This is a genomic window from Flagellimonas baculiformis (assembly GCF_033441575.1).
GTDB classification, from domain to species: Bacteria; Bacteroidota; Bacteroidia; order Flavobacteriales; family Flavobacteriaceae; genus Flagellimonas; species Flagellimonas baculiformis.
Genome location: NZ_JAUZVW010000014.1, coordinates 57,672 through 115,342, shown reverse-complemented (window position 1 = coordinate 115,342; position 57,671 = coordinate 57,672). Strand labels below are relative to the sequence as shown.

At 44.6% G+C, this 57,671-nt stretch carries 59 protein-coding genes, 1 tRNA gene and 2 pseudogenes (1 of these 62 only partly in view); 40 read left to right on the top strand and 22 right to left on the bottom strand.

All coding sequences use genetic code 11. From position 1 onward, the window contains the following. The first annotated feature begins 51 nt into the window (after positions 1-51). A complete protein-coding gene (locus SD450_RS17055) occupies positions 52-1,053 on the top strand; it encodes an aldose epimerase family protein (RefSeq protein ID WP_147378248.1) in 1,002 nt (333 codons plus the stop codon). Between the two features lie 357 nt (positions 1,054-1,410). Here SD450_RS17055 and SD450_RS17050 read toward each other — a convergent pair. From SD450_RS17050 to SD450_RS17040, 3 genes and pseudogenes are all read right to left on the bottom strand, one after another. Continuing rightward, positions 1,411-2,512: pseudogene (locus SD450_RS17050) on the bottom strand (IS3 family transposase). 389 nt (positions 2,513-2,901) lie between these two features. Further along, positions 2,902-3,498 carry a TetR/AcrR family transcriptional regulator gene (locus SD450_RS17045; protein ID WP_036379408.1) on the bottom strand — a complete coding sequence of 199 codons (597 nt, stop codon included), beginning with the start codon at positions 3,496-3,498 and terminating at the stop codon, positions 2,902-2,904. 137 nt (positions 3,499-3,635) lie between these two features. Next, a complete protein-coding gene (locus SD450_RS17040) occupies positions 3,636-3,848 on the bottom strand; it encodes a lysophospholipid acyltransferase family protein (protein ID WP_036379405.1) in 213 nt (70 codons plus the stop codon). Positions 3,849-3,962: 114 nt separating this feature from the next. On the opposite strand from SD450_RS17040, the gene SD450_RS17035 reads away from it, so the two are divergent. Beyond that, positions 3,963-4,112 carry a hypothetical protein gene (locus tag SD450_RS17035; protein WP_318345632.1) on the top strand — a complete coding sequence of 50 codons (150 nt, stop codon included), beginning with the start codon at positions 3,963-3,965 and terminating at the stop codon, positions 4,110-4,112. Positions 4,113-4,204: 92 nt separating this feature from the next. Here the strand turns inward: SD450_RS17035 and SD450_RS19555 are convergent. After that, positions 4,205-4,555, bottom strand: a pseudogene (locus SD450_RS19555) (lysophospholipid acyltransferase family protein); the annotation flags it as partial. 81 nt (positions 4,556-4,636) lie between these two features. Beyond that, positions 4,637-5,245 (bottom strand): TetR/AcrR family transcriptional regulator, encoded by a 609-nt coding sequence (locus SD450_RS17030; protein ID WP_051947139.1) that lies wholly within the window; start codon positions 5,243-5,245, stop codon positions 4,637-4,639. Positions 5,246-5,324: 79 nt separating this feature from the next. Between SD450_RS17030 and SD450_RS17025 the strand changes: the two genes are divergently transcribed. From SD450_RS17025 to SD450_RS16960, 14 genes are all read left to right on the top strand, one after another. Next, entirely contained in the window at positions 5,325-5,765 is a 441-nt protein-coding gene (locus SD450_RS17025) for a PaaI family thioesterase (RefSeq protein ID WP_036379402.1), read from the top strand. 100 nt (positions 5,766-5,865) lie between these two features. After that, positions 5,866-7,203, top strand: coding sequence for a TolC family protein (locus SD450_RS17020; protein ID WP_036386003.1), 1,338 nt, complete (start codon positions 5,866-5,868; stop codon positions 7,201-7,203). An 8-nt stretch (positions 7,204-7,211) separates the two neighbouring features. After that, positions 7,212-8,276: an efflux RND transporter periplasmic adaptor subunit gene (locus SD450_RS17015; protein WP_036379401.1), complete on the top strand. Its 1,065-nt coding sequence runs from the start codon at positions 7,212-7,214 to the stop codon at positions 8,274-8,276. 36 nt (positions 8,277-8,312) lie between these two features. Further along, a complete protein-coding gene (locus tag SD450_RS17010) occupies positions 8,313-11,483 on the top strand; it encodes an efflux RND transporter permease subunit (RefSeq protein WP_036379400.1) in 3,171 nt (1,056 codons plus the stop codon). 392 nt (positions 11,484-11,875) lie between these two features. After that, the gene (locus tag SD450_RS17005) at positions 11,876-13,720 is read left to right on the top strand and encodes an ABC transporter permease (protein ID WP_036379398.1); all 1,845 of its coding nucleotides are present in this window, start codon (positions 11,876-11,878) and stop codon (positions 13,718-13,720) included. Between the two features lie 66 nt (positions 13,721-13,786). After that, positions 13,787-14,884 carry a hypothetical protein gene (locus tag SD450_RS17000; RefSeq protein ID WP_141673284.1) on the top strand — a complete coding sequence of 366 codons (1,098 nt, stop codon included), beginning with the start codon at positions 13,787-13,789 and terminating at the stop codon, positions 14,882-14,884. Further along, complete coding sequence (locus tag SD450_RS16995; protein ID WP_036379395.1) at positions 14,856-15,167, top strand: hypothetical protein; 312 nt, start codon at positions 14,856-14,858, stop codon at positions 15,165-15,167. The genes SD450_RS17000 and SD450_RS16995 overlap by 29 nt, the downstream gene beginning before the upstream one ends. 569 nt (positions 15,168-15,736) lie before the next feature. Then, positions 15,737-16,177, top strand: a complete 441-nt coding sequence (locus SD450_RS16990; RefSeq protein WP_051947138.1) for a helix-turn-helix domain-containing protein — start codon at positions 15,737-15,739, stop codon at positions 16,175-16,177. Further along, positions 16,101-17,054: an IS3 family transposase gene (locus SD450_RS16985; protein WP_067032276.1), complete on the top strand. Its 954-nt coding sequence runs from the start codon at positions 16,101-16,103 to the stop codon at positions 17,052-17,054. The genes SD450_RS16990 and SD450_RS16985 overlap by 77 nt, the downstream gene beginning before the upstream one ends. 691 nt (positions 17,055-17,745) lie before the next feature. Further along, a complete protein-coding gene (locus SD450_RS16980) occupies positions 17,746-18,093 on the top strand; it encodes a plasmid mobilization protein (protein ID WP_036379393.1) in 348 nt (115 codons plus the stop codon). Beyond that, positions 18,083-19,132, top strand: coding sequence for a relaxase/mobilization nuclease domain-containing protein (locus SD450_RS16975; RefSeq protein ID WP_036379392.1), 1,050 nt, complete (start codon positions 18,083-18,085; stop codon positions 19,130-19,132). The genes SD450_RS16980 and SD450_RS16975 overlap by 11 nt, the downstream gene beginning before the upstream one ends. Before the next feature lie 11 nt (positions 19,133-19,143). Then, positions 19,144-19,434 carry a hypothetical protein gene (locus tag SD450_RS16970; protein WP_036379391.1) on the top strand — a complete coding sequence of 97 codons (291 nt, stop codon included), beginning with the start codon at positions 19,144-19,146 and terminating at the stop codon, positions 19,432-19,434. A 134-nt stretch (positions 19,435-19,568) separates the two neighbouring features. Next, positions 19,569-19,742, top strand: a complete 174-nt coding sequence (locus tag SD450_RS16965; RefSeq protein ID WP_318345631.1) for a hypothetical protein — start codon at positions 19,569-19,571, stop codon at positions 19,740-19,742. Further along, positions 19,739-21,343, top strand: a complete 1,605-nt coding sequence (locus tag SD450_RS16960; RefSeq protein ID WP_318345630.1) for a recombinase family protein — start codon at positions 19,739-19,741, stop codon at positions 21,341-21,343. Before SD450_RS16965 ends, SD450_RS16960 begins: the two co-directional genes overlap by 4 nt. Here SD450_RS16960 and SD450_RS16955 read toward each other — a convergent pair. After that, a tRNA-Arg gene (locus tag SD450_RS16955) sits at positions 21,309-21,382 on the bottom strand. The genes SD450_RS16960 and SD450_RS16955 overlap by 35 nt on opposite strands. A 64-nt stretch (positions 21,383-21,446) precedes the next feature. Here SD450_RS16955 and SD450_RS16950 point away from each other — a divergent pair. Further along, positions 21,447-21,959, top strand: a complete 513-nt coding sequence (locus tag SD450_RS16950) for an adenine phosphoribosyltransferase (protein WP_318345638.1) — start codon at positions 21,447-21,449, stop codon at positions 21,957-21,959. On the opposite strand, the gene SD450_RS16945 is transcribed toward SD450_RS16950, so the two are convergent. The 3 genes from SD450_RS16945 to SD450_RS16935 form a co-directional block, all read right to left on the bottom strand. Then, positions 21,956-22,105 carry an SsrA-binding protein gene (locus SD450_RS16945; RefSeq protein ID WP_318345629.1) on the bottom strand — a complete coding sequence of 50 codons (150 nt, stop codon included), beginning with the start codon at positions 22,103-22,105 and terminating at the stop codon, positions 21,956-21,958. The genes SD450_RS16950 and SD450_RS16945 overlap by 4 nt on opposite strands. Before the next feature lie 510 nt (positions 22,106-22,615). Then, positions 22,616-24,310, bottom strand: a complete 1,695-nt coding sequence (locus SD450_RS16940) for a M56 family metallopeptidase (RefSeq protein ID WP_318345628.1) — start codon at positions 24,308-24,310, stop codon at positions 22,616-22,618. Beyond that, positions 24,310-24,669, bottom strand: a complete 360-nt coding sequence (locus SD450_RS16935; RefSeq protein WP_318345627.1) for a BlaI/MecI/CopY family transcriptional regulator — start codon at positions 24,667-24,669, stop codon at positions 24,310-24,312. The genes SD450_RS16940 and SD450_RS16935 overlap by 1 nt, the downstream gene beginning before the upstream one ends. Positions 24,670-24,819: 150 nt before the next feature. On the opposite strand from SD450_RS16935, the gene SD450_RS16930 reads away from it, so the two are divergent. After that, positions 24,820-25,758 carry a calcium/sodium antiporter gene (locus tag SD450_RS16930; RefSeq protein ID WP_318345626.1) on the top strand — a complete coding sequence of 313 codons (939 nt, stop codon included), beginning with the start codon at positions 24,820-24,822 and terminating at the stop codon, positions 25,756-25,758. A gap of 64 nt (positions 25,759-25,822) precedes the next feature. On the opposite strand, the gene SD450_RS16925 is transcribed toward SD450_RS16930, so the two are convergent. Continuing rightward, positions 25,823-26,833, bottom strand: a complete 1,011-nt coding sequence (locus SD450_RS16925; RefSeq protein WP_318345625.1) for a glutamine synthetase beta-grasp domain-containing protein — start codon at positions 26,831-26,833, stop codon at positions 25,823-25,825. Between the two features lie 209 nt (positions 26,834-27,042). Here SD450_RS16925 and SD450_RS16920 point away from each other — a divergent pair, with 209 nt between their 5' ends. The 7 genes from SD450_RS16920 to SD450_RS16890 all read left to right on the top strand — a co-directional run bounded on the left by SD450_RS16920 (position 27,043) and on the right by SD450_RS16890 (position 33,974). Beyond that, positions 27,043-29,229 (top strand): glutamine synthetase III family protein, encoded by a 2,187-nt coding sequence (locus SD450_RS16920; RefSeq protein WP_318345624.1) that lies wholly within the window; start codon positions 27,043-27,045, stop codon positions 29,227-29,229. An 82-nt stretch (positions 29,230-29,311) separates the two neighbouring features. Continuing rightward, positions 29,312-30,490: an AIR synthase related protein gene (locus SD450_RS16915; RefSeq protein WP_318345623.1), complete on the top strand. Its 1,179-nt coding sequence runs from the start codon at positions 29,312-29,314 to the stop codon at positions 30,488-30,490. Positions 30,491-30,537: 47 nt separating this feature from the next. Next, the gene (locus SD450_RS16910) at positions 30,538-30,978 is read left to right on the top strand and encodes a QcrA and Rieske domain-containing protein (RefSeq protein ID WP_318345622.1); all 441 of its coding nucleotides are present in this window, start codon (positions 30,538-30,540) and stop codon (positions 30,976-30,978) included. Between the two features lie 18 nt (positions 30,979-30,996). After that, positions 30,997-31,434, top strand: a complete 438-nt coding sequence (locus SD450_RS16905) for a thioredoxin family protein (protein ID WP_318345621.1) — start codon at positions 30,997-30,999, stop codon at positions 31,432-31,434. Next, positions 31,431-32,429 (top strand): FAD:protein FMN transferase, encoded by a 999-nt coding sequence (locus tag SD450_RS16900; protein ID WP_318345620.1) that lies wholly within the window; start codon positions 31,431-31,433, stop codon positions 32,427-32,429. Before SD450_RS16905 ends, SD450_RS16900 begins: the two co-directional genes overlap by 4 nt. A 9-nt stretch (positions 32,430-32,438) precedes the next feature. Further along, positions 32,439-32,648: a DUF4266 domain-containing protein gene (locus SD450_RS16895; RefSeq protein WP_318345619.1), complete on the top strand. Its 210-nt coding sequence runs from the start codon at positions 32,439-32,441 to the stop codon at positions 32,646-32,648. Between the two features lie 15 nt (positions 32,649-32,663). Further along, entirely contained in the window at positions 32,664-33,974 is a 1,311-nt protein-coding gene (locus SD450_RS16890) for a DUF3570 domain-containing protein (protein WP_404828257.1), read from the top strand. On the opposite strand, the gene SD450_RS16885 is transcribed toward SD450_RS16890, so the two are convergent. Further along, the gene (locus SD450_RS16885; RefSeq protein WP_318345618.1) at positions 33,955-34,620 is read right to left on the bottom strand and encodes an ATP-binding cassette domain-containing protein; all 666 of its coding nucleotides are present in this window, start codon (positions 34,618-34,620) and stop codon (positions 33,955-33,957) included. The two genes, SD450_RS16890 and SD450_RS16885, sit on opposite strands and share 20 nt — an antisense overlap. A 354-nt stretch (positions 34,621-34,974) precedes the next feature. Between SD450_RS16885 and prfA the strand changes: the two genes are divergently transcribed. After that, positions 34,975-36,051, top strand: a complete 1,077-nt coding sequence (prfA, locus tag SD450_RS16880; protein WP_318345617.1) for a peptide chain release factor 1 — start codon at positions 34,975-34,977, stop codon at positions 36,049-36,051. A gap of 56 nt (positions 36,052-36,107) precedes the next feature. Beyond that, the gene (pyrF, locus tag SD450_RS16875; protein WP_318345616.1) at positions 36,108-36,929 is read left to right on the top strand and encodes an orotidine-5'-phosphate decarboxylase; all 822 of its coding nucleotides are present in this window, start codon (positions 36,108-36,110) and stop codon (positions 36,927-36,929) included. Between the two features lie 3 nt (positions 36,930-36,932). Here pyrF and SD450_RS16870 read toward each other — a convergent pair whose 3' ends face one another. Next, entirely contained in the window at positions 36,933-37,127 is a 195-nt protein-coding gene (locus SD450_RS16870; RefSeq protein WP_318345615.1) for a hypothetical protein, read from the bottom strand. Between the two features lie 202 nt (positions 37,128-37,329). Between SD450_RS16870 and SD450_RS16865 the strand changes: the two genes are divergently transcribed. Beyond that, complete coding sequence (locus SD450_RS16865; protein WP_318345614.1) at positions 37,330-37,833, top strand: hypothetical protein; 504 nt, start codon at positions 37,330-37,332, stop codon at positions 37,831-37,833. A gap of 206 nt (positions 37,834-38,039) precedes the next feature. Here SD450_RS16865 and SD450_RS16860 read toward each other — a convergent pair whose 3' ends face one another. From SD450_RS16860 to SD450_RS16845, 4 genes are all read right to left on the bottom strand, one after another. Then, positions 38,040-38,744 (bottom strand): DUF4197 domain-containing protein, encoded by a 705-nt coding sequence (locus SD450_RS16860; RefSeq protein WP_318345613.1) that lies wholly within the window; start codon positions 38,742-38,744, stop codon positions 38,040-38,042. 168 nt (positions 38,745-38,912) lie between these two features. Beyond that, positions 38,913-39,503 carry a hypothetical protein gene (locus tag SD450_RS16855; RefSeq protein WP_318345612.1) on the bottom strand — a complete coding sequence of 197 codons (591 nt, stop codon included), beginning with the start codon at positions 39,501-39,503 and terminating at the stop codon, positions 38,913-38,915. 10 nt (positions 39,504-39,513) lie between these two features. Continuing rightward, on the bottom strand, positions 39,514-39,789 hold the full coding sequence (locus SD450_RS16850; protein WP_318345611.1) for a hypothetical protein: 276 nt from the start codon (positions 39,787-39,789) through the stop codon (positions 39,514-39,516). An 11-nt stretch (positions 39,790-39,800) separates the two neighbouring features. Further along, entirely contained in the window at positions 39,801-40,283 is a 483-nt protein-coding gene (locus tag SD450_RS16845) for a PspC domain-containing protein (RefSeq protein ID WP_318345610.1), read from the bottom strand. Positions 40,284-40,453: 170 nt separating this feature from the next. Here SD450_RS16845 and SD450_RS16840 point away from each other — a divergent pair, with 170 nt between their 5' ends. Then, positions 40,454-42,247 carry a tetratricopeptide repeat-containing sensor histidine kinase gene (locus SD450_RS16840; protein ID WP_318345609.1) on the top strand — a complete coding sequence of 598 codons (1,794 nt, stop codon included), beginning with the start codon at positions 40,454-40,456 and terminating at the stop codon, positions 42,245-42,247. A gap of 18 nt (positions 42,248-42,265) precedes the next feature. After that, positions 42,266-43,000, top strand: coding sequence for a LytR/AlgR family response regulator transcription factor (locus SD450_RS16835; protein WP_318345608.1), 735 nt, complete (start codon positions 42,266-42,268; stop codon positions 42,998-43,000). A 59-nt stretch (positions 43,001-43,059) separates the two neighbouring features. Here SD450_RS16835 and SD450_RS16830 read toward each other — a convergent pair whose 3' ends face one another. The 4 genes from SD450_RS16830 to SD450_RS16815 all read right to left on the bottom strand — a co-directional run bounded on the left by SD450_RS16830 (position 43,060) and on the right by SD450_RS16815 (position 47,242). Then, complete coding sequence (locus SD450_RS16830; RefSeq protein WP_318345607.1) at positions 43,060-43,461, bottom strand: response regulator; 402 nt, start codon at positions 43,459-43,461, stop codon at positions 43,060-43,062. Beyond that, positions 43,448-44,542, bottom strand: coding sequence for a PAS domain-containing sensor histidine kinase (locus tag SD450_RS16825; protein WP_318345606.1), 1,095 nt, complete (start codon positions 44,540-44,542; stop codon positions 43,448-43,450). Before SD450_RS16825 ends, SD450_RS16830 begins: the two co-directional genes overlap by 14 nt. A 137-nt stretch (positions 44,543-44,679) precedes the next feature. Beyond that, entirely contained in the window at positions 44,680-46,854 is a 2,175-nt protein-coding gene (locus SD450_RS16820) for a TonB-dependent receptor (RefSeq protein ID WP_318345605.1), read from the bottom strand. Between the two features lie 82 nt (positions 46,855-46,936). Continuing rightward, complete coding sequence (locus SD450_RS16815) at positions 46,937-47,242, bottom strand: hypothetical protein (protein ID WP_318345604.1); 306 nt, start codon at positions 47,240-47,242, stop codon at positions 46,937-46,939. Positions 47,243-47,334: 92 nt separating this feature from the next. On the opposite strand from SD450_RS16815, the gene SD450_RS16810 reads away from it, so the two are divergent. After that, complete coding sequence (locus tag SD450_RS16810; RefSeq protein ID WP_318345603.1) at positions 47,335-48,177, top strand: ATP cone domain-containing protein; 843 nt, start codon at positions 47,335-47,337, stop codon at positions 48,175-48,177. A gap of 6 nt (positions 48,178-48,183) precedes the next feature. Then, positions 48,184-49,554 (top strand): MBL fold metallo-hydrolase, encoded by a 1,371-nt coding sequence (locus SD450_RS16805; RefSeq protein ID WP_318345602.1) that lies wholly within the window; start codon positions 48,184-48,186, stop codon positions 49,552-49,554. Positions 49,555-49,561: 7 nt separating this feature from the next. On the opposite strand, the gene upp is transcribed toward SD450_RS16805, so the two are convergent. Next, positions 49,562-50,215: a uracil phosphoribosyltransferase gene (upp, locus tag SD450_RS16800; protein ID WP_318345601.1), complete on the bottom strand. Its 654-nt coding sequence runs from the start codon at positions 50,213-50,215 to the stop codon at positions 49,562-49,564. A gap of 201 nt (positions 50,216-50,416) precedes the next feature. Here upp and SD450_RS16795 point away from each other — a divergent pair, with 201 nt between their 5' ends. After that, positions 50,417-51,328 (top strand): J domain-containing protein, encoded by a 912-nt coding sequence (locus SD450_RS16795; RefSeq protein ID WP_318345600.1) that lies wholly within the window; start codon positions 50,417-50,419, stop codon positions 51,326-51,328. Positions 51,329-51,332: 4 nt separating this feature from the next. Further along, on the top strand, positions 51,333-51,623 hold the full coding sequence (locus tag SD450_RS16790; RefSeq protein ID WP_318345599.1) for a chaperone modulator CbpM: 291 nt from the start codon (positions 51,333-51,335) through the stop codon (positions 51,621-51,623). Positions 51,624-51,649: 26 nt separating this feature from the next. On the opposite strand, the gene SD450_RS16785 is transcribed toward SD450_RS16790, so the two are convergent. Continuing rightward, the gene (locus SD450_RS16785; protein ID WP_318345598.1) at positions 51,650-52,057 is read right to left on the bottom strand and encodes a hypothetical protein; all 408 of its coding nucleotides are present in this window, start codon (positions 52,055-52,057) and stop codon (positions 51,650-51,652) included. An 86-nt stretch (positions 52,058-52,143) separates the two neighbouring features. On the opposite strand from SD450_RS16785, the gene SD450_RS16780 reads away from it, so the two are divergent. The 6 genes from SD450_RS16780 to SD450_RS16755 all read left to right on the top strand — a co-directional run. Further along, the gene (locus SD450_RS16780) at positions 52,144-53,676 is read left to right on the top strand and encodes a sensor histidine kinase (RefSeq protein WP_318345597.1); all 1,533 of its coding nucleotides are present in this window, start codon (positions 52,144-52,146) and stop codon (positions 53,674-53,676) included. Next, positions 53,654-54,703, top strand: a complete 1,050-nt coding sequence (locus tag SD450_RS16775) for a response regulator (RefSeq protein ID WP_318345596.1) — start codon at positions 53,654-53,656, stop codon at positions 54,701-54,703. Before SD450_RS16780 ends, SD450_RS16775 begins: the two co-directional genes overlap by 23 nt. 89 nt (positions 54,704-54,792) lie before the next feature. Further along, positions 54,793-55,629, top strand: a complete 837-nt coding sequence (locus tag SD450_RS16770; RefSeq protein ID WP_318345595.1) for a universal stress protein — start codon at positions 54,793-54,795, stop codon at positions 55,627-55,629. A 36-nt stretch (positions 55,630-55,665) separates the two neighbouring features. Then, complete coding sequence (locus tag SD450_RS16765) at positions 55,666-56,514, top strand: universal stress protein (RefSeq protein ID WP_318345594.1); 849 nt, start codon at positions 55,666-55,668, stop codon at positions 56,512-56,514. A 130-nt stretch (positions 56,515-56,644) separates the two neighbouring features. Beyond that, entirely contained in the window at positions 56,645-57,505 is an 861-nt protein-coding gene (locus SD450_RS16760; RefSeq protein ID WP_318345593.1) for a universal stress protein, read from the top strand. A 4-nt stretch (positions 57,506-57,509) separates the two neighbouring features. After that, positions 57,510-57,671, top strand: the start of a protein-coding gene (locus SD450_RS16755) for a hypothetical protein (RefSeq protein ID WP_318345592.1). The gene runs 264 nt beyond the window's last position; 162 of the gene's 426 nt are visible here — the first part of the coding sequence; it begins with the start codon at positions 57,510-57,512; its stop codon lies beyond the right edge, outside the window.

The following is a 57,671-nucleotide window of genomic DNA, read 5'->3' as shown; positions in this document are numbered from 1 at the left end:
AGTTCCTGTCCTTATGCTGATTTTCTTATTATGAACTAATACATTCACACCGTGAAACCAACAGATTCGAAAAAGACTTTTAAGTGGGATTGTAAAATGCCACACCTGAAAGTATTGGCTTTTTTATTTATTTTTTTGACATTTTTCTTTACAGTCCATGGCCAAGGTTCTGAGTTACTTTGGCTCGAAAATGATTCCATTAGGGTATCAATAAGCAAAAAAGGGGCTGAACTTCAAAGCATAAAAGGCAAAATCAGTGAGTTTGAGTACCTATGGCAGGGCAATGGTGAATATTGGGCGGACAGGGCTCCCATAATGTTTCCAGTAAATGTCAGATTCAGGGACAACGAATTTTATTTTCGGAACGTCAAATACGATATGCCGAAAATGGGAATTTTAAAAGAGCGCTTTATGACAGTAAAACATAAATCAAATGATGAGGTTACATTAAGTTTTGTTCCCAACAAAGAAATATTGCATGAAAACTATCCCTTTTTGTTCAAAATTTCAGTTCGATATAAATTGACCGATAATACCATCTTGAACGAATACGTCATCAGAAATGACGATACCCATAGCATGTATTTTGCACTTGGGGGGCATCCTGGGTTTAATCTGTCACTTGGTCAACCAAATGATAGAAAAAAGCATGAGTTGTTTTTTTATAAATCCCTTTCTGCCCAAAGAGAACTAATTAAAAATAGTCTTCTGAAAGATTCGGTAGCCCCCTTTTTACAAAATGAGACAACTCTTGGATTTGATGATGACAGGATACCTAATACTGGGATTTTCATCAAAGATTCAGTTATCACTAAAATTGGTCTGGCCAAATCTGGCCAAAAACCATACATAAGTTTGATTCTGGGTAATTTTCCGAATGTCAATATTTGGAGCCCTCCAGGATATCCGTTTGTGTGCATTGAGCCTATGGCCTCACATCATGATTTTGAGGATTCTCCAAAAGATATTGAAAAAAAGTCACACCTCGTCACATTGAAACCGGGCGAAACCGTTAAGTATTATTTTTTAATACAAATAGACCAAAGCCTTTAAACAACAATCTACATATTATCAAAACATGGTTTTGCATTTGCTTCTAATGCCTAATTATGTAACGAATTTATGGTGTTTTGTGTTTCGTTTCTGCTTTTCTAAAGAAGGTAATTACTGGCAGTGCCTGTTGTCTTTGGCGTTACTTTAAAACATGAAATATTACATTTGAGGTTTATTGAGAAAATTTGATAAGTTTTGGAATAACCATTTTTCAATATAAGTCATAAACACGACCTTGCTTCAGTAGGTTATTTTGCATATGAAGTGATTTAAACTTTTTTTGGACGAGAGATAGTGTAAGGTTCCCCTAAAGCAAAGCGTCCATAAATATACTTTCTTTTGTGAAATGGCTGTCCATTAGCAATTAGGGAAAGCTGGATTTCCCTCGGCTTTCCAAAATTTTTTCGGTGGCCTGTTGCCCAATGATTCATGTGGTCGGACATTGTTGTATTCCCGGAACCATCTCTGGGTCTGGTCCCTGACCAGATCAAGCTCCGTGAACAGATAAGCATCCAAAACCTCTTTACGGTAGATGCCGTTGAACCTCTCGACCAAAGTGTTCTGGGTCGGTTTTCCCGGTTGGAAATACCGGATCTCGACACCGTTCTTTGTGGCCCATGTATTGAAAATGGCCGAAGTGAACTCAGGGCCATTGTCCACGCGGATGGTCTCCGGTGAACCCCTCCATTCGATGAGCCTGTCCAGTTCTCTTGTTATCCTCCTCGCACTGAGCGAAGTGTCGACGGTGGACACCAGGGGTTCCCTGTTTAGGTCGTCGATTACGTTGAAGACCCTGAACGATTTTCCGTTGGTCAAGGTATCCTGCATGAAATCGGCACTCCATGTGATGTTACAGTCCACGGGGTGTATATGTGGGCTCTTTACCCTTTCGGGCAACCTTCTCTTTCGCTTTCTTCGAATGTTCAGCCCCATCAACACATAGACCCTGTAGACTTTTTTGTGGTTCCAGCCGTGGCCCATTGCCCTGAGCATATGGAACATCTTTCTGAACCCGTAGGTCGGGTGACCTTCGGCCAGCTTTTCCAAAGAATCCATAATCACTTCGTCTTCGGGCTTCCTCTTGAAACGGTAATAATAGACCGACAGACTAAGGCTCACCGCCCCACAGGCCGCCTGATACTCAACCCTACCTCTTTGGCCAGGTATCCGACAGCTTCTCGCTTCTCGGCGGGCTTAGCTTTTTTCGATAAGGTTCTTCAGGGCGTTGTTCTCAAAGGCAAGATCGGCTTACATGCGCTTGAACTCGGCAAGTTCCGACTCCATCTCCTTCATCTTCTTGAGTTGGTCTACTCCCATGCCCCCCTTATTTTGCCTTCCAGTTGTAAAAGGTCGGTTGGCTGATACCGTGCTCGCGGCATATCTCGGCAACGGTCTTTCCCTTTTCTTGTGCCGTTAGGACCTTGATGATCTGTGTCTCGGTGAATCTGCTTTTTTTCATTGCCTCAAATTTAAACGTTGAACTCTAATTTCCAACGCTTCGTTTTTCAGGGAACCTTACAGACTTCTGAGATCAGTGTTACCATACTTAAATTCCATAGTCCATGCACAAAGTACACGATAAAGATACTATTGAAATGGAGATAGTTCCGCAGATTTTTCTTTCCCAAAGTGGTTTTCCACCGACAGCCCCGATTTCTGAAATTATCAATGCCATCCTAGTCTAGTTGAAGAGCGGTGCGTAAGGAAAGGAAGAGGCGCAAAAATGACCAATGCACTTTATCTGATCGCTAGGCGAGTTTATGGGCTAGCTCGTCAAGTTTTTGTTTGTAATTGTCCCTGTCCCTGTCCTAAGGATGGGGGCAATTATAATACATGACGGTTGTCAGTCTATTTTTGGATAAACCTGTTGGTGTAATCTTCGGTTACAATACCTTTTATGGTGTTGATTATGAGATGTTGTAGAATCTCGTGCTGGGTATATTTATCAAACAGACTGGTTTTACCAAAAGCGATAGTGTTCAAATTCAAAAAGTACAGTTCACAAACCAATCTCAAGTTCACCTCATTTTGAATAAAGCCCAATTTTTGTGCATCGACAAAGAGTTCGTAAATAGTTTTATTTACCAAATCATTTCGAAAGCTATAATAGAGATCATAGGCCTTAGGGTAATATTTCTTTAGTCCGAAAAGGAACGTGGGACTGAAAAATTTTAAATGTTCGAAACCCTTTTTGTATATCAGTATTATCTTTTCCAGAGGATCTTTACAGAAAGCAATCTCCGATTCTTGGATCTCCCTTGAATATCTTTGCAGTAGATAGACCGTACTCTCTTGAACCAATTCTTCTTTTTTCCTAAAATAATTGTAGATGGTCTTCTTTGATATGCCAAGCTGATTTGCCAACTCATCGAGTGTGAACCGTTTACTCCCAAATTGAGCGAAGTTTAAGGCGGAGCATGCAACAAGTTCGGATTTACAGATCATTGGGTTAAATTATTAAGGCAACATAAAGTTACGTATTTATAACGATAGCGAAATATGATAAAGATCACCAAAATGATAAATAATATTAGGTCGTTAAACCTTTTGTTTCGGTTCTTTCTAGTCAAATATAACTGGTCTTAAATTTCAATAGCATTTTGGATAGACCAAATAATGCCGGGTACTTTAAAATCCCAAATTGAGGCACTTAACTTCCATCTTCTTTGGCTCCATAGCCAAAGTTCCGGCGATTTAAAGATCACGTTTTCCAATGCCTCTGCATAGTCTTCTATAATCCCATTGATTCTCACGGAAACGGGACTTTCCGTTATCAAACTAAAAATGTAGTCCATAGTACCCTCTTTTTATTTTTTTGTAAGAAGGGAACAAAACAACTTCACTGGTTTTTTTGGCAAGCTTTTCGGCCCCTAGAAAAAAGCTGTTTCCCTGTTCAAAAAATGGCAGCAATGTTTGGTACTGATTCTGACAGGGCTTTGATCGCCGATGATGCAGTTCAACATAATGACATTCTTTCGTTCAAGGTCGATAATGGTCCTATATCCCTTGGTGGATTCAATGCAATGGACACCAAATCGTTCTCTGATAATTTTAAATAGGCTATTGAAATAGTGGTTTTTAATTGGTTTGTATAAAGTGTCTGATCGGTAAGGAAAAAAAGTGGTAGGAATATCAACCATTCCCAATTTCCCTGATGGGCAGTGTAAAGCAAAATATTTTTATTCTCGCTTAAATAATGTTCTACCAAATCCGGATTCTCTATACGCAAACGTTTCATTGCCGACCTTTTACTGATGGTCAATGTCTTAATCGATTCGACAAGTATATCACAGAAATGCCGATAGAAGTTCTTTTCAATTTTTCTCAGTGTAATTTGTGGTTTTTGAGGAAAGGATTTTTTGATATTGTCCGAGACTAAGTTCCTTCTATACTTCATGAGGTAATAGACCACTACAAACAATATGTCCGATAACAGGTACAGAACAGGCATCGGCAGGGTCGAGATGGCATAAAAAGGCAAATATCTAATCTTGGGCAGCATCTTGTTTTTCATTACAAAAAAATTATAATGGCACAGGCAACAAATAATTAGTTTCCTTTTTTCTAAAGGCCGGCCTACGATTTATTTTTTGATTCCTTTCACGAACATTTTTAATGCGCTTTCATATTGTCTCTGCAATAGAGAATACTCAATTTCCGTGATATTTATTGTGTCTTTTTTAATAAGTACATTGTGCCGCAACCCTTGGAAAATGGCAATGAACAATTGCGAATAATAAGCAATATCAAGATTTTCAAAATCTTGGGCGGCAATACCTTTTTCCAATATTTTACTCACAAGTCGTATTTCTTCTTTGCGAAGGTTTTCGAATAGGCGGGCGTAAACGGGTTTTAAACTGTTTATAGATTCCAGGCTCAAAGAACTGAGGTGTGCAAAATCGCGAAAGTAGATCAGTCGCCTTTCTAGGTAAATATGGAATAACTCTTCTGCAGGGACAACCGAAGAAAGAAGACCTTCAATCTCGTTTAAAAATGTTTTATGTTCTTGCTTTACTACTTCCTTGAAAAGTTCTTCTTTAGTGGAGAAGTAGTAGTATAGGGATGCTTTTGATAGACCTATATCCCCGGCAATCTCCGTCATTGTTGTTTTTTTAAGGCCATAACGGCAAAATCTTTTTTTGGCGGAATCAAGTATTAACGAAAAATTATCGGTACTTTCAATATTGAACATTTGACTTTTTTAGTTAGAAAGTCTAAAATAATATTTATTTTAGCAAAAAAAAAATCTTTTAATTTTTAAAATCTGACCAATGCAGGAAATAGGGCAAGACGACTATTTGTTTTTAAAGCATGCTATTGAAAACATGATGCCGGCCAATAAAATATTCGGGTTAGAAATTATGGAAATCAGACTTGGGTACGTGTGCATCAAAGTCCCTTTTAAGAAAGAATTCATAGGCGACTATCTGCAAAAACGATGGCATGGAGGAATTTTGGCCGCTATGGCCGATACGGCTGGAGGAGCTGCCGGAGCGACGACCCTCGATTCCTTACAGGACAGGATAAATACCTTGGATATGCGGATCGATTATCTCCATCCTACCGTTGAAGGGGATATTTTGGCCAAGGCAAAGATTGTTAAAAGTGGTAAATCCATCAACGTGGTGGACGTGGAACTTTTCCAAAGTGGACAAAAAGATTTAGTGGCTTTGGCAAGATGTATATATAGCATCCATAGAAACGGCTCCTAAACTTTAGGTAATAAAGAATTATACATAAAACAAGAGGATCTTAAAAAACCCTATAGGACATCCTAAAATTTCTCCCCCATTAAATACGTATCCGTTTATGATCAAAAAAATTTTAAGCATTTCCCTTTTATGCCTTGTTTGCGTAGCCAATGCCCAGGAAATAAAGCAGCTTAGCCTAAAGGATGCCGTTTCCTATGCTCTTGAATACAAGGCCGATGCACAAAAATCGAAGCTGGCCATTGAAAATAGTGAGTACCAAATCCAGGAAGTTCGTTCGCGAGCATTGCCACAGATCACAGGAAATGGTAGTTTGGTCTATAATCCCATCCTACAGACCAATGTGATCGATGGAAGTTCCTTTGGGCAACCGGGCACCGTTATACAGGCAACTTTGGGGCAAAAATGGAATTCGGTCTTTGGTGTTTCGTTGAACCAGAACTTATTTGACCAATCGGTTTACACAGGTTTAAAAGCAGCAAAAACTACCCGTGAGTTTTATCAGATCAATAATCGATTAACTCAAGAGCAGGTAATAGAAAAGGTAGCCAATAGTTACTATCAAGTATATCTACAGCGTTTAAACCTTCAGGTACTTGATAGTACGTTGGCAAATACGATCAAGGCGAAAAATATCATTGAGGGCCAGTTTCAAAATGGGCTAGCGAAGAAAATCGATTTGGACAGGATTATTGTTAAAATTTCAAATCTAGAGACCCAACGGCTCCAGATAAACAATGCGCTACAACTTCAAGAAAATACCCTGAAATTTTTTATGGGAATGCCCATAACCGCCCAAATCGAAATTCCGGAAATCGAGTTCGAATTCAGACCAAGCGAGGTAGTTTCATCCCCGGATACCGAGAATCGATCGGAGTATCTGCTTCTCAAAAAGCAGGAACAATTGTTGACTTACCAGAAAATGGCGGTCAAGGCGGAATATTATCCAACGCTTTCCCTAACAGTTGGGTACAACTATCTTGGCCAAGGCCCGGACCTTCCCTGGTTCAAAAAGCCTGAGGACAAGGTATATTGGTCCGATTTTTCATCGATAGGATTGAATTTGAAAATTCCCATTTTCGCAGGTTTTGGTACACGTTCCAAAGTAATGCAGGCCGATATAGATCTGCGGATCTTACAAGAGGATATCAAGGATACCGAATTGGCCTTAGATCTTGATTACGAAAATGCCCGAACCCAAATAAACAATAGTATTGCGACCGTCAACAATCAAAACGAAAATGTCAGGTTGGCACAGGCAGTTTTGGACAATACCAGAAACAATTACGTCCAAGGTTTGGCTCCGCTAACGGATCTATTGGATGCGGAAAACGCCTTGACCGAGGCTAGGAACAACTTTAACTCCGCAATTTTACAATACAAACTGGCAGAAATCCTGTTGTTGAAGTCTAAAGGGGAATTAAAGTCACTAACAAACTAATAAGCACGATGAAAAAGAACATAATATACATACTTACAATTTTAGTGGTATTGGCCCTGATTGCCTTCATCTTAATGAACAACAAACAAGAAAATCAAGCAAAAACGGATATAGTTGCACAGAAAAATGCTAGTGTCACTGTAAAGGTTGATACGGTAAAGATGGAAACTATTCCCCTCAATTTTACCGCCAATGGAAACTTCGAGCCCTTTAAAGAACTGGATTTTTCTGCGGAAAAGCCAGGTAGAGTCGTTAGGGTATTGGTAGAAGAAGGTGATCATGTCAGAGTGGGCAAGACTTTGGCAGTTGTGAGAAGTGAGCAGGTATCGGCAGAACTGCACGCGGCCGAAGCGGCCTATCAGAATGCGTCCAAAAATTTCAACCGTTTTGAAAATGCCTTAAAAACCGGTGGAGTGACCGAACAACAAATGGATCAGGCCAAGTTGACCTTGGTTACTGCACAATCGAGACTGGAACAAGCGAGGGTAAATGCGAGTGATGTCAGCATAAAAGCTACGATAAAAGGAGTTGTAAATAAGCGTTTTATCGAACCAGGTTCTGTTCTGGCAACAGCAACACCAATGTTCGAAATTGTCGATGTCTCCAAACTTAAACTTAGGGTTACGGTCAACGAGTCCCAAGTGGCCAGTTTAAAAACGGGTGCCCCGGTAAATGTAAAAGCCAGTGTCTTACCAGACAGGACATTTGCAGGGAAAATCACGTTTATAGCACCGAAATCGGATAGCAGTTTGAATTTTCCTGTGGAAATCGAGATATCGAACAATCCGGACAACGCCTTGAAGGCGGGCATGTACGGGACGGCATCCTTCACCTCGTCAGACCGGGAAAGCGAAAAGATACTGGTGGCCCCTAGAAATGCGTTCCTGGGAAGTGTAAGCAGTAACCAGGTTTTTGTCGCTGAGGATGGAGTTGCAAAACTGACCGGTGTAACGGCTGGAAGAATATTCGGTGATAAGGTCGAAATATTAGATGGTCTGGACAGCAATGAACTCGTAATAGTTACCGGGCAGATCAATCTACAGAACGGTTCCAAGATAGACATCATCGACTAGAACCGGACAATAACCTGAAACATTTTATTCCATACTATGAAATTAGCGGAAATTTCCATAAAAAGGCCTTCATTGGTCATTGTGCTATTCACCATACTTACCCTTGGGGGCCTGTTCAGTTATAACCAACTGGGGTATGAATTGATACCCAAATTCGACCGAAATGTCATAACCGTCGCCACTATCTACCCCGGTGCCTCGCCCAGCGAGATCGAAAATACCGTGACAAAAAAAATAGAGGATGCGGTTGCCTCTCTGGAGAACATCAAAAAAATAGAATCCCGTTCTTATGAAAGCCTTTCCACGGTTGCGATTACCTTGACGGATGATGCCAATGTTGATATTTCCCTAAACGATGCACAACGGAAAATCAATGCCATTATCAGTGATCTGCCCGATGATGCCAAAACACCCTCCTTAAGCAAATTTTCATTGAGCGACCTTCCGATTATGACAATTGGTGCTAATGGCACTATGGATGAAATTAAGTTTTATGACCTGATTGATAAAAAAATTGCCCCTTTGCTTTCCCGGGTCAATGGTGTGGCACAGATAAATTTGATCGGGGGGCAAGAAAGGGAAATCCAGGTAAATTTAGACGCCGACCGACTTCATGGATATAACCTTTCCATACCCCAGGTCCAACAGACCATCCTGGCCTCGAATTTGGATTTCCCCACAGGAAATATTCAGACCAGGCAGCAAAAAATATTGATCCGGTTGGCCGGAAAATATAAAAATGTTGAAGAGCTGCGCAATCTGGTAGTCGCTGATAAAGATGGCATCCAAGTGAGGCTCAGTGATATTGCGGATGTTCAGGACAGTCAAAAAATACCTGAAAAAATTGCACGGGTAAAGCAAAAAAGTGCCATCCTACTGCAGGTGATCAAGCAGTCCGATGCCAATGCCGTAGCTGTAAGTGAAGATATATTAAAACGGATAGCACAGCTCGAGACCGATTATAAAACCATAGACCTCAGTCTCAATGTCGCCAATGACAGTAGTGTTTTTACCCTAGAGGCGGCCGATTCCGTAATCCATGACCTATTGATCGCCGTGTTATTGGTGGCGATCGTAATGCTGTTCTTCTTGCACAGTGTAAGAAACTCGCTAATTGTAATGGTGTCCATACCCGCATCGTTGGTTGCGACATTTATAGGCTTTTTGTTGTTGGATTATACCTTGAACTTAATGAGTTTATTAGGATTGTCTTTGGTCGTAGGCATCTTGGTGGACGATGCCATCGTTGTACTCGAAAACATTTACCGGCATATGGAAATGGGCAAAAACCGTGTCCGTGCGGCCTATGACGGTACCGCTGAAATCGGGGGCACGGTAACATCCATAACGCTGGTAATCGTGGTCGTCTTTTTTCCCATTGCCATGAGCAGCGGTCTGGTGTCCAAAATCATTACCCAATTTTGTGTGACCATAATTATTTCGACCTTGTTGTCCCTATTGGCATCGTTTACCATTATTCCTTGGTTATCGTCCCGTTTCGGAAAATTGGAGCATATCACAGGTAAAAACCTGTTCGGTAGGCTTATCATCAAATTCGAAACACAATTAAAACGTTTCACGAATTGGATCTCCGGCTTATTGACCTGGTGCCTGGATCATTATAAAACCACGCTGTCCATCGTTTTGGTTATCTTCTTTGCTTCGATCGCCTTGGTAGCGGCAGGATTTATTGGAGGCGAATTCTTTGCCACATCGGATAGGGGCGAGTTTTTGGTGCAGATAGAACTACCAAAAGATGCCTCATTGGAAGAAAGTAATTTTATGGCCCAAAAAGCAGAGGCCTTTTTGAATACACAGGAAGAAGTCAAGAGCCTTATCACCACTGTAGGCCAGACCAGCGAAGGCTTAGGAGCTTCACAGGCTACAGCTTACAAGGCGGAAATAAACGTCCAAATGGTTGATGAAAATGAAAGGCAGGACGATTCTTATGTATTTGCCGCCAAAACAAAACGTCGTTTAGAGAAAATTTTGGTCGGAGCCAAGGTGAAAACCGTCCCTATAAGTCTTTTGGGAGTGGCGGAGGAAGCCCCGTTGGCCTTGGTAGTGACCGGACCTAGTTTGGATAGTGCCATGGTCTTTGCCAGAAAGGCGGAGGCGGAACTGCATAAGATTCCTGGGGCCACGGAAATTGAATTGTCCGTAGAAACGGGAAATCCTGAAATCAATGTTCAAGTAGATCGGGATAAAATGGCCTCCCTGGGATTATCGTTACAAACGGTGGGGTTGACAATGCAAACAGCATTTAACGGGAATACCGATGGCAAATTCAGGGCAGGGGAATATGAATATGATATTAACATTCGCTACAATAGTTTTGATAGAAAAAGCATTGTCGATGTAGGGGATTTGATCCTTACTAATGACCAAGGGCAAGAGGTAAAACTCTCACAGTTCGCCGACATCACCGAAACGTTGGGCCCGAGCCAATTGGAACGCCGGGATAAGACCGCGTCGGTTACCGTAAAAGGGCAGTCCGTTGGCAGACCAGCTGGTACGGTCGCGGATGAATGGGAAGCTGCCTTCCAGGATGTCGAACGGCCCACGGGGGTCGATTACGTATGGGGTGGGGATAAAGAAAGGCAATCGGAAGGGTTCGGAACACTGGGAATTGCTATGTTGGCAGCTATTATATTGGTCTATTTGGTAATGGTTTCCCTGTACGACAGTTTTGTGCACCCGTTCGTAGTTCTTTTTTCCATTCCCTTATCGTTCATCGGAGCTTTGCTGGCATTGGCGTTAACGAACAATTCCCTGAACATCTTTACCATTCTTGGTATAATTATGTTGATCGGGCTAGTGTGTAAAAACGCCATTATCCTGGTTGACTTTGCCAACGAAAGGGTCCGGTCAGGGGAAACGGTCAGGAACGCCTTGATACAGGCCAACCACGCACGTCTCCGCCCAATTCTAATGACTACCATTGCCATGGTTTTCGGGATGCTTCCCATTGCGTTGGCCTCAGGCCCGGGATCGGGATGGAAAAATGGTCTTGCCTGGGTTATCATCGGGGGATTGATAAGTTCGCTTTTCTTGACCTTGATAATAGTACCGGTAATATACAATTTAATGGAAAAATTGGTACATAAGTTTACCAAGGGAACAAAAACTGATTATGAGGAGCTTATGGTGGCCGATTACGAGCATAAAAAATTGGTAGATGGCTTTAACCCAGACCACACGCTGTGATATGCTGGCCGTGTTCCGGTTGTTGAGCTTTATCGACATCTAAAATGCTATCCCCATGGCGGTCCTTGGCGACCTTTTTGTTAGATTTGAATCGATGTTCATCATTATAATGTACAATGATACACCAAGTGAAATCTTGGATAAGTAACTAACTACTGACCTCTAAAAATTAATACTTAATTACTTTCAGACAGAGTTTAATTTGCAGACCCGTTTTTTCTTTGGTTTTATCATGGAAATCGTGCCTCAAAAAATACAATTAAATCGATTTTGGTGATTGTTCCATTTTTAAAAAATTCTTACCCAATATAATGATTTACCCAATGGTGATTTTGATGCTAAAAAACCTTCTTTAGAAGATGCCTATTTTAAAATTTTAAGCGAACACTAAAATGAAAACAATATTTTCCATAGTAAAAAACGAGCTAAGACAGCGTGTATTTAGTTGGGTTACCCTTGTTTTCTTTCTCATGCTTGCCTTTCAGATGATATGGTATACCAAGGGATCGTTTGATTTCTTTTCCAACGAAGGGGTGCTTATGAACGCTTCGAGCATTTTGTATAGAAACTATGCGGCCATGGGTATGCTTATGATCATCATCATTGCCATAGCTACCGGAGGTGTGCTTTACAAAGAGATCAGGTATAAATCCGCGGAGTGGACCTATGCACTGCCCATCAATGAAAAACAATTTTTTATAGGCCGCTTTTTGGCCGCTTTCCTATACCTTGTCATTCTAAGTACGGGTATGATTGTTGGGCATTTGTTGGTGCCGTTTTCCGGCATTGGCGAGGCTGGTCGTTTTGGTCCGGTTCAATGGGGCCCTTTGTTTCACGGTTGGATCATGTTTACCGTACCCAACCTCTTTTTTTATGTATCCGTTGTATTTTTTGCCATTGTGTTTACCCGTAGAATGACCACAAGTTATTTGGCCGTATTCTTGGTGGTCATTCTATTTTTAATCGCCCAAACTTCCTACGAAACCGGGGGTGGGGATAATCTAATGGCTTACATCTTGGCGGATTCGGGAGGCTATGTAGCGGCACAGCACTATACCGAACTGTTGAGTCCCACACAAAAAAATACCGAACTGTTCAAACTGACCGGCTATGTTTTAAAGAACCGATTGCTTTGGATGGGACTTGCCATGGTGTTTGCCATAGCGGCATATCTACGCTTCTCTTTCAAGTACGTCATACAGGCCGGTACCGATAAATCCAAAAAAATCAAAGAAGGCAAGAAAGTGTCATTTTCTACGGCATCCATAAAATTGCCAGAGGTCGTGAAACAATACAAAGTACCTAATTTTCTCACTAAACTATGGTCACTCTCAAAATTGGAGTTCCTGAACATTGTTCGCCCTACTTCCTTCAAAATAATCCTCGGTATTATCTTATTGATGGTGTTTTTGCAAAATGTTACTTGGAATGCGGCTTATTATATTGGTAATGAATATCCCATCAGTAGCAATATGACCTATTTTAGGTTGCAATGGGGCGTTTTTATAACCATGTTGATCATGATTTGGGCCGGCGAGTTGTTTTTTAAGGACAAGACGGTCAATATTTGGCAAATAACAGATTCGTTGCCCGTTCCTGTCTGGGTTACCCAACTTTCCAGATTGGCAGCGATTATTGGACTGTCTTTTATATTAAGTGTGAGCTTTATTGTAGTATCCGTGTTTACCCAAGTGTTGTTGGGTGGAGCTTCTTATATAGATTTAGGACAATTTGCAGAGGACCTTTTGCTCTATCGTTGGGCCTTTTTGAACTTTGTACTTTGGGCGTCTTTGGTGTTTTTTGTGGGAGCTTTGACCAGCCATCGAATTTTCACACACCTTCTTTGTGTGGCCATTTTCATCTTCTTGATTGTTTCCTTTGATATGGGCATCATTGAAGATTTAAGGCTAGGATATGGTTTTACTCCTGGAGTTGAAGATTATTCGGAAATGAGCGGTTATGGTATATTTCAAGAATCGGCCAATTGGTTCTTCCTATTGTGGTTGGCTTTGGCCATTACCTTGGTCATGACCGGTGTTTGGCTATGGAAGCGGGGCTCGGATAAAAAATGGAAAAACAGACTTTCGTTGAAGAATATGCAACTTAGCATGGTTTCCAAAGGTGTGATGGTGTTGTTTTTTGGGGCATTCTTGTTTTTGATGTCGTTCATCACCAAAAATGTGTATGATAATGGCAACTTTATCCCAGATGCCGAAGAGGAACGATTGGATGCCTAGTACGAGATAAAATACAAGTATCTGGAAACCAAACCACAGCCCAAATATGAAACAATCGATGTAAAATTGGATCTATTTCCTTCAAAAAGAAGGGCAGAATTTACTGCTGATATCACATTGAACAACGAAAAGGGGGCAGATACCTTGTTTTTCAATACCAAGGATTTTGTCCAATTATCCAATGTGAAGCTGAACGGACAAGAATTGACCATGGGAAAAGGGGATGTCGAGCAAAACCTGACCGCCTATCCAATCCCGTCTACCTTACAAAAAGATAGCGTGTTGCAGCTTTCCTTGGTAGGGAGCAAACAATATGTCGGTTTTGTGCAGAGCGATTTTCAGGCAGATTTGACCAAAAAGGGAAGTTTTGGTAGTCTTCAGGATTTTTTACCTGTGAAAGGATATGATAGCGACAAGGAGTTATTGGAAAACCGGAAACGCCAAGAACAGGGATTGGAACGTCTGGATTCCAGAATGGCCACTGTTGATAATGCCTTTGCCCTTACCCAAAATGTGTTTGCTACGGATGCCGATTGGGTTACAGGTAAAATTATTATTAGTACCGAAGAAGGCCAAATTCCGTTTACGGCCGGAGCCTTACAAAAAATGGAAACTGAAGATGGTAGAACCACTTCCATCTATACCATTAAGAAACCCCAAGTGTTCAATTGGCAGGTAGGATCATCAGACTATAGCGTTGGCAAGGGCAAGGCCGGGAATATAGACTATTCCATTCTGCATAAACCCACCCATTCGTTCAATGTGGACCTCTATCAAGAAGCATTAAAAAAAGGGGTTGCTTTTATGCAAACCAACTTTGGGGCCAATTCGGTCGACAATCAACTTCAATTGGTAGAAATACACCGTTGGCAAGACGATCGGTATACCTTTGCCAATACCATTGCACTTTCTGAAAAAGAAGGTTGGGTGGCCGATACCGAAGGTTTACAGGAAAAAGCCTATCTCTATCAAACCATCGGTAGTGGATTGGCCAAACTGTGGCTGCAAAAAAACTTGACCATTGCCAATGTGCAAGGGGCGGATATGCTTACAATAGGGTTGCCAGAGGCGTTGGGACTCTTGTATGTGAAAAATGAAATAGGTGGGGAAGCGGTAATCAGCTTATCAAGAAAAGTTGGAAAAGTATGGCAAGGACAAAAATAACGAGCCCAACCAAGAACCACCATTGCTCTATGCCGATGGAGCGGAATATCTTGAAATCAATAAAGGGGCCGTGGCATTTTATAAGCTGATCCAAACCATGGGTTTTGAAGGATTCAATGGATATTTGGCAGAATGGGTCAACGGTAACCTGGACAATCCTACATTGTTCAATGACTTTTGCCAAAAAGCAGTAACTCATATAAAATCATCCGAAAAAAGGGAGATAAGGGCACTTTTTGAAACCAACGAACCGTATACAAACAATACTACAAACAGTAACTAGGACAGATTGATTTTTGGGTGATAACTTATATGCATGTGCATTACACTTATTGGAAAATTTAAGTAATGTCGATTGGGTTTCTGTTATTTCTTCTTTTTGACAGGAAAGCCAGATAAAGAATATGTCAAAGCAGAATGCAATAACAGTCCCTTATAGAATTCAGTGGGAATGTCACAGTATAGGAATATGACAAAACAGTGAGTTTGTTCCCAATTTGATATCAACATCCTCTGGATCACTCATAAAAACAAGAGGACGCTTTATCGCCCTCTTGCATTTATTCTCTCACCGCTACCAAAAAGATTTCTCCATTCCGTTAAATTGGTTGTTTCCCTACAAGAAACCATTGTGTTTTGGTCATGGAAGGTGGCGCCCTGTCGGGCGCTCTTTTGTGGAAAGGGAGAAAGAAGAAAGGATTGGAAATCTCTTTGGATTTCCTATGTTCCTAATCGTATAATCCAAATCACTTAATATTGAATTACATGTAGGTATCATGTTCTTGGGCCATTTAACCCTTGTCTTGTCCTAGAATAGGTTGTCATGATAGAAGCAATAATTTAAATTTAATCATGAAAAGTGTAAACTCCTATTCGGACGATTTTAAACGAAAGGTTGCCTCCCACTATCTGGGATCGGATCTCAGCATGGCGGCAACGGCAAAACTGTATGGTCTCAAAACACCTTCATCCGTGCAACAATGGGTGAAAAGGTTCTGTCCGGACCAGGCCCTGCCGAACGACGGTACCACCAAGGAACCGGCCTCAACTGTCCTACCGGACTCCCCGGAGGGGATGCTGGCCAGGATCAGGGAACTTGAGTCCGATCTGGCAAGCGAGAAGCTCAAAAATCTGGCCGCCAACAAAATGATAGACATTGCGGAAAGGGACCTTAAGATCAACATCAGAAAAAGTCTGGTGCCAAACAGTCCAAGAAATGAAAGAGACCATGCCCAAAACAAGTGTTGGGACGCTGTGCGGACTGTTTGGCAAAACGAGACAGGCCTATTATAAGTTTTTGAGATACGAGTACAGGACACTTGCCGAAAAGCAGTTGGTGCTCGAGATGGTTCAGAATGAACGCGCCATACTTCCCGGCGTGGGCGTGCGCAAGCTCCACAGCATCATCTTCGGGCCATCCTGCCCACAACAGGTTTCAATGGGCATGGATGCGCTCTTCGCCCTCCTGCGGGAAAACTCGATGCTGCTGCGACGCTCCAGAGGCAGGGCAAGGACCACCAATTCACACCATTCGTTTCGGCGGTACCCCAACCTGGCAAGGGAGATGACGGTCGATGCCCCACACCAGCTCTGGGTCAGTGACATAACCTATATCGACACGATGGAGGGATTCATGTACCTTTCGCTCGTCACGGACGCATATTCCAGGAAGATAATAGGATGGGACATATCCCCAAAACTAACGGCCTCCGGTGCGATCGGCGCCCTGAACATGGCCATATCACAGTTGCCGCATGGGACCGGTCCCAAACCGGTGCACCATTCGGACAGGGGCATCCAGTACTGCTGCGACAGGTACATAAGCATCCTTAAGGGTGCCGGCATCGGGATCAGTATGACAGAAAAGGTGGATCCCTTGGAAAATGCAATAGCCGAAAGGGTGAACGGCATACTGAAGACCGAATGGCTCAAGAACAATAGACCAAGGCTCAAAGTGGAGGCAATAGATATGTTCGGGGACATCGTCTCCTCTTACAATGGCCGTAGGCCCCATCTAAGTCTCAATATGCAGACCCCCGATTCGGCCCACATGTCCCACGGACCGATACCAAGGGCATGGAAAAATTATTGGAAGGAAAGACATAAATATGATCAGGGAACAAACCCCTGCATGATAACAAAGGGAACCTTGGGTGTAAACCTGACCTAAGATTATTGAAAAATGTGTAAACTCGTTATAGTATCAACCGCTTTAAGTGACAACTTTTTTCAGGACGAGACACATTTTTTGTACGATCGTACAAATGTATGATCATTTAAATGATCATGTGCTCCAAGGAAAATAAAGGAGGATTAAAGTAAAATATACAGGAAGGAAACTGGACAAAAGAACACTGGTAATCATCGTATAGAGGTAAGGATTTTTCAAAACGCTAATAAATTTGTCTTGATGATTTGCTATGTTAAGGCTGTTTGCGGATAAGGTGCCAAGCCTCATTATTGAACAATCACCATTTTTAAGTTCCCTTTCCTCAATGTCATACCCTTTCTGTTTTTTCCCTTTCCACTATTGGCCCAAACGGGCTTTAAAAATCAGTTTGGAAAATGACAATTGGACAACTGGTAAAGAGATTAAAATTAAGGGTATATTCATACATTGACCATTTTTCTCCCTTTCCATAGAAACTCACCCCTGTGATTTCGTCCAATTCCTTATTTCCAACACTGGATAAATTTACCGTACATATAACTCTGTACGGCAAATCCCTTGTAAACAATCAATAGACAATAGGTTTGTGGTATAGTTGATCGGAGGTCACGGAGCAAGTTGTGTTTTTGTAAACAAAAACTGCGCACTTCGTTTACAAGTGACCTTTTGAACAATACCAAAACCATAGAAAATGGCAAGACCTAAAAAGGACATATCAAAACAAAGGACGATTGTCATCGCCTTTAGGGTTTCACAAAGAGAATACGTGATCATTGCAAATAATGCGGAGACAGTCGGATTGTCCACGGCCGAATATATCCGGAGAAAATGTACTGGAAAATCCCTGCCAACCAAAAAGGTAAATCCAATGGACCGGAAACTTTTTGTCGAGCTGAGCAGGGTGGGAAACAACCTGAACCAACTTGCCAGGGTCTCGAACTCAGGTATCCGTGACCCTTTCAGCATTCATAAACAATTGGAGGAGGTAAAAATGTTGTTGCAACAGCTCAAATCAAATATCACCAACAATGATAGGTAAGATAGCCATAGGAAAGGATTTTTACGGTGTTCTTGCCTACAATGAAAAGAAGGTGAGCGAAGGTGTAGGACATGTGATCGATTCCAATATCGAACAATCCACAGCGGTAAACATGGCACAGGAATTCAATTTGATCAGGCATTTGCGTCCGGGACTTGGGAATGTGGTATTCCATGTTTCCTTGAACCTGCCCTACTCTGACCAATTGGACGATAAAGAATTTGCTTCATTGGGATGCGACTATCTGATGAAAATGGGTTTCGATAACAACCAGTTCATTATGTACCGTCATACGGACACAAAGCACGAACATATCCATATAGTGGCCAACAGGGTCAGGTATTCGAGCAGATTGGTAAGTGACAGCAACATTAAAAGAAGGAGCCGGGAAGTGATCAATGATCTGGAGAGGAAATATGGACTGACCCAAATTTCAACAAAAGCCAGTGCAACAAAATCACTTGACCAAAGAGAAATCGAGAAAACCCTAAGAACGGGCAGCTTACCCATCAAACTGATACTTCAGGAGAGGATCGGTTCGACAATTTCAAGGGCAACGGACACAACAGAATTTATCAAGTTGCTACAAGAGCAAAATATCTCGCCAAGATTCAACATAAGCAAGACCACGGGCAGGGTCTCGGGCATATCGTTCAACTATCAAGGCATAGTGTACAAAGGCAGTACGCTCGGCAAAAAATATTCATGGAACAGTATCGTAAAACAAATCGATCATGAGCAAGACAGAGACCGTACAGTTATACTATCGACTAATGGAAAAGAACGGGGAACTGATAGAGCTGGCAAAGGAAACCTTGGAACGACAATCAAACCTGAGCCAAGAAGTGAGGGAGTTGCAAAAGGCACTGAAGATCCTACTCAACAATCAAAAGGTCATGTGGGAGAAATTGAGGGAAATGGAATGACCGGGCCTTTGGCAAATGAAACGGATTGGACTCCCTTTAAACTGGAACTCAATGACCATGGTGCGAGGAAAAAGTCCAAAAGAAAGAAGAAAAGGAAAGGGCTGGGCCTGTAGAACATGAACTTATGAAAGATAACAATAAGCAGGAACATTCAGGATTGTCCCCTTCCGAGATCCAGGTATTGGAGATGGTACGCAGCAAAAGGTTCCTGTCCATCAAAGTGATCATCAAGAACGGGGAGGTCGATGCCATTGAAGGTCTGGAACGATTGGACACAGGGGAACGTATCATCGATATGTTGAAACAACATGATTTTCAAAATCTGGAAATCAAACAAAGTAATGGTAAGATCGTCTGTGTGAACAGGATCTTTAGAAAAAAGATCGACCCTGTCGCAAAAACCAAAAGTTGTTGACCGACAACCCATAAGTATGGAATAAAACAATGGTCCCACAAGGGACCGGATCGATTAAAAAAGGTAAATTAAAGCCTGCTTTACAAATACGGTAGTGACCTTCAAGATTCAGGAGCTATTGCTATTTATAGGAAATGTCAAACCCGATAATCGAGCTAAAGCGGAAAAACAGAACATTCAACAGTACATGGCTCAGAACATATAAAGGTTTTGAGGACTGCCCGGAGAAAGAAGCGAAAAAGATCGTGGAACAACTCCAGGAACTCGCCGACATAGTTTGCCGCCATGTCCAAAAAGGGAACATATGAACTTAGAGGTATTCAGTCAATTTGCGAAAAAGGAAAAGGGAAGGATCATAGGAAAGAACAATACGGCCGTTATCTACACCCGTGTTTCCAGTAAGGAGCAATTTGACAACAATGCCAGTCTCAGCACCCAACTCAAATATTGCCAGGAATATGCAATTCGAAAAGAATTGGAGGTATTGGAATATTTTGGGGGAACCTATGAATCTGCCAAGAGCGATGAGCGCAGGGAGTTCCAAAGGATGCTCAGCTATGTCAAAAGGAGAAAGAACATCGGCTATATCATCGTCTATTCCTACGATAGGTTTTCGCGCACGGGTGCGAACGGCGCGTATATCAGCGAACAGTTAAAAAAGCAGGGAGTTGCCGTTATATCGGCCACCCAGGAAATCGATGTGACCACAAGTGCGGGTACTTTCCAGGAAAACCTGTACCATATGTTCTCCCACTTCGATAACCAGATCCGTAGGGACAAATCCATTACGGGAATGCGGGAGAAGCTGCGAAGGGGCCATTGGACGGGTGCCTATCCATTTGGGTATACCAATACGAATCCCGGGAAAGGGAAGATCCCGAATTTTGTGATCTCGGAGGAAGGAAAATTGCTCAAACAAGCTTTTTTATGGAAGGCAAATTCCAACATGTCCCACGTCGAGATTGCAAAACGACTTAAAGACAAGGGCTTGGACATACGTGCAAAAAGATTGACGGACCTTTTCAGGAACCCGTTCTATTGTGGCCTTATCGTGAACAGTCTTATTCCAGGTGAAGTGATCCAAGGGAAACACGAGGCCCTGATATCGAAAGAAATGTTTCTTAAGATCCACAATCTGCTCCATGCAGGTGAACCACCGAAGAAATATTCGTTCGATGACGAAAACCTGCCGTTGAAGATGTTTGTCAGATCTTCGGTCTGTGGAACACCCTACACTGGATATATAGTCAAGAAAAAGGGCCTGTACTATTACAAGAACAGGCGTAAGGGCAGCAAGGAGAACAGAAGTGCCAATAAGCTCCATAAAGAGTTCCTGAATGTATTGGGGAGGTTTACACTGGCCGACAAAAAGTATATCGAGCCTTTGACCGATATCATACACGATACCTTGATCGATAAAAACCAAGAGGCACTTGAGGATCAAAAGCGGTTGACCAAAGAACTCGGCCAACTTAAAGAAAGGATGGACACATTGGAGAGAAGATATGTCATGCTGAACGAGATCACAAAGTCCCAGTACGACCTTTTCATGCCGGAACTGAAAGCCGAGCAAAGGGAACTGGAGATGAAATTGGAAAATGGGGGAATAAATAGTTCGAACCTCAAAAAGTCCGTAAAATTGGCACTTGGTTATGCCTGTAACCTGCCATCATTGTGGAAGTTAGGGGATCTGGAAACAAAAAGGTCCATACAATATATGGTGTTCCCAGACGGGATTGGGTATGACTTCAAAAACAAGCAAGTTCGAACTTTTCGGGTCAATGAGATTTTTGGCGCAATCTCTTTGTTTACAGGGGATTTGAAGGGTAAAGGAAAAGGGGACTTCCACTCGATCTGTAGAAAATCCCCTTTAGTGACCTCGGCAGGATTCAAACCTGCAACCTTCTGAGCCGTAATCAGATGCGCTATTCAGTTGCGCCACGAGGCCGTTTTAATGGGCTGCAAATATATTTCTTTTTAAATTTACCACAAAACCTTGGCATACAAAAATGATGGACCTTTCACCCTACATCCGCGATATTGAAAACTTCCCGAAGCCAGGTGTGGTCTTTAAGGACATCACCCCGCTCCTCAAAGACCCCAAGGCCTTAAAGGAGGCCGCCCAATCACTTTTGCGCTTCACGGCCGATATAAAGGTAGATAAAGTTGTGGGGGTAGATAGTCGGGGATTTTTTTTTGCACCGCTATTGGCCCAAAAAATGGATGCCGGCTTTGTACCTGTGCGCAAATCGGGGAAACTTCCCTTTGACACCTTGTCCGAACCTTACGAACTGGAATATGGACAGGAAATCCTGGAAATCCATTCCGATGCTATCGAAAAAGGGGACAAAGTATTGGTCCATGATGATGTCCTGGCCACAGGAGGCACGGCCAGGGCAGTGTGTAAATTGGTGGAGCGGCTCGGGGGAGAAGTGGTCCAGTGCAATTTCTTGATACAGCTCACCTTTCTGAAGGGAGCGGAAAAACTCAACGGATATCCCATCAAATCGTTGCTCCAGTACTAATTTCCGTCCAAGGCCCTTGTGGTGACATAGTAGCGCCAACCTATGATGGCCAGCTGCCATTTGGATGCCTTGGATAGATCCAGACCTTTTTTGGTGAAGGAAGGTAGAACTGCTTTGTTGATTTTTGCCAGAATCTTGTACAACATGGTTCAAAGTGTTGGTTATGGCAAATATACGAAACAGTTACAGGTCAAATGATGTTCACCTACCATCGGCCGGTTACATAAAAATAACAGTGATGAGATGGATGAGTAACATGACGAAAAACTTTACTATGGCGATCATTGTTCGATGGATTTTTTAGGTTAAAAAACTATTGCTGACCGGTTGCATTTTTCGAATATAAAATGATAAGTTTCATGTTACCAAACTTTTAGTATGAAATCTATACAATTGCATACAAGATTGTAGTCTTTTAAACGAGATAGCCCTTGAAAATTTTATGGTTCCCTTAGAAAATGTTTCAAATTATAATAATAAACATCATTTTATATTTAAAAATGAAACTTTTGTAGGGGTGTTTTTGACCACATTTTTAAAACCTAGGGAGGTTTCGTTCAAAAAAAGCCAATTTTTGACCATTTCGTTTGCCCGTATAAAAAAGGACCGCCTTTTTGGAAGCGGTCCTTGTCCTGTTTTGGAAGGTCGGATGATCCTTATTTTTTGCCTTTTTTGGTGAAAATTTCCACCACACCATGCTTGGCTTTTTCTCCATAGTTTTCTATGGCCGTCTCCCCTTTTTGGACATTCACACTTTTGATATCCTTTGGGGCCAATTTTTTGACATCTTTCTTTGAGGCTTTCTTTCCATCAATATAATAAAGAGGTTCATCACCACCGTCAGTGTCTATGAAGAAATAGCTGGAATCTTCGCCAATCACCTCTATATCGTCATCGTCATCCGAATCCCTGATGATCATCACATGTTTCTTCTTGTCCTTGTCTTCCATTTTCTTGATCCTGATGACCTTATGGCTCGTACTATCATCATCATCCGAACTGAAATGGACTGAAGTCCCTGTTCCTATCTGCATTTCCTCGATTTCTTCATCACTGAGTTTCTTTCCGTTGACAATGACGGTTTTTTTGGCATTGGATCTATCGACCCTGATTTCCGTCTTGCCTGAAGTGGTCCAGGTCACATCATCATCCATTTTATGGATGCGGATCTTATTGTGTTTGGTATTGCCAAAGGAAACCAAGTTGGCCTCATCGTCATAAAAAACAGTGAGTGGGTCTATGGGCCCATCAGGACTGGAGCTGTAATTGCCGCTGAATTTTTCTCCTTTGGAATTTTTGCCACTCAAATTCAAAGTGATATCGATGATCTCCTTCTTGTCGTTCCTGACCGCTGTGTAGCTGAAATCTATACCGTCTTCGGACAGATCCTCCTTCATTTTGTCCAACTCATCGTTGGAAGTGTCCTTATTGATGATAAGTTCCACGGATTTATCGTCCATGATGCTTTCAACGCTTTCAGGGTTGGAGTACCGATACACCTCTTCCACACTGAAACTGACCAGAAAAAGTCCTAACAGGGGCAACACGAACAACGTTTTGAACACATTGATCTTTTTGGATTGATTTTGATTTAACATGACTATTCGTTTTTTGATTAATGAATTATAGAATGAATTTGTGATTTTGAATTGCTGACCATCCACTGCCTGTTTCAGCATGAGGTATTGGTAGGTTTTCTTGTTCTCCATTTGGCTGATGGTCTCCGAATCGGCCAAAAACTCCAGGTTTTGTTTCACTGCACGTGTGTAGAACCACAAAACAGGATTGAACCAGAATACAATCTTCAAGGTTTCCAGCAGTAAAATATCCACGGTATGGAGTTGCCTAGCGTGTACCTTTTCATGGGTCAGGATGGTCCCAAGCTCTTTTGAATCAAATAAGGACGGGTTGTAAAAAATGGAATTGAAAAAGGAGAAAGGAGAAATCCGTTTTTCCGTTTCCACATGCAGAAAAGGATGTTCCCTCCAAGTCCGGGCATTTTTGGCCAAGGTTCTCAATGAACTCAATTGGACCAGAAATTTCACCAACAGTAGGGCACACCCGATTAAGTAAACGACCCAGAGCATATTTTCCAGAGTGAACATGGTCTGTGCGCGGGCGATTTCGGTTCCGACGGTGGTAACTCCGGTGTTGATCACGGTGGGCTTGGTGGCCACCACTACCTTTTCAATCTTGAACAAGGGAAAGAGGAGGGAGAGAACGAGTCCAGAAAGCAAGAAGAACCTGTTTTCCCTGAAAAAGGTATCCCGTTTGAGAAATATATGATAGATGCCCAGAAAAACTAAGGAGACTATGGCCGTTTTTAGAAAATATAAAAGGATGGCTTCCATTATTTCTTCTTTTCGATGAGGTCAATGATTTCTTGGAGTTCCTTTACCGATATTTTCTCCTCATTGGCAAAATGGGAGACCAAACTCTTATAGGAATCGTCATAATAATCGGCAATGGCGGCATTGACATACTTTTTGCGGTATTGCTCCTTGGTAACCATGGGAAAATAACGGTGGGTGTTTCCAAAGGCCTCGTGGTCCACATATCCTTTTTCCTGTAAGTTTCTCACGATGGTGGAGAGGGTGTTGTAATGGGGTTTTTCACCATCTATCTCCTCCAAAATTTCCTTGACGAAAGCCTTTTTCAGCTTCCACAGGATTTTCATCACTTCCTCTTCCTTGTTGGTCAATTTTTGCATAGTCCAGAAATTATAGGACCAAACATAGTACTAATTCCATAGTTAAACAACTATTTTTATAGTTTATTAACTATTTTTGTAGTTTTTTCTTTTCCAAGAACACTTTTGGTTGAGCGAATCTTCCGCTATTTTTACGCAAAACTCGATTCTTTGGAAAATCTACTTTTTGTCGTATTGGGGCTTGGCCTTCTTATTGCCGGGGGAAATTGGTTGTTGAAATCGGCAGTGGCCCTATCGCTCAGGTTGTCCATTCCCAAGATTGTGATCGGTATGACAGTGGTCTCCTTTGCCACATCGGCCCCGGAACTTATTGTGAGCGTAAAGGCGGCCTTGGATGGTTTTCCTGATCTTGCCCTTGCCAATGTGGTGGGCTCCAATATTGCCAACCTGGGATTGGTATTGGCCATTACCATCATATTGGGGAGCATAGATGTGCGCAAGAGTTTCTATTCCACAGATTGGCCTGTGATGATGGTGGCTTCTTTGCTCTTTTGCGGCTTTGTTTATTTTGATGGTGTGTTGCAGCAATACGAAGGGATCATTCTGGTATCCTGTCTCTTTCTTTTCTTGGTTTATCTCCTCAGGTTCCAGAAAGTGGCGGTTGTGGATGAAATGCCCGAGGACGATGTACCTCTACCATTATATAAAACGGTATTGTTGCTGGGGATAGGAGGGACGGCACTCTGGGGCGGATCGGAACTGCTCATCAAAGGTGCCGTGGGCATGGCCTCTGCTTTTGGGGTCAGCGATAGGATCATAGGAATCACTGTGGTTTCAGTGGGTACCAGCGTTCCGGAATTGGCAGCTTCCGTCATTGCGGTGCTCAAAAAGGAAAAGGCCATTTCCCTGGGCAACCTGATCGGCTCCAACATTTTCAATCTGCTGGGTGTTTTGGGGATAACGGCTGCCATAACACCCATAAAGGTGGTGGACCAGGGATTGCTTTACAACGATATCTTCTGGATGTTGGGCATCTCCTTTTTGATACTGCCCTTGGTGTTCTTCCCGAAGGGATTGCGCTTGGGGTGGAGGGACGGCCTCGTGCTTTTGACTGTCTACGTCGCTTTTGTCTATATGACCGTAACATAAAAAACCGCCCCATGATCGGGACGGTTTTTCATCTATAATCAACAACTAATTTATTTGCTACCAGTTATACCTTTGCAGATTTTACTGTTTTGATGATCCTGGCCGCAACTTTGTATGGATCTGCGTTGGAAGCAGGTCTTCTGTCCTCTAGCCATCCTTTCCATCCTTTTTCAACGGTCATGATCGGAATCCTGATGGAAGCGCCCCTATCGGAAACTCCATAGCTGAAATCCTTGATGGAAGCAGTTTCGTGCTTACCGGTCAAACGCTGATCGTTGAACTCACCGTAAACAGCAATGTGCTCAGCGGTAACAGGGCGGAAGGCCTCACATATTTTTTCATAAACTTCTTTGGAACCGGCCGTACGCAAGGTAGTGTTGGAAAAGTTGGCATGCATACCGGAACCGTTCCAATCTCCCTTGATGGGTTTTGGGTGGTACTCGATGTAGTAACCGTACTCCTCGGTCAATCTGTCCAAAAGATAACGGGCGATCCAAACTTGGTCACCAGCGTGTTTGCCACCTTTGGCAAAAATCTGGAACTCCCACTGTCCGCAGGCAACTTCTTGGTTGATTCCTTCAAAGTTGATCCCTGCCTCAAGGCATAGGTCGGCATGACGCTCCACCAAATCCCTTCCGTGGGTATTTTTACCACCTACCGAGCAATAGTACAATCCTTGTGGACCAGGATACCCGCCCATGGGGAAGCCAAGGGGCAATTGGGTATGGGTGTCCATGATAAAGTATTCCTGTTCAAAGCCAAACCAGAAATCATCATTCTCGTCATCAATGGTGGCCCTTGAGTTGGTCTCGTGGGGGGTACCATCTGGGTTCAATACTTCTGCCATGACCAAATAACCATTCTTTCGTGATGGGTCAGGGAAGATGGAAACGGGTTTCAACAAACAGTCAGAAGAACCACCTTCTGCTTGTCCAGTTGAGCTTCCGTCGAAGGACCATATGGGACAGTCCTCCAATTTACCACTAAAATTCTCCTCGATTTTAGTCTTGCTCCTCATGTTGGCGGTAGGGTAGTAACCATCCAACCAGATATACTCTAATTTAGATTTGCTCATAATTTTTGGTAGTTAATCGTTCTCAAATAATGGAAGCAAAAATAGTTTTTTCATTCAATAATCAATGTTTCATAGGGGTAAAATCACAAAATTATCGTCATAATTTATAATACCCCTATTTTTGATGGGGCAAAGTGAAAAAAAAGTATTTTTTGGAGCGTATATTATTAAATTGTTAATTGTAATTTTGCCTCCTAAACACAAATCAGATGCCGAAAGTAAGATTTCAAGCCTTGGCGGAAAGCCGTAAAAGGGAACATACATCCATGAGTGAGGAAGGGAAACGTTCCGAACTCTTCGGGAAGCATGTTTTCAACGAGGACAAAATGCTCCAATTCCTGACCAGGGAAGCTTTTGACAATGTCAAATCCGCCATTTTTCAGGGCAATAAGATAGACCGAAAAATCGCCGACCAGGTCGCTGAAGGGATGAAGGCATGGGCCCTGAGCATGGGTGCCACACACTACACCCATTGGTTCCAACCATTGACAGGCGCCACGGCCGAAAAGCACGATGCATTTTTTGACATCCTTCCCGATGGCAGGGCCATGGAAAAGTTTGGAGGAGCACAATTGGTGCAGCAAGAACCCGATGCGTCCAGCTTTCCCAGTGGCGGTATCCGAAACACTTTTGAAGCACGGGGCTACACCGCTTGGGACCCGACCTCTCCGGCATTCATCTATAAAACAACCCTCTGCATACCTACCATATTTGTGGCCTACACAGGCGAGGCATTGGACAACAAGGCACCGTTGCTACGGGCACTGCATGCGGTTGACCAAGCAGCGACCGGCGTTGCCCAGTATTTTGACAAAAATGTGAGAAAGGTCTATGCCACTCTAGGTTGGGAACAAGAATATTTTTTGGTGGACAAGGCATTGGTGAAATCGCGTTTGGACCTGTCCATGACCGGCAGGACCCTCGTGGGCAATTTTTCTGCGAAGGGCCAACAGTTGGATGACCATTATTTTGGAGTGATACCTCCCAGGGTGCTGAGTTTTATGAGCGATTTGGAAAAGGAATGCACCAAGTTGGGCATCCCGGTCAAGACCCGCCATAACGAGGTGGCTCCCAATCAATTTGAACTTGCACCCGTGTTTGAGGAAGCCAACCTTTCCGTGGACCACAACCTCCTGTTGATGGACGTGATGGAAGAGATTGCGGACCGACACCATTTTTCAGTGTTGTTCCATGAAAAGCCCTTTGCGGGGATCAACGGTTCGGGCAAGCACAACAACTGGTCACTCGCAACCGATACCGGGGTGAACCTGCTCAGTCCAGGGAGCACGCCCATGAAAAACCTTCAGTTTTTGACCTTTTTCGTCAATACCATAAAAGCGGTGGACACCTATGAGGAGCTTTTACGCGCCTCCATAGCCTCCGCGAGCAACGACCACCGTTTGGGCGCCAACGAGGCCCCGCCATCCATCCTTTCCATTTTTATAGGAAAACAATTGAGCAATGTGTTGGACGAACTGGAAGGAGTTTCCAAAGGAAAATTGTCACCAGAGGAAAAAACGGAGCTCAAACTCAATGTAGTGGGCAAGATCCCTGAAATCCTGTTGGACAATACCGATAGGAACCGTACCTCGCCCTTTGCCTTCACAGGAAACAAGTTTGAGATGAGGGGCGTGGGGTCCAAGACCAACTGCGCCAAGCCCATGACCATTCTCAACACCATCGTGGCCAAGCAGCTCACAGACTTTAAAAAGGAAGTGGATGTGCTGATCGACAAGAAAGGCTTGAAAAAGGACGAAGCTGTTTTCAACGTGCTCCGCGAGTACATCAAAACCTCCAAGCGTATCCGTTTTGAGGGAGATGGATACGGCATGGAATGGCAGGAAGAGGCCAGAAGGCGTAAGTTGAGCAACAACAAGAATACCCCGGAGGCCCTACAGGTGATCACCTCCAAGGAGAGTTTGGAACTTTTCAAGGAGATGGGTGTGATGAACGAAGTGGAACTCAAGGCCCATCAAGAAGTGGAACTGGGGGCCTATATTTTCCATATCCAAATAGAAGGAAGGGTACTTGGGGAAATGGTCTATAACCACATCATCCCCGCCGCCATCCGATACCAAAACATCCTGCTGAAGAACGTGAGCGGTCTGAAAGAGGTCTATGGCGCTGCCCACAAGAATGTGGCCGAAAGTCAATTGAACATCCTGGAGCAGGTAGGGGAACATATTGTCCAGATCAAAAAGCTGACGGATGAGATGACCGATGCCAGAAAACGTGCCAACGGGATGGCCATGAGCAACAAAAAGGCACAGGCCTATTGCAACAATGTAAAGCCGTATTTTGACAAGATCAGGGAACAGTCCGACAAATTGGAAAAACTCATAGCGGACGATCTTTGGCCCTTCACCAAGTACAGGGAATTGCTGTTTGCCAAATAGGAACAGCTACAAAACATGAAAACCACGGAAGGCCTATCGATTAATTGATGGCTTTCCGTTATTTTTGCCCAAACCCATTTTTATGTCATCCGACACGAGTAAAAGATATGCCCAGAGAGGGGTTTCCGCTTCCAAGGAAGATGTGCACAGTGCCATCAAAAACATAGACAAAGGACTTTTTCCCAAGGCTTTTTGCAAGATTGTCCCTGACCATCTTACCGGTAGTGCAGATCATTGCCTTGTGATGCATGCCGACGGGGCTGGGACCAAATCCTCCTTGGCCTATATGTACTGGAAGGAAACGGGTGACCTATCCGTTTGGAAAGGGATTGCCCAGGATGCCCTGATCATGAACGTGGACGATTTGATCTGCGTGGGTGCTACCGACCATATCATGCTTTCCTCCACCATAGGAAGAAACAAGAACCTCATTCCGGGAGAAGTCATTTCGGCCATCATCAATGGGACGGAGGAATTGATTTCCGATTTGGGCAAACATGGGATTACCATCCATTCCACAGGTGGGGAAACTGCAGATGTGGGCGATTTGGTGCGGACCATAATCGTGGACTCCACGGTCACCGCACGAATGAAAAGGAGCCAGGTGATCGATAACGCCAATATCTCCGCTGGGGATGTCATTGTGGGCCTCGCTTCCTATGGAAAAGCCACTTACGAGACCCAATACAATGGTGGGATGGGCAGTAATGGACTCACCTCTGCCAGGCATGATGTCTTTGGAAAGTATTTGGCCCAAAAATATCCTGAAAGTTATGACGCCTCCGTTCCTGAGGAGCTGGTATATTCCGGCCAGACCAGATTGACGGACGCTGTGCCAGACGCTCCCTTGGATGCCGGAAAATTGGTATTGTCACCCACAAGGACCTATGCACCCATCATCAAAAAGATACTGGAAAGCTATTCCTCCAAGGAAATCCATGGAATGGTACATTGTAGTGGGGGAGCGCAGACCAAGATCCTCCACTTTGTGGACAACCTCCATATCATCAAAGATCATATGTTTCCCGTGCCATCGCTGTTCAAATTGATCCAAGAGCAATCCGGTACTGATTGGAAGGAAATGTACCAGGTTTTCAATTGCGGTCACCGAATGGAAGTCTATGTAAATGAGGAGGTTGCTGAGGATATCATCAGAATTTCCAAAAGTTTTGATGTGGATGCCCAAATCATTGGTAGGGTGGAACCATCGGAAACCAAAAAACTGACCATCCAGAGCGAGTACGGTAAGTTTCACTATTAGCATACGATTCGCCCCAGTTTAGCGTTCTTATTTATAAACCTCGTGCTATGGAAAGGAAGGATTTTCTAAGAAGTTTGGGTGCAGGTGCTGCATTTGCCCTTACTTTTCCCTGTTTGCAAGGCTGTTCCAAGGACCAAGTCGATGGAAATATCGAAGAAGTGCCTACGGGTGTTGACTTTACAGTGGATCTTACTTCCCAAGAAGGACAGGCCCTATCGGCAAATGGTGGTTTCATCTTGAAGAACTTGGTCGTTGTGGCGAGAAACCTGCAGGGAGAATATGTGGCGGCCAGTCAGGTATGCAGCCATGAATCCTATGACCAAGTCCGGTTCGTGAACCAAGATGGAGGTATTTTCTATTGTGATGTCCACGGATCCCGTTTTGGACAGGATGGAACCCCATTGAACCAGGTGGACAGTAAGCCGGCCCGTGCCCTCAAAGTGTTCAATACCGAACTTGATGGGTCCCTGCTGCGAGTGTTTGAGTAATTTGTAGGCCCAAATCTTATGAAACGATTGTTGACCTTATTGCTATTGGTATGTCTTGGCACCCTGCATGCCCAGGAGTGGCAGGACAGCTATGCCAGTGCTCTGGATAGGGCAAATACAGCGGACAAACCCATTGTTCTCGTGTTTTCCGGTTCCGATTGGTGCGCTCCTTGCATCCGTTTGAAAAAAAGTATCTTGGATTCGGAGGAATTCAAGACCTATGCCTCCGAAAACTACGTGCTGTACAATGCCGATTTTCCCCGAAAAAAACAAAACCAGCTTCCCGAAGATAAATCGGGCGTGAACAAAACGCTGGCCGAAAAATACAACCCTAAAGGTTATTTTCCGTTGATTGTGGTCTTGGACAAGAACGAATCTGTTTTGGGAGAAACAGGGTTCAATCCTAAGCTTACCCCAGAAAAATATATTTCACTTCTTAACAAATTCATCAAATGAAAGCCATCGTCGTTTTTTTGTGCAGCCTTTCCTGTCTGTTGTCCTTGGGGCAATTGGGGCAGAAGGATGTCACTGTAAAAAAGACGCTCAAGTTGATGGGGACCCGTTTTGAGGTCACGGTGGTGGCCCCAAACGAGGAAATAGGCTATATCAACATAGATGAGGCCGTTTCCGAAATCCAACGCATTGAAAAGATCATTTCTTCCTGGGATGAAAACTCCGAGACTTCGCTCATCAACAAAAACGCAGGAATCAAGCCCGTGAAGGTGAGTCCAGAGCTTTTTGGCCTTATCGAACGTTCCATACGGATCTCCGAGATCACCGATGGGGCCTTCGATATCACCTATGCCTCCATGGACAACATTTGGAAGTTTGATGGGAGTATGGATACGATTCCTTCCGAGGGACAGATCAAAAGGGAACTGGAAAAAGTGGGGTATAAAAAAATGGTGTTGAACCCGGAAAATAGCACTGTTTTTTTGCCCGAAAAGGGGATGAGAATTGGTTTGGGAGCCATTGGAAAAGGGTATGCGGCCGACAAGGCCAAGGAACTTCTCGTATCCAAGGACGTGAAGGGGGGCATCATCAATGCCTCTGGCGACCTGACCACTTGGGGCACCAAGGCCACGGGCGAGAAATGGCTGGTGGGTATCGCCAATCCATTGAGCAAGGACAAGGTGTTCAGTTGGCTGCCCGTCTTGGAATCCTCTGTGGCCACATCGGGCAATTACGAAAAATTCATCACCTACAAAGGAAAAAAATACTCGCACATCATTGACCCCAGAACAGGTTATCCCACCACAGGGGTCAACAGCGTATCCATTTTTGCAAAGCACGCAGAGCTTTGTGATGCCCTGGCCACGGCCGTTTTCATCATGGGCAGGGATGTTGGTCTGCACATGATCAACCAGATGGATGGGGTGGAGGCCGTGGTCGTGGATTCGGACAATAAAATTCACAAGAGTTCGGGCATCATATTCGACATGAATCCGTAAATTTAGACCATGGTCAAAGCGATGTTTTTTCTCCTGCTATTGCTCTTTTCGAGTTCCTGCGTGGCCGTGCGCGAGTACGACAAGGTCTATCTGAACGATGCCGAGATGCAATTGGGTGCCAGGGCCAGCGAACGCTTTGAGACCAATTTCCATATCTATCGGGAAGCATCCGCTGGGGCCAATGGAGGCAAAACAGGGGGCGGTTGTGGCTGTAATTAAATGCTACGGGACACTATGAAACATTGCATCAAAAGATCAGTAGTCACCAAATGGACACTGTTCTGTACCGGATTGCTCTTTCTTTGCTCTATGGCGGCCCGTTCGCAGCAGACCGGCACCTCTTACCAAAAACGTGTTTTGGAGACCAGTGAGGTCGATCTCTTGTTCAGTTATTACAAGCAGGATGGGCAAAATGCGGCGGTGACGGGCGGGGAAGGGACCGAAGAGTTGACCGATGCCACTTCCAGCATTGTACTTCGGATGCCCATGAACGAAAATGATATTTTGACGGTGGATGTCGGCCTTTCCGCCTATACTTCGGCCTCTTCCAGCAATGTGAACCCGTTGGACGGCGGACTCAGTGTGTCCCCCTTCGATGCCTCGTCCGGAGAGTCCAGAAAAGATTTGCTGACCTATATCAATCCCAGCTATCAGCACAGTTCCGATGACAGGAATTCCATCTGGAGCGCCAATGCCTATTTTTCCACGGAGTACGATTATTTTTCCCTTGGATTTGGAGGGAGCTATACCCGTTTGTTCAACGAGAAGAACACCGAGTTGACCCTGAGCGGACGTGTGTTTTTGGACAAATGGAACCCGCAATATCCCATTGAACTGCGTGAAGGTTTTTTTGACGATCGTATCACTGGGAACGGCACCTATAACCCCATTTTTTCGGAATTTGAAAAGGAGAACAGAAACTCCTATTCGCTTTCGTTGAGTTTTTCACAGATCATGGGGGAAAAACTGCAAGGTGCCCTTTTCATGGACCTTGTTTCCCAGAACGGATTGTTGAGCACTCCGTTCCAGCGGGTCTATTTTGCGGATTTTGAAGACTTTTATATCGATGATTTCCAATTGGCGGACAATGTGGAGCAATTGCCGGACAGTAGGTTCAAAATACCCTTCGGGGGCAGGCTGAACTACTATCTGAACGATCTGGTGGTGCTGCGGACCTATTACCGCTTCTATTGGGACGATTGGGGAATTACCTCCCATACGGCCAGCTTGGAGGCACCTTTCAAGGTCACGGACAAATTCACCCTGTATCCCACCTATCGCTATTACACCCAGACCGCGGCGGATTATTTTTATCCCAAAGAAGAAGCGCTGTCCACGGATACCTACTACACTTCGGACTATGACCTATCGGATTACAATGCCCATCAATACGGAATGGGCGTGCAGTACAGGGACATTTTTACCTCGGCCAAAGTGTTCAGTTTTGGACTGAAGACCATCGACCTCCGTTTTAGCCAATACGACCGAAGCGATGGCCTCAACGCTTTTATTGTTACCCTCGGGACTACTTTTGTGGGGAATTGACCGGTAAATATCCTTCATTTTTGAGGTCTTCGGCATTTTGAATCAATTTCGAACATCCATTTTTAAGGAAATAAAGATTCTCACTCAACGAGAGGATTTCTTCATACAAATGATCGGTGAGCAGAATAATTTTGTCCTTCTTTTTTCTTTGGATGATATCCTTGATTTTTGAGACATATAGAGGGGCCAAATTGGAAAAAGGCTCATCAAGGAGAATGATGTTTTTTTCACTGTTCAGAATCAGGTAGGTTTCCAAGAGCCGGAGTTCGCCCCCTGAAAGTTCCGAAGTATAATGATTGTGGAATTGACGAAAGTGCTCAAAGGTTTCAATGAATGTAGTCCAATCTACATTGAACAGTGTAAAGCAGGTACGCACTCTCATATTTTTGGAAATGAGCTTATGTTGGGGTAGATAGGCTACTTGATTTCTTAGAAAAAGAGGATTTTTTTTGAAGTTGCCATCTATCCGGATGGATTTGTACTTGGGCCTGAGGCTCCCGAACAAAATATTGAGCAATGATGTTTTTCCAGAACCGTTTCTACCTAAAATGCCAGTGATTTTTCCGGTTTCGGCTCTTACATAAACCCCTCTCAAGATTTTCTTCTCCCCGAAGGAGAGCTCAATATTGTCAATTTCAAGAATCAAAGGAAGAAGATTAGGTAGATGATTATTGATGGAATAAGGTCGAACAGAAACGAGAGGGTCAGCAAGCCTATTCTGGAAAGCCCAAAGTTTTGATATAGCACCAATTCCTTTGAATGCCCCCGATCCATAAACCTAAGGATGAACAAACCTATAAATATCAATTTCAAAGCTATAATTGCAGAAAAAGGGACTTTGAAAAATAGGAGCACAATTGCTATCACAGTGGATACCAATAGAATGGTTTTATAGAAAAGGAAAACCAACAGGTATGTTCTAAGACGGAATATTGGAATCATGGTATTCACTAAATGTACAAATTAATCGTAAATTCGCATCCCTAAGTAAGATTGATCTATGCTTGACAAACTCAATATAGTAAAGCAACGTTTCGATGAGATTTCCGATCTGATCATACAGCCCGATGTCATTTCGGACCAGCAGCGGTACATCAAATTGAACAAGGAATATAAGGACCTGAAAGTGCTCGCGGAAAAGCGTGAGGATTATATAACCCTGACCAATAACATCAACGAGGCTGAAGAGATCATCGCCGATGGCAGTGATCCCGAAATGGTGGAGATGGCCAAGATGCAACTCGATGAGGCCAAGAGTGCCCTGCCCAAGTTGGAAGAGGAGATCAAGTTCCTGTTGATTCCCAAAGACCCGGAAGATGCCAAGGACGTAGTGATGGAAATCAGGGCCGGGACCGGCGGCGACGAGGCCAGTATCTTTGCCGGGGACCTGTTCCGGATGTACACCAAGTACTGTGAGTCCAAAGGCTGGAAGACCAACGTCATCGATTTGAGCGAAGGGACCAGTGGCGGATACAAGGAAATCCATTTTGAGGTCACTGGAGAGGATGTGTACGGTACCTTGAAATTTGAAGCGGGCGTCCACCGAGTGCAGCGTGTGCCCCAGACCGAGACACAAGGTAGGGTCCATACCAGTGCAGCGACCGTGATGGTGATTCCCGAAGCTGAGGAATTTGATGTGCAGATAGACCCCAAAGAGGTCCGCATCGATTATTTCTGTTCGTCAGGACCTGGAGGACAATCGGTGAACACTACCTATTCCGCGGTACGTTTGACCCACCTTCCCACAGGTATCGTGGCCCAGTGCCAGGACGAAAAATCCCAACACAAGAACAAGGACAAGGCTTTCAAAGTACTCCGTTCGCGATTGTACGACATGGAATTGGCCAAAAGACAGGCCGAGGATGCTGCCAAACGAAACTCCCAGGTGAGCAGTGGGGACCGTTCGGCCAAGATCCGAACGTACAACTATCCGCAGGGAAGGGTCACCGATCACAGGATTGGTCTTACCCTGTATGACCTGCAGAATATCATGAATGGCGATGTCCAAAAAATAATCGATGAGCTGATGTTGGTGGAGAACACCGAAAAACTGAAAGAGGCTTCGGAGATTTTTTAAACTTTTTATTGACTGGTCTTGTATGTCAGTTCGAGCGCAGTCGAGAACCTTTTGAAATGAAGATAGAACACCTAGTTTCCCAGATCCGTCAGAAAAAATCGTTTCTCTGTGTTGGTCTGGACACGGATTTGGATAAGATTCCAGCACATTTACTGGGCGATGAAGATCCCATTTTTGCTTTCAACAAGGCCATCATCGATGCCACACATCCCTACTGCGTGGCCTACAAGCCAAATATTGCCTTCTACGAGGCCTATGGGTTGAAGGGATGGAAATCCTTGGAGCGTACCATGGAATACCTGAACAGCGAGCATCCGGAAATATTTACCATAGCCGATGCCAAGCGGGGCGATATCGGAAACACGTCCACGCGCTACGCAAAGGCCTTTTTTGAAACGATGGATTTTGATTCCATTACCATTGCACCGTATATGGGCAGGGATTCCGTGGAGCCTTTTTTGGAGTTTGAGGACAGGCATACCATTTTGTTGGCGCTGACCTCCAACCAAGGGGCATTTGATTTCCAGACCCAAAAAGTGGGGGATAGGGAACTGTACAAAGAGGTTTTGGCCACTTCAAAAACCTATAAGGGTTCGGAAAGGTTGATGTATGTGGTCGGGGCGACCAAGGCATCTTTCTTGAAAGAAATCCGGGAAATAGTGCCAGAAAGTTTTTTATTGGTCCCTGGGGTCGGGGCGCAAGGAGGAAGCCTTCAGGAAGTCTGCACCTACGGAATCACTAAGGACATAGGACTTTTGGTCAATTCCTCGCGCGGCATATTGTATGCCTCTAACGGGCATGATTTTGCGCAAGTCGCTGCGAAAAAGGCAAGGGAAATCCAAAGGGAAATGGAGTTGGAGTTGGCAAAATTGCCTTAAAACTCAACCCAGACTTTCCAAGGTCTTTTTGATGCTCTGCGCCTTTCTTTTGAAAAATTCCACCAAGTGCATATCGGCCTGTGTTACATTGGCCGCTTTTTCAACGAAGTTGTTGTACATTACTTCCAGAACATAGATTGCCTGGTTTCCGCTGGTGATCGGGGTAACTGCCCCTACTTTGCAATATTGATTGTCCATTGTTCCCAAGATTTGTTATGCTAAAGATACGTCCAAAACGGACATGTGGATGACACCTTCTGATGATATATGTCTAGAAATCAGGTATTTTATCTAAAATTTAACGAAACTGACCTCCATGAGTACATTTTCTCACATTTCTTTAGATTTAAATTAACGTACCTTTAATATAAGTATGGATGGCTACAAAAACCGATAGCGTATGAAAAGATTGGTATTTTTTGCATTCATGGTTTGTGCCGTGACACATGCCCAGGAAAAGGGTGCCTGTAACTGTTGTTCCGAAGGGCAGCGGGCATTCGACTTTTGGATGGGGGAGTGGAACGTAGTGAACCATGGGGATGGCAAACCTGCGGGCACAAGTATCATCAGTAGGGAAGAGGGCGGTTGCGCGATTAGGGAAAATTGGACAAGTGCCAACGCCGGGTACACGGGCACAAGCTTGAATTTTTACAACAAGGACACCCAACAATGGGAACAGTTGTGGGTGGACAATACGGGTTCACATCTAAAATTGAAAGGGAACAGGAAGGGTGATCAAATGATATTGGTGTCCGATGAATTTGCCAAAGATGATGGAAAGAAGTACCGCAACCGGATCACCTGGACCCAAAACAGTGATGGAACGGTCAGACAGTTATGGGAAGTGCTGCAAGGTGAAAAAGTGGTTTCCGTTGCCTTTGATGGCCTTTACCAAAAGCAATGAACAAAAAAACCGGTGTGGCCCACCGGTTTTTTAAACTAACTAACTCAAAAAAATGCTAACTCAGATAACTAACTCGTTGCAAAATTCCTGTTTAACCTTCAGCAAGAGGTTAATTTAACTTTAGGAATATGTTATACTTGTTCTCTTTTATTGAGTTAATAACGGGCTTATTTTTCACTTATTGCATTATTGTGAAAAAATTAGCATTAATCCTGAAGGGAAAATACCCTTTTTAACAAATCCGTTGTTCTGGACGAAACTTTTGTCCGTATTTCCTTTTCCTCTAAAGCAATCATGGTATATACGCCCTCCAAGGCTTCATTGGTGGTATAATCGGTCAGGTCTGGGTTCACGTCATTGGTGAGTGGCAGGTTGTTGTACTTCGTGATGATGTTGCTCCAGATTTTGTCCGCGCCCACTTTTTGGAACGAATTCTTGATGATCGGGTTGAACTTTCCATACAACTGGGTCTTCGTGGACCGCTCGAGATATTGCGTAGCGGCGTTATCGGCGCCCAACAGGATCTGTTTGGCATCGTTGAACGTGATACCTTTCACGGCATCAACAAAAATGGGGGTGGCCTCACCAACGGCATCCTCCGCTGCACGGTTGATGATCTTGAGCCCCTCATCGGCCAAACTTCCCAAACCTACGTCCCTCAATGTCTTGTCCACTTTTTGAAGTTCTTCAGGAAGAAGTATCTTGACCAGTTCGTTCCTAAAAAAGCCATTCTCGTTGGCCAGTTTGTTCACTTGTTTCTCAATGCCCATGTTCAGGGCCTCGCGTAGCCCTTGGGCTATTTCCGCATTTCCGATTCCTGTGCCTCCTTGGGGCAGTTGGTTGACCACCTGTTGGAGTTCCGTACATCCCACCAATTGGAAGACCAATAGGCATAGCAGTGTTCGTTTCATGATATTGCTTTTTTATAGTTGGGATGAAAATACTGCGAAAAAGTATAAAGGAATAGGTAGCGGGGTCGGTTTTTTTGGTTTTATGTGAAAAACCAATTATATACCCGTTCCCCAAAAGCAGATCTTGGATGGACATTTTCTAGGAAGTACCGACAATCCGTGGATAGTTCAGTAACGGGGCACCTTGAACGCCCCCTCGGTAATGACGACCGATCCAACCAGTTCCACCGTCCCGACACTGGTATCGTACCATTTCAAGGTTCCTGAAAATGACCCACTGATATGGGAATCCGTGATTTCCGTAAAACGTACTGTGGCCAGATCATAGAGCGGGGTCGGGGTACTGTTCAACCCGGCACTGTAGAGGTTTCCCTCTCCATCAAAATAACCCATGCTGAACAGCGAATCAGGGGTTTTATCGCCTTGGCCCTGCAAATTGGTATAAGCTATTCCTGTGGCAAAGTTTTCAGAATCACCTAGAAAAATAGTGAACCTATTGGTCGGTTCCGTTTCAAAAATGTTGTCTATACCCGCAATGTTGACAGCATATAGGTCTGATGTAGTGTCATGATCTATAATTCCAGTGAGATTGATCTGTGTGTTGGGTGTGAATTCATAGGATACCTGTGTGCCATCGACCTTGAAACTGAAATAATACTCGCCTGCAGTATCGTCCGGTCCATCATCACTTTCGGAACAGCCCAAGAGGAACACATTGACAAGTAGAAGCAGTAAGATATGTTGGTAGGTTTTTTTCATTGATTGATTTTTATTGTGGATTTATTTTGCAGTTTTCCTTGTACTCTTTATCCACCAGTTGTTTGAATTTTGTGAGCTCGTTCGATTTCCGGTACTTGGCTTCCAATTCGTCCATCAGTTCCTCCTTGGAGGTGTCAATGGCGCCAAATCCACCTTTAAGGGCATCTTGCATGGTCTCACATTGTAGCTCGGCAAATTTCTTGGCATCACTTTCCATGGAACTTCCACAGGAAAGCATAAGGATGGCAAATGATACGGTCATCAAAAGGAATGATCTAGATTTCATACAGTTGTGTTTTAGTTGGGTTGATGGTTGTTTTTTTCATTTTTGTCCATAAAGTATCCGATGACACCCCCAATCAAGGCAAAGACAACGATGCTCACCAGTACATTGAAGACAATGTCCCAGCCATTGCCCACATACTTATCATATTCATCCACTATGGTCGTGAAATTCTTCAGGTAACTGAACATCCCAGTGTTCCCATAGAGGCTTCCATAGTTTTGGACCATGTCCGATTGGAAGTAATAACTCAGCGGAATGCCCAACAAGGCCCCAAGCAGTCCGAAGGTCACCATTCTGCCTTTCTTTTGGTTGAAGGCGAGGTAGGCCCCCAAATACACCATGATCCCTAAAGGGATAAAGATCAGTGTGAGGACAATCAGGGCTATCCTGATCCCGACCGAGGGCAATTTGTATTTCTGTGCAATGGTGCTGCAGACGCCCAAGATCAATTTTTGGGGGCGGGTAAAGTATTGGGTGATGTTTTGTATGTCCATAAATTGCGAGGTTTGGTTTTATATATTCCGAAATTAGAGGAACCATCACACCTTCAAAAGCCCTATTGATCCTGTGGTCGTGTATTTTTATTTTGTGCAGGGGAGTGTTTATTTTTTGCTAAAATGTGTACTTTCATCATTCCTTGACTTTACGCTAAATGGATGCTTTTATGAAACGCACTCTGTGCTTGTTTGCCTTCGTTGCCTTTATTCTGCCCATATCCGCACAACAGTTTCAGAAGGAGCTGGATTCCCTTTCCCGATTGATGGAGGACCGATCCATTATTGACACGGCCACCATCGACCTTAGGAACCACTACACCAAGCAGGCCCTTTTTGCAAATCCTGCGGACACTACATTGCTGGATTTTGCTGAAAAGACCCTTGAGATCTCAACAAAAATGGGGTATGGCAGGGGAACCATGCTTGCCTATGAGCGAATGGCCCTCATCTATCAGTATTCCTTTTCCAATCCATACAAGGCCCAGGAATTCTATCATAAGGCCCTTGCCTTGATGGAGGAGGACAGAAGGCTGAAACCATATGGGTGGAGCATCTACGGTGGCATAGGTACCCTCTACTACGAGCAGGAAGAATATGGGAAGGCACTGGACTTTTTCAAACAGGTGTTGAAGCACGACAAGAACCTTGAACTGACCGCTACGGCCAATATGGCCAATATTTATGGTTCCATCCACCAGCTGGACTCCGCAATCTATTATTACAACAAGGCCCTTGACTTGGAACAGGTGAGGAACAACCCTACCTACAAGGCCAATCTGTACAGTAATCTTTCATTAATCTATGGGCAGGATGGGCAAGTGGATTCCGCACTGGTATCGGCAGAGAAAAGTATTGCGCTCATTGAAGCATACGGGATCGAGTTTGTCCGGCCCACGGCCTATGCCAATGCCTCTATGGCCTATCTGGGCAACAACGATTACGAAATGGCCGAAAAGTATGCAAAACAGTCATTGGAACTGAGCGATGCGCAGGGAAACCTGTTCCTGCAAAAATCGGCATGGGGGACGTTGGCCGATGTGTATGCGGCGAAAGGGGATTTTTCCGATGCCCTAGAAGCCTATAAAAAATTCTCGGTGCTGAAGGACAGTCTCAACGGACAGAACAGGAGGGTGGAGATCAACCGAAAGCAATTGGAATTTGATTTTGAAAAGGAACGGACCGTTGCAAAGGCAGAGATTGAACGACAGACGACCATCAAGAGGGCGACCCTTTTGGGCGGTGGGGGCCTGCTTCTGGCCTCGGTATTTGGTTTTATGCTGTACAAACGCCGAAGGGATGATCTTGAGCAGAAAAAGGAAGCAGAATTCAGGGCACTGGTCTCCGATACCGAGCTCAAAGCGCTCAGGGCCCAAATGAACCCTCATTTCATCTTCAATTCCCTTAACTCCATTGGCGATTATATCTTGAAAAATGACACTGGCACGGCCATGGAATACCTCACCAAATTTGCCAAATTGATGCGGATGGTGCTCGAGAATTCCGAGGTCAAGGAAATCCCGTTGGCCGAAGATTTGAAATTTCTGGAGCTTTACCTTCAGGTCGAGAGCAAAAGGCAACCGGGCAAGTTTTCTTATCAAATCAAAGTGGAGGAGGGCCTGGATACGGACAATATAGCGGTACCTCCCATGCTATTGCAACCGTTCATAGAGAACAGCATTTGGCATGGATTTTCCCAAAAAATCGATCAGGGACACATTTCCATTGGCATTGCCAAACAAGGAAACATGCTTTTGTGCACTGTGGATGATGATGGACGCGGTAGGCAGACGGAAGATGGTGTTTTGGCAACAAAGAAATCGTTCGGGGTGGCCATTACAGAAAGCCGATTGGAAATCCTGAACGCACAGAAGAACAGCAAAGGAAAATTGGACATTTTGGACAAAGGCAAGGAAAGGGGCACCCGTGTGGAGGTGAGCCTGCCTTTGGAGACCATTTTTTAAGAACGGATAGTGACACAGATGACCATAGCCATAATTGATGATGAACAGCATTGCATAGACCGTTTGACGCATTTGCTCGGACCGCATTCGGATCATGTGGAAATCGTTAGTTTCAGTACTATGGAAGCGGCCCTAAAAGGAGTGGATGCCCTACGCCCCGATATTGTTTTTTTGGATGTGCAACTGCATGACAGAACCGGGTTTGATTTCCTTTCAGCGGTGACCTATCGCGATTTCAGCCTTATCTTCACCACGGCTTATGAAAAGTATGCCATCGAGGCCTTCAAGTTTTCGGCCATTGCCTATCTGCTAAAACCTGTGGACCGGGACGATTTTGAGTTTGCCTTTCAAAAAGCACTGGACAAAACGGAACAGGCCCAGCTGCATGAACGGATCAACGTGCTGCTGTCCAATGTGTCGAAAGGAAACAGTCCGAAAAGGATCAGTGTTCCGCACAAAGAAGGTTATGTCTTTCTTCTGGTCTCCCACGTGGTCCGGTGCCAGGCCGATGTGAACTATACCCATATCTTTACATCGGATGGAAAAAAATACACGGCCTCCAAAACCTTGAAGCATTTTGAGCAGATGCTGGATGGACATCAATTTTTCAGGACCCATAATTCGCACCTTATCAATTTGGATTTTGTGGCCTCTTACCATAAAGATGGATATGCTGTTCTTTCCGATGGTACCAAGATCGAGGTTTCCACACGGAGGAGGGATGCCTTTGTCAAAGCCTGCGCACAACACTGATTTCTTCCTTTACTACAGATTTCCAGTTGAAGAGACTCTAAATGATAAGGGCAAAACTATCAAACAAGACTGCTCAACAGCAGGATCAGTTTTTGCTTGGTGAGTGGCTTGACAAGATAATCGGATACCTCGCTGATGTTCTTCGCCCTTTCCACATCCGAGGGATCAACGGAGGAAGAGACCACATAGATATGGACCTTTTTCCCAATGCGTGGTTTAAGCAAAATATAATTTTCAAGAAACTGCCACCCATCCATAATGGGCATGGTCAAATCCAAAAGTATCACATCAGGTATCAAGTTGGGGTCGCCAATGGAGGATTCCAAGAAATCTATAGCTTCCCTGCCGTTGGAAAAAATCCTTATGGATTTTACGAGCTTGGTGGAGGAAAGGGTTCGCTCGACAATAAATTGGTAGGTATCGTCATCGTCAACGAGGAAGAGGGTATCAATTTCTTTCATAAGATTCATTTTTATGGAACTGTACAAAGAAAGTGCTCCCTTTTTCAAGCTCGCTTTCGGCATATATGGCACCTCCCATGGTCTCTACCTGTGTCTTCGTGATAAAAAGGCCAAATCCTTTGGCATCGTGGTTGTCATGGAATGTTTTTCTCAATCCGAATAGTTTCTTTTCATTGGCCGCCATGTCTATTCCTATGCCATTGTCACGGACTTTCATGTGTACTTCCCCGTTCTTGAGGTAGCTTTCCAGTTCCACTTTCAATTTTCTCTTTGGGGAGCGGTACCTGATGGCATTGCTGAGCAGATTGTGCATAATGCTCATCAAATATTTTTTGGGATAGGAGATTTCTGGTGCTTTTTCAAAATTGGCATCTATGGTAATATCTGGATATATGACATCAACATTTAGACTTTCCATGGTTTTTTGAAAACATTCATCGAACCGCAGTTTTTCTTTTTTGATGTTTACATCCTGTCTGATCTGTAGGGACTCCACCAGTTCATTGAAGGTTTCGTTCAGGATATGGACCGGTTTGGCCAATTTGTCGATGAGCGCCCTTTGATCTTCAAATGAATCACTTTCCTTTATCATCGAGGTGAGCAAAAGAAGGTTGGAAAGAGGGGCCCTGAGATTATGGGAGACAATGAAACAAAAATCTTCCAACTGCTTGGTCCTTTGTTTCAGCTCCAATTCCTGGTTTTTCTGTTTGGTGATGTCAAACCGAATGGAGACGTATTGGTAGGGTTTTCCGTTGGCACCCAAGTAGGGGACAATGGTGGTATAGACCCAATAGTACGATCCGTCCTTGGCACGGTTCCTTATTTCCCCACTCCAGACCTTTCCTTGGGCAATTGTACGCCAAAGATGGGTAAAGAACCCCTTGTCATGGTAGCCAGAATTGATGATCCTATGATTTTGTCCCATCAACTCTTCCCTCGCATATTGGGAGATTTCACAAAACTTGTCGTTTACATAGGTGATATCCCCTTTGGTGTCCGTAAACGCTACAATGGCAGATTTGTCCAGGGCAATTTTTTGTTGTTCCAGGTCGTTGAAGACACCCTCTAGATATTTGAACAAACTGAGTTTGTCAGATTCTTTGCTTAACATTGGCAAAGGCATTGATTAGGTTGATGTAGAGGGGAACATTCTACCATTACAATATTATGAAATTATACGATCAATTCCTACATGGGTTGTAATATTACCTAGTGGCATCAAAAGCTTATTTTGAATCCACCATTGACCACAAAACCATCAACAGGAGCATAAATGTCCCGGAACTGTGGGTCCTCCAAATTTCCTGTAAATATGGTATCGAAGCGAGTCTGGCGAGCGTCCAGGAAGTTTTCGAAGTTCAAGAAGATGGAGAAATGTTCACCCAGTTTCTTTTCGCTCATTAGGCCCAATATCCAGTACGACTGGCCCGTTTCCCCAGAACTCAATTTTTGGGGACTGTAATAATAGGCTTCAAGTCCCACCCAAAGATTTTCTTCCTTTTCGTACATCAACACATTGTTCAGTCGATGCTTCGCCACCAAGGGAAAGTCAGTGGCTGTTCCTCCCTGATGCTGCTTTACGTTGGCATGGGTATATCCGGTAAACAATTTAAAATCCCCGTACTTGACCTTAAGATTGACCTCCGCACCACGGGTGTCCACATAACCCTCTGGCTGTTCAAACTCATAAAACCCGTTCCCCGCCATGGTCAGCAAGAGTGGGTCATTGATTTTGGTATAAAAAAGCAAGGTATTGACGGACATGCTCATTCCGGGCATGGGAACCCATCTGTAATTGATGTCAAAATTTCCACCAATGGAACGCTCGAGGTCAACATTTTCCGGGTCGATGGGCAGCACATTTCTGAACTGCAGACGTTCCGCATCTTCGGTAAAAACAGTCGGGGTTTTATAGCCCAATCCCCCTCCCAAACGGAAGGTCAATGCATTGTTTGGTTCATATAGAATGGACATACGGGGGAGAGCCATCGCACCATAGTCGGAGTGAAAATCGGCCCTCAATCCGGTCTCCAAGGATAGGTTTTCGTTCATTGGCCATACATTTTGGGCGAATAGACCGAAAATCTGATAGGAGTAGTCCAAGGCTTCGGCATCGTTTTCCAATGCATGGTCGAAATATTCGGTCCATAGGTTCAGGCCAAAGATCCATTCCATGACATCCAATGAAGGGGAATAGTTCAGTTCGCTGAACGACGAGCGTTGATATCCCGAAAAAGTGTAATCGGGAATTTGGATGTTGCGGTCAAAAAAGCTGAAACTGTTCTTGAATTCCAACCGGGAACGATCATGGAAACCATGTTTGAATCCAAATTGGGTGGAAAGGCGTTCCGTGTCATTGGCTTCAAAATAGGGATTGTCCACGGGGTTTCCCTTTGCATGGTCCATGTTTCCGCCCAATCGGTCCTCCAGCACAGCGTTGAGGCCCAGCATGATCTCGGTACGCTCACCGGCATACCAATATAGTTTGGGATTCAGCGTATATCTATCAAATTTGGGAATGGCCGTCAATCCTATATCCGCCGGGTCGTACGGGCTGCCCATGTTGTAGGATGCAAAAATGGTGGTGCCCAACCGATTGAACTTTTGGGAGTAGAAACCACTCAAATCTAGGCCCAGGGCCGAGGTGCCATTGGCCATAAAACTGAGCTCTGGTTCTTCTTCGGGAGTTTTGGAAATCAGGTTCACCAATCCGGCTATGGCCCCACCACCGTACAGGGTGGAACTGGAACCTTTGATCACTTCCACTTGTTTCAGGTCCAAAGGAGCAATCTGCATTAGGCTCAACCCACTGGCAAAGCCAGAGTACAGGGGAAAACCATCACGTAGGAGTTGGGTGTACCTTCCGTCAAGTCCTTGGATACGGATACTGGAATTGTAACTGGTGGCCGATGTTTGTTGCGTCCGGATTCCGGTACTTTCATTGAGCAGCATGCGAATGTCGCCGGGTTTCATGTTGCCCTTTTCGGAAAGTTCTTCCCCGGCAATGACCTCCACTCTTGTAGGGATATCCTCAATGGTCCTGCTGCTTCGGGTGGAAACCAAGGTAATCTCCTCCATTTCCTCCGTTTGGGGGACCATCAAAATGGTCTGGCCCTGCAATACATCGTCCAACGGAAAAGTAAGGGTGCGTTTCATTGTGGCGTACCCAATAAACCTTACTTCCAGTTGGAACGTTCCATCCGGTATTCCAGTGATGGAGACTGCCCCCTGCTGGTCGGATATGACCCCTTTTTCAAGGGAGGTGAAGACGGCCGTGGCCCCGGTAATGGGTTCTTGGGTCACTGCGTCTTTTATAGTGGCCCTAAAAGTGTTCTGCGAAAAAGCGGATGCCATTCCCCAAAAGGAAAGCACCAGCAATAGTTTGAATTTCATATTTAAATGTTTTTTTGAAGTTGACCAGAAAGTCCTGGACTTATCATTGTGCCCTTAAAAGGGCTAGTGATGTGCTGAAACTTCAAATAAAACGCGGTGGTTTGAACGGGACGGAGTGCACTTCCTTTGGAATGGATTCCAAATAGGGGACCGGCGGCAATTCCTGTACCATGTCCAATGTGAAAAAATAGATCTGGACATACTCCACAGTAAATCCCGGGCATCTGCCACATGCATAGAAGGGAGAGCAGGGCGAATCGGTATCGCATGGTGTTTCATGGTGATCTTGCCCACTATGTTCCATGGATGCATCGGCAGTCTCTTGACAACAAGGGTAAGAGGAGAGTGCCAGCGTGGCCATTGCCAAAATGATCGCGATCATTTTCATTACCTCAAAAGTAACGATAACCCATGTCTATACCCAAAAATATAAAGAGATTTAAAAATCAGGTGTGAGTAAATGATGTTTATCTTAGTGTCATGGCCAAACAGATACCTGACATTACCAAATCCTCTGGGGAAAGGACACGCTTTTCCTTCGAGAAATTACAGCGTTCGCTCAAACACAGTGGCGCCAATGACGAATTGATAGACGAAATCATCCATAGGGTGGAAGAAGAACTGTATCCAGGCATCACCACAAGGGAAATCCATAACAGGGCCTATGCACTTTTGAAGAAGAAAAAGTCACTTTTCGCATCCAAATACAAGTTGAAAAAGGCCATTTATGAACTGGGACCCACCGGTTTCCCTTTTGAACGCTTTATCAGTGGCATCCTGCACTATTCCGGTTACGACACCAAAGTGGGCGAGGTGCTCCAAGGAACATGTGTTTCCCACGAAATTGATGTACTGGCCATCAAAAACGGTATTCTCAACGTTATCGAATGCAAATTCCACGGAGAGGATGGGCTCAATTGCAATGTGAAAGTGCCGCTCTATATCCACTCCAGGTACAATGATGTCAAAGGGCCCCTGGAGTCAAAAAAGGACAAGATCTATGCGGAAACATTGGGTTGGGTGGTGACGAACACCCGTTTTACAGTGGATGCCCTCCAATACGGAAAATGTGCGGGCCTATATCTTTTGAGTTGGGACCATCCCAATGGAAATAGCATAAAGGATAGGATAGATCGATTGGGGCTCTATCCCATAACCGTTTCCACATTGCTGTCCGAAAGGGAAAAACATTTTCTGTTGAACAGAAATGTGGTATTGTGCAAACAGCTGGTCCAAGAACATTTTTATCTGGATCATTTGGGGGTTTCCAATGGTAGAAAGACCAGGATCCTGAACGAAATGGAATCCCTTTGTAAAATCTAAACGAACATGGAAAGACTTCAGGTACATTTTTTTGGGGGATCGGGAACGGTGACAGGTTCCAAGTTCTATCTGCACTCGGAAGAAATCAAGGTTTTGGTGGATTGTGGTGTTTTTCAAGGAACAAAGGAACTTAGACAACAGAATTGGGAACCATTGCCCATCAAGGTGGAAGAGGTGGACTTTGTAGTGTTGACACACGGTCACCTAGACCATTGCGGATACCTTCCCCTTTTGGTGAAACAAGGGTTCAAGGGAACCATCCTTGGAACGGCACCGACCTTGGAAATAGCGAGGATCATCCTGGAGGACAGCGCCAAGATCCACGAAGAGGAAGCAGAACGGGCCAACGAGGAAGGCTATAGCAAGCACGACCCTGCACTTCCGCTCTACACCCAAGAAGATGTGGTGCGTACCTTGAAGTTTTTCAAAAGTATCGAAGAAGGGGAAATTGTTAGGCTCTCGCCCCATTGCACGGCTTGCTTCAAATACAACGGACACATCATTGGGTCAACCTATATCGAAATGGTCCTTCACGGCAAGGTATTGGTCTTTTCCGGGGACGTGGGCAGGGAAGAGGATCATTTGCTCCATCCTCCCAAACGACCTGAATGGGCCGATTATCTTTTTGTGGAGAGCACGTATGGGGACAAAGATCATCCGGATGAAGATGTGGAAGGCATCATTCAGGACCTGGTGGACCGGACAGTACGGGAACGGGGCACCCTGATCATTCCTTCTTTTGCCGTGGAGCGCTTACAATCCTTGATGTATCTGCTCTGGAAACTCTATGATAAAAACAAGATTCCCAACATTCCCATTTTTGTGGACAGCCCTATGGGCATCAATGTCCTTGAGGTTTTTGAACGGCACCCCGATTGGCATAAGCTCGACCCACATGAATACCAAAACATGTGCAACCATGTCACCTTGGTGAGCTCGTATAGGGAGACCTGGGAAACCATTGACGACCCCCGACCCAAGATTGTCATTGCAGGCAGTGGCATGGTGACAGGGGGAAGGGTGCTCACCTACATCAAACAGCTTGCGGAAAGGAAATCCACCACCATACTCCTTGTGGGCTTTCAAGCCGAGGAGACCCGGGGGAGAAAATTGTTGGATGGGGACAAAGAGTTGAAGATGTTCGGAAAATACATCCCCATAAAGGCAAAAGTGGACCACTTGGAAAGCCTCTCCGCACACGCGGGCCAATCCGAATTGCTTTCTTGGATGGGGGACATCAAGAATGTTCCCGAAAAGGTGTTCTTGGTCCATGGGGAAAAGGAAACCATGGCTGTTTACAAGGACAAGATCCATAAAAGGTACGGGTGGAACTGCCATATCCCGGAGTTGAACGAGATAATTGAGATTTTGCTGTAGAGAAAAGCTATAATTTCACTCCATAGCTCAGATCACCGGCATCACCAAGACCGGGCAAAATATATCCCCTGCTCGAAAGTTTTTCATCCACGGCGGCAATCCACAGTTGGGTGTCCTTGGGAAATACTTTTTCCACTTTCGCCAGGCCTGTTTGCGAACCGATCACCGAGATGATATGGATCTGCTTTGGGGTTCCACGGTCCTTCAACACATTCAATACATTTTCCAACGTCTTGCCCGTGGCCAGCATGGGGTCGGTCAGGATCAAAACCTTACCGTCCAAGGGAGGTGAGGCAAAGTACTTCACAATTACCTCAAAATCGTCATCATCATTGGGATGGTGCCTGTATGCCGATATGAAAGCGTTCTCCGCGGCATCAAAATAATTCAAAATGCCATGGTGCAACGGTAATCCCGCACGGAGCACGGAGCAGATCACCAAATGGTCGGTGCAGAGAAAGGACTTTTTTACGCCCAAAGGGGTGGTCACTCCGGTTTCTTGATATTCCAATGTTTGGCTCACCTCATAGGCCATGATCTCCCCAATGCGTTCAATGTTCCTCCGGAAACGCATGGCATCTTTCTGGATGTCCACATCGCGCAGTTCGGAAATGAAGGTGTTGAGTATCGAGTTTCTTTGGTCAAATTGGTGGATAGTCATCGAAGGTCGTATTTGTAAATCTTTGGTCCCCAATCCTAAAAATAAGCAGAAAAGTTCGGGATGCCGCAAGGTATTGCTTTTTGTCATGGCCCATCCTGACAAACATCATTGTGCACCTTACCTAACTTTTCCTTAATTTGAAGCAAATTGTCGATGGATTTTTCGATAAGAAATACGTAACGCTGATCACTGGATTTACCAATGGAGTATATAGATTATTATAAGGTATTGGGTGTGGATAAAGGAGCCACTGCCGAAGAGATCAAGAAACAGTACAGAAAACTGGCCCGCAAGTACCATCCCGACCTCAATCCCAACGATAGTGGGGCAGAGCTGAACTTCAAAAGGATAAATGAGGCCCACGAAGTGCTTTCCGACCCTGACAAAAGAAAGAAGTATGATGAATATGGGAAGGATTGGCAGCATGCAGAGGAGTTTGAGAAGGCCAAACGGTCACGTGGGCAAAGCGGACAGGGGGGATATTCGGGCTACACCTATTCAGGAAGTGGAGGCTCTGCGGAGGATTTTTCAGATTTTTTTGAGTCCATGTTCGGGGGCAGCGGTTCGGGATTTCGGTCCCAAAGGCAAAAAGTGCGTTTTCGGGGGCAGGACTACCAAGCCCAACTGCAATTATCGCTGATGGATGTATACACTGCCCAAAAGCAGACCTTGACCGTGAATGGAAAAAACATCCGTCTCTCCATACCTGCAGGGGTGGAGGATGGGCAGACCATCAAAATAAAGGGACACGGTGGACCGGGAATCGAGGGTGGCCCTTCGGGAGATCTTTATATCACCTTTTCCATTGTCAACAACACAGATTTTAAAAGGGACGGGGCCGATTTGTTCAAAACCGTTCAGATCCCACTTGTAAAAGCAGTATTGGGCGGTGAAATTGTTGTGGAGACCCTAAGCGGAAAGGTAAAATTGAAGATTGCCCCAGGAACGGACAATGGAACCAAGGTCAAGCTCAAGGGAAAGGGATTCCCAAAGTACAAAAAAGAAGGCCAGTTCGGAGATCTGATATTGACCTACTCGGTTGCTATTCCCAAAAGATTGACCCCAGAGCAGCGATCACTTTTTGAAGCATTGGAAAAGACCAAATTGGAATAGGAACATGGAAAAAAAGAACCACATTTCATTAAAAACCTTTTGTGAACGGCATGGTGTGCAGGAGTCCTTTGTATATTCCATGTACGAATTTGAACTGGTCCAAATGGACCAAGGCCAAGGTGAAGCCTTCTTGTCCATGGAAGAACTTCCTCTTTTGGAAAAAATGGTACGTCTGCACCGTGAACTGGACATCAACCCAGAGGGCATTCAGGCCATCCACCATCTTTTGCAACAGGTCGAGGAACTTCAAAAAGAAGTGGTGTCCCTACGAAGGAAGTTGGACCGGTTGGAATGATCGAAGTAAACCCCGACGGTACCGATTCAGTTTTTGAACAAAAGCTCCAGACGCCCCAAAAGGATCAGTTCTGCCTTGTTGCTTCCGGCAAAGGCAGAGGCAATGGCCCTTGAAGTGGACATGGTCAAACTTTTCACCTCAGGCGAAAAGAGAACTTTATGGTCGGTGTAGAATTGCTCGAACTCCTCATAAATTTCCTCTCCCTCTTTCGCATACTCCAAGAGCCAATCAAAAACAGTACTTATCTGGAAAGCGGCATCCGTTCCGTATTCATCCTCAATATCGTCTACGTCCAACCAATGGTCACGCACCACCTCGTTCAATTTTTCCAGTTCTTTCATATGTACACTATGGTCCGCCATGGCTACGGCATAGAACAGTTTTCCCAAGTTTTGGTAAAATTCGTTGCCCAGTTTTTTTTTGGAATCCGACATTTTCTTAAATTTTGATGCTTTTAGGGGTAAATATAATCAGGGAAAATGGATTGCCCCATGATCGGGATCAGTATTTTTGAGTTATTATGGTAGAACTTTTGGAAGAGGGCATTGTATTGGAAATGCTGTCGGAGGTAGTCTCCGAAGGCATCATTATTGTCAATGACGCACATAATATCCTGTCCAGCAATGCCACTGCCAATAAGATGTTCGGCTATGAAAAGGACGAACTGAACGGAAAGCCATTGGAGATTTTGATCCCAAAAAATGTCAGGCAGGGACACCATAAGGACGTGGGCAAATTTGTAAAGAGCGGAAAGGCAAGACGGATGGGCCCCGGTCTGGATTTGGTTGGACTACGAAAGGACGGGGACGAGTTTCCCTTGGAAATAAGTCTTAATCCGTTCAATTTGCTGGGAAAAAGGTATGTCATGGCCCTGATTGTGGACATTACGGAACGAAAAAGGGCACAGCAGACCATTGACTACTGGTTCAAGATTTTTGAAGAATCCCTCAATGAGATTTATGTATTCGATGCTGAAACCTATGTGTTCATCAATGTGAACAGAGGAGCGCAACTCAACTTGGGCTATAGCCACGAAGAGTTGTGCCAAATGTCCGTGTTGGATATCAAGACCAAGGTCACCAAGACCGATTTTGAAAGCATGCTCTCCCCGCTTCTGAACAAGAAAAGGGAAAAGGTCATCTTCGAGGCGGAACACCAACGGAAGGACGGCTCCATTTATCCTGTTGAGGTGCACCTGCAAATGTCGTCCATTGGAAAAAGACAGGTCTTTGTCGCCATTGTACTGGACATAACGGAAAGAAAGAACTACACCCATCAATTGGAGAACAAGGTGGAGGAACGTACGGAACAGCTCAGGGAAGCACTCAAGGCCGAAAAGAAGCTCAACGAGCTAAAGACCAAGTTCCTGTCCCTGGTTTCACATGAGTTCAAGACACCGCTCACCAGTATTTTGACATCCACCTCGCTGTTGGCCAAATATACGGAGACAGAGCAGCAGGATAAAAGGGACAAGCATATAAACACCATCAAGTCCAAAGTGAAGTACTTGGACAACATACTTACCGATTTCCTTTCCATTGAGCGTCTGGATTCGGGCAAGGTGAACTACAACATAACCACTTTTCCTCTGAGCAAATTGGTCAACGAGGTGATCTATGACTCCAATACCCTGTTGAAGGAAGGGCAACGTATCCGGTATCCGGACAACATAGAAGGGATCAATGTGGACTTTGATGAGAAGATCATGTTCCTGGCACTCTCCAATTTGGTGCACAATGCCATTAAATATTCCCAGGAAAGGACCGAGATCGAACTGCGTGTCTCGAGTGGGGACCATTGGATTTACATTCATATTGTGGACAAGGGGTTTGGGATTCCCGAGGAGGACCAACCTTTTGTTTTTGACAGGTACTTCAGGGCCAGTAACGTCCTCACCATCCAAGGGACCGGGATAGGCCTGAACATAGTTCAGCAGCACATACGGAACCTTGGCGCCAACCTCACCTTTGAGAGCAAACCGGGGGAAGGCTCCACTTTTACATTGCACATACCCATAAACAACACTACCGATGACAAAGATACTCTTGGTTGAGGACGATACCTCCCTGCGTGAAAATGTGGAAGAACTGTTGGAACTGTCCGGTTTCTCTGTTTTTTCCGCTTCCAATGGTAAGATAGCTGTGGAAATGGCCAAAAAGGAACTCCCGGATATTGTACTATGCGATATAATGATGCCGGAAATGGATGGATATGAAGTACTGGAGCAACTTTCATCGGACGAATCCACCAAGCACATTCCCTTCATCTTTGTTTCGGCCAAGACCGAACGGCACGAGATCAGGAAGGGCATGAACTTGGGAGCGGACGACTATCTGACCAAACCTTTTGAGGAAGACGAACTCTTGGGGGCGATCCGGACAAGACTGGAAAAGGCAAAGCAGTTCGGCAACGTACTTCTGGGGCTTCCTGGTCAAAAAAAAAAGGAAAATGACATTAGGTCGCTCAACGAACTGAAGAATTTTTTCGACGATAATGGGCAATCGTTCTCCTATAAAAAGGATGAATCCATCTATACTATAGGTGACCATTCCAATATGGTTTACCTCATCTTGGGAGGTGTGGTCAAGTGCTGCGGTCTGGATGAAGAAGGGAAAGAACTGATCACTTCCATCCATTGTGGGGACGATTTTCTGGGGTTCACCTCCCTGACCGAGAACCTTCCCCATCAAGACTATGCCGTTGCCATGGAAGATGTGGAACTCGCGGGCATTTCAAAAGATAAGGTCAAGGCCATCTTGGAGGACAACAAAAACGTTTCCCTGGAATTGATGGACTCCATCAGTGTTAATCTGGCCAATATCAAAAAGCAACTGCTGCAAATGGCCTATAGTTCCGTCAGAAAAAAAACGGCCCAGACCCTTTTGATGTATTCCCGGACCATGAACCGGGGTAGGGAAATGCCGTTGAAGGTGACCCGTAGCGATCTGGCGGGTGTGGCGGGCATTGCAACGGAAAGCCTGATCAGAACCTTGTCCGATTTCAAGAACGAAGGCCTCATCGCCATAGAGAACAGGGACATCAAGGTGCTGGACAGGAAAGCACTGGAACATATACATTAGACTTTTTTTGGCCATGAACGGATGAGATGATATTTATCATTCCATATCATCCGTGGAATGATAAACTTGCCCCCATCATTTTATGGCAGATGAAGAACATTCTGGTACCAACGGATTTTTCCCAAAACTCCAAAAACGCCCTAAAGTATGCGCAGGTACTGTTCGGTTCATTGGAGTGTAATTTTTATTTACTGTATGTTGGGACACTCTTGGACGTAAAAACCGATACGGCGGCCTTAACGGATATTGGCGATGGGCCTACGGGAAGCACCAAACAACAATTGCAGGACCTTTTGGACGATTGCAGAAAGCACAGCACCAACACGGGCCATTTTTTCTATGCCCTGCATGAATACGGCTTTTTGGTGCCCGCCATCAAAAAGCATCTGGGAGATAAGCACATAGACCTCATTGTGATGGGGACCAAGGGAGTTTCGGGCCCAAGGGAAAAAGTGGTAGGGAGCAATGCAGGGGATGTGATCACCAAGATCCAGTGCAATACCTTGGTGGTCCCTAACGATGTGGAATTTGTCATGCCCAAGGAAATTGCCTTCCCAACGGATTTGAACATATTTTATTCGTATTGGGTCCTTAAGTCCATGACCGAGATATTATATTTGGGAAAAGGCAACTTTCGCATCATGAACGCCAAGAAGGAAGGAATTGAAACAAGTTCCGAACAGAAGCGGAACAAGGAATTTCTTTTGGATTTTATGGAGGAAACCTTCCCCGGAAGATATAGTTTTCATTCCTTGACGAACAAGAGTGCAAAGTCCGCCATACAATGCTTTGTGGAGAGCCGGGACATTGATATGATGGTAATGGTGGCCAAGAACCTGAACTTTATCCAGCAGATTCTTTTCGATCCCCTGGTGGAAAAGATTGGTTTCCACACCAAGATCCCCTTCTATGTCCTCCACGAATGAGATTCGCCACGGGCAGCAAAATGAAAAATAAACGTTATGATGAAAATAGTATTGCCCACCGATTTTTCTGAGAACGCCTACCATGCGATCGACTATGCCGTTCGTCTATGTGAAAACACCACCTGCGAATTCTATTTGCTGCATACCTACGCACCACCCATCTATCGCATAGATTATACTTTGGGAAGTCCAGGACAAATAGGTCTCCCGGACGACCATAAATACATTGCGGAGGCCTCGTTGGAAAAATTGGTGGAGCGTATCCAGAAAAAGTTTGATAACCCGAAGCACACATTTGTGGTACATGCCTCATTCAATACCTTGGTGGATGAGATAGCGGACATGGTCCAGAACGAAAAGGCAGATTTGGTCATCATGGGCACTCAAGGGGCCACTGGTGCCGTGGAGATCCTGTTTGGCTCGAACACGGTGCATGTCATCAGAAAAGTGGGGATACCCATTCTGGCCATACCTTCTGATTTTGATTTTGAACTGCCCAGACAGATTCTGTTCCCTACCGATTTTGAAGTGGACTATGGGAAGGACAATCTGGATTTTCTGCTATGGATTTCCAAGCTTTGGCATTCCAAGATCCATGTGATGCACATAGCATCTCCTGAAGGCTTGACCGAGGAACAGGAGAACAACAAGGCCAAACTGGAAGGATTGTTGCTCGAACAAAAACATGAAAACCATGACCTTCCCGATCAGGAACTCATCCAGGCCATCAACTCATTTCAGGAAAAGAACGTCATTGGAATGTTGGCCATGATCAAGAACAAGCATTCGTTCTTTGAACGACTTTTTGTGGAACCTGTGATAAAGAATATTGGCCTGCACAGCAAGATTCCCTTTTTGGTACTCCCATACCCCTCCAAGGCCTAAAAAAGTTTGATGGCATACAATTGCAATGGACAAAGGGGATTTCAACTTGCTAGGGGCGAATATGGGAAACTGACCAAAATCATGGCACGCCATGTTGAAGTAGGATAATTTTAGTGAAAATAGACGCACCATGGACAAAAGAGTATTGTTGCCCACCGATTTTTCAGATAATGCCCTCAATGCAATGGCTTATGCACAAGGACTTTATGAAAATGTGCAATGCGACTTTTATGTGTTGAATGCCTATCAGGTTTCGGGATATACCTTGGAAAGCATGAGGGTCCCCGAACCTGGGGAACCCTTGTACGAAGCGGCAAAAAAGAGGTCCGAGGAGGAAACCGAACAACTGGTCCAAATGCTGGAAGCCCGATCCAAGAACACCAAGCACAGGTTCCATGGGCTCAGCACATTCAACAGCCTGGTGGAAGCGGTACGCCACACCGTCAGAAAAAACGATATTGACACCATTGTCATGGGGACCAAAGGGGTCACGGGAACAAAGACACGAATCTTCGGGACCAATACCGTGCATGTGATGGAAAACATACGACAGTGCCCAGTGATCGCAGTGCCCAGTGATTATGCATTTGAACCTCCGAAAGAAATAGTTTTTCCCACGGATTTCAGATCCAGTTTCCGTAAAAAAGAAATTGGTATATTAAAGGAAATCGCTGAACTGCATGGTTCCACGATCCATATCATTCACATGGACAGGGATAAGGGGCAGAAGCTCAGTGAGGGTGAAGAGGCCAATAAGGACCTTTTACAGACCATTTTGGGAGAAACCGGCCATGACATCCATTTTTTGCCAGGAACCAACATTGGCAAGGGCGTCGAAATGTACTTGGAGAGCATAGGCGGGGACATGATTGCATTCCTCAACAGAAAGCACCCTTTTTTGTGGGCCATTCTTTCCAATCCATTGATAAAAGAAATAGGGTATGAACCCAAAGTGCCCATTTTGGAATTGAACGATAACGAAGAAAAATGAAAAGATGAAACAAGTAGGAATTTGGTTGGACAAGCAAGAAGCCACAGGTGTTGTATTACAGAACGGGAAGGAGAGCTTTTTCTCGATCCCCTCTGAACTTGATTTTTATAACCCCAAGGGCGGCTCACGTTCCAAAACACGATGGGGCCCCCAGGAAGTGGTCCAT

Coding starts and splice junctions, on each gene's coding strand:
- SD450_RS17045 (WP_036379408.1), bottom strand. CDS start 3,498: ATGATCTGTAAATCCGAACTTGTTGCATGCTCCGCCTTAAACTTCGCT.
- SD450_RS17040 (WP_036379405.1), bottom strand. CDS start 3,848: ATGGACTACATTTTTAGTTTGATAACGGAAAGTCCCGTTTCCGTGAGA.
- SD450_RS17035 (WP_318345632.1), top strand. CDS start 3,963: ATGTTTGGTACTGATTCTGACAGGGCTTTGATCGCCGATGATGCAGTT.
- SD450_RS17030 (WP_051947139.1), bottom strand. CDS start 5,245: ATGTTCAATATTGAAAGTACCGATAATTTTTCGTTAATACTTGATTCC.
- SD450_RS17025 (WP_036379402.1), top strand. CDS start 5,325: ATGCAGGAAATAGGGCAAGACGACTATTTGTTTTTAAAGCATGCTATT.
- SD450_RS17015 (WP_036379401.1), top strand. CDS start 7,212: ATGAAAAAGAACATAATATACATACTTACAATTTTAGTGGTATTGGCC.
- SD450_RS17010 (WP_036379400.1), top strand. CDS start 8,313: ATGAAATTAGCGGAAATTTCCATAAAAAGGCCTTCATTGGTCATTGTG.
- SD450_RS17005 (WP_036379398.1), top strand. CDS start 11,876: ATGAAAACAATATTTTCCATAGTAAAAAACGAGCTAAGACAGCGTGTA.
- SD450_RS16990 (WP_051947138.1), top strand. CDS start 15,737: ATGAAAAGTGTAAACTCCTATTCGGACGATTTTAAACGAAAGGTTGCC.
- SD450_RS16985 (WP_067032276.1), top strand. CDS start 16,101: ATGAAAGAGACCATGCCCAAAACAAGTGTTGGGACGCTGTGCGGACTG.
- SD450_RS16980 (WP_036379393.1), top strand. CDS start 17,746: ATGGCAAGACCTAAAAAGGACATATCAAAACAAAGGACGATTGTCATC.
- SD450_RS16975 (WP_036379392.1), top strand. CDS start 18,083: ATGATAGGTAAGATAGCCATAGGAAAGGATTTTTACGGTGTTCTTGCC.
- SD450_RS16970 (WP_036379391.1), top strand. CDS start 19,144: ATGAAAGATAACAATAAGCAGGAACATTCAGGATTGTCCCCTTCCGAG.
- SD450_RS16965 (WP_318345631.1), top strand. CDS start 19,569: ATGTCAAACCCGATAATCGAGCTAAAGCGGAAAAACAGAACATTCAAC.
- SD450_RS16960 (WP_318345630.1), top strand. CDS start 19,739: ATGAACTTAGAGGTATTCAGTCAATTTGCGAAAAAGGAAAAGGGAAGG.
- SD450_RS16950 (WP_318345638.1), top strand. CDS start 21,447: ATGGACCTTTCACCCTACATCCGCGATATTGAAAACTTCCCGAAGCCA.
- SD450_RS16945 (WP_318345629.1), bottom strand. CDS start 22,105: ATGTTGTACAAGATTCTGGCAAAAATCAACAAAGCAGTTCTACCTTCC.
- SD450_RS16940 (WP_318345628.1), bottom strand. CDS start 24,310: ATGGAAGCCATCCTTTTATATTTTCTAAAAACGGCCATAGTCTCCTTA.
- SD450_RS16935 (WP_318345627.1), bottom strand. CDS start 24,669: ATGCAAAAATTGACCAACAAGGAAGAGGAAGTGATGAAAATCCTGTGG.
- SD450_RS16925 (WP_318345625.1), bottom strand. CDS start 26,833: ATGAGCAAATCTAAATTAGAGTATATCTGGTTGGATGGTTACTACCCT.
- SD450_RS16920 (WP_318345624.1), top strand. CDS start 27,043: ATGCCGAAAGTAAGATTTCAAGCCTTGGCGGAAAGCCGTAAAAGGGAA.
- SD450_RS16915 (WP_318345623.1), top strand. CDS start 29,312: ATGTCATCCGACACGAGTAAAAGATATGCCCAGAGAGGGGTTTCCGCT.
- SD450_RS16910 (WP_318345622.1), top strand. CDS start 30,538: ATGGAAAGGAAGGATTTTCTAAGAAGTTTGGGTGCAGGTGCTGCATTT.
- SD450_RS16905 (WP_318345621.1), top strand. CDS start 30,997: ATGAAACGATTGTTGACCTTATTGCTATTGGTATGTCTTGGCACCCTG.
- SD450_RS16900 (WP_318345620.1), top strand. CDS start 31,431: ATGAAAGCCATCGTCGTTTTTTTGTGCAGCCTTTCCTGTCTGTTGTCC.
- SD450_RS16895 (WP_318345619.1), top strand. CDS start 32,439: ATGGTCAAAGCGATGTTTTTTCTCCTGCTATTGCTCTTTTCGAGTTCC.
- SD450_RS16890 (WP_404828257.1), top strand. CDS start 32,664: ATGAAACATTGCATCAAAAGATCAGTAGTCACCAAATGGACACTGTTC.
- prfA (WP_318345617.1), top strand. CDS start 34,975: ATGCTTGACAAACTCAATATAGTAAAGCAACGTTTCGATGAGATTTCC.
- pyrF (WP_318345616.1), top strand. CDS start 36,108: ATGAAGATAGAACACCTAGTTTCCCAGATCCGTCAGAAAAAATCGTTT.
- SD450_RS16870 (WP_318345615.1), bottom strand. CDS start 37,127: ATGGACAATCAATATTGCAAAGTAGGGGCAGTTACCCCGATCACCAGC.
- SD450_RS16865 (WP_318345614.1), top strand. CDS start 37,330: ATGAAAAGATTGGTATTTTTTGCATTCATGGTTTGTGCCGTGACACAT.
- SD450_RS16860 (WP_318345613.1), bottom strand. CDS start 38,744: ATGAAACGAACACTGCTATGCCTATTGGTCTTCCAATTGGTGGGATGT.
- SD450_RS16855 (WP_318345612.1), bottom strand. CDS start 39,503: ATGAAAAAAACCTACCAACATATCTTACTGCTTCTACTTGTCAATGTG.
- SD450_RS16850 (WP_318345611.1), bottom strand. CDS start 39,789: ATGAAATCTAGATCATTCCTTTTGATGACCGTATCATTTGCCATCCTT.
- SD450_RS16845 (WP_318345610.1), bottom strand. CDS start 40,283: ATGGACATACAAAACATCACCCAATACTTTACCCGCCCCCAAAAATTG.
- SD450_RS16840 (WP_318345609.1), top strand. CDS start 40,454: ATGAAACGCACTCTGTGCTTGTTTGCCTTCGTTGCCTTTATTCTGCCC.
- SD450_RS16835 (WP_318345608.1), top strand. CDS start 42,266: ATGACCATAGCCATAATTGATGATGAACAGCATTGCATAGACCGTTTG.
- SD450_RS16830 (WP_318345607.1), bottom strand. CDS start 43,461: ATGAAAGAAATTGATACCCTCTTCCTCGTTGACGATGACGATACCTAC.
- SD450_RS16820 (WP_318345605.1), bottom strand. CDS start 46,854: ATGAAATTCAAACTATTGCTGGTGCTTTCCTTTTGGGGAATGGCATCC.
- SD450_RS16815 (WP_318345604.1), bottom strand. CDS start 47,242: ATGAAAATGATCGCGATCATTTTGGCAATGGCCACGCTGGCACTCTCC.
- SD450_RS16810 (WP_318345603.1), top strand. CDS start 47,335: ATGGCCAAACAGATACCTGACATTACCAAATCCTCTGGGGAAAGGACA.
- SD450_RS16805 (WP_318345602.1), top strand. CDS start 48,184: ATGGAAAGACTTCAGGTACATTTTTTTGGGGGATCGGGAACGGTGACA.
- upp (WP_318345601.1), bottom strand. CDS start 50,215: ATGACTATCCACCAATTTGACCAAAGAAACTCGATACTCAACACCTTC.
- SD450_RS16795 (WP_318345600.1), top strand. CDS start 50,417: ATGGAGTATATAGATTATTATAAGGTATTGGGTGTGGATAAAGGAGCC.
- SD450_RS16790 (WP_318345599.1), top strand. CDS start 51,333: ATGGAAAAAAAGAACCACATTTCATTAAAAACCTTTTGTGAACGGCAT.
- SD450_RS16785 (WP_318345598.1), bottom strand. CDS start 52,057: ATGTCGGATTCCAAAAAAAAACTGGGCAACGAATTTTACCAAAACTTG.
- SD450_RS16780 (WP_318345597.1), top strand. CDS start 52,144: ATGGTAGAACTTTTGGAAGAGGGCATTGTATTGGAAATGCTGTCGGAG.
- SD450_RS16775 (WP_318345596.1), top strand. CDS start 53,654: ATGACAAAGATACTCTTGGTTGAGGACGATACCTCCCTGCGTGAAAAT.
- SD450_RS16770 (WP_318345595.1), top strand. CDS start 54,793: ATGAAGAACATTCTGGTACCAACGGATTTTTCCCAAAACTCCAAAAAC.
- SD450_RS16765 (WP_318345594.1), top strand. CDS start 55,666: ATGATGAAAATAGTATTGCCCACCGATTTTTCTGAGAACGCCTACCAT.
- SD450_RS16760 (WP_318345593.1), top strand. CDS start 56,645: ATGGACAAAAGAGTATTGTTGCCCACCGATTTTTCAGATAATGCCCTC.